Consider the following 57,671-nt stretch of genomic DNA (forward strand, 5'->3'; position numbering starts at 1 on the left):
CGAACCCCCCGCAAACGAGGCGCGCAGCCCCACCCCACCCGGCCCCGCCCGGGGACCGGGTTCCGGGGGCGGGCCCTCGTCACGTGCGGGGGACGTCGCGTCAGGCCCGCAGCACGGCCTCGACGTCGACGGTGACCTTCAGGGTGGTGCCGAGGACCGCCACGCCGACGCCGACGGCCTGGTTCCAGTTCATCCGGAAGTCCTCGCGCCGCAGCTCGGTGGTCGCGGTGAACGCCGCGCGGGTGCCGCCCCACGGGTCCGGGCCGCTGCCGGCGTAGGTGAACGCCAGCTCCACCGGCCGCGTCACGTCCAGCAGGGTCAGCCGCCCGGGCAGCGTCCAGCTGTCCGCGGTGCGCCGCGGGCCGGCGCCCTCGAAGCGCAGGTGCGGGTGGCGGGCGACGTCCAGGAAGTCGGCCGAGCGCAGGTGCTCGTCGCGCTGGGCGTTGCCCGTGGCGATCGAGGCCGCGGCGATCTCGACCTCCACGCTCGCCGCCGCCGGGTCCCGCGGGACGGTGATGACACCGGTGAAGTCGTCGAAGCGTCCGTTGACCGCCGCGAACCCCAGGTGCTGGGCGCGCGCGGCGATCGTGGAGTGGGCGGTGTCGACGTCCCAGACGCCGGGCGGCGGCACGTCCCCGCCGCCGGTGCGCGCGAGCACGAGGTCCCCCAGCCGCCAGGTCCCGCCGGTGGGGGCGGTGACGGCGCTGGCGCGCGGCTCGTGCGCGGGAGCGGCCACCAGCAGGGTGGCCGCCCCGGCCGGCACGTCCGTCAGGCGGAAGGTGCCGTCGCCGCCGGTGGCGGTGCGGGCGGCCTGGCGCCCGTCGGGGCCCAGGAGGGTGACGGCCGCGCCCGCGACCGGCCAGCCCTCCCGGGTCCGCACCCGCCCGGTGCCGGTGGTGGTGCCGGTCACCGCTGCCCCGGCAGGGCGCCCTCGCGCACGTCGACCGGGCCGGTCCCGAGCTGGACTCGGACCGCGGACACGGCGTCCTCCTCCACGTCCACGCCGGTGGCCACGGGGGCGTAGCCGGCGGCGGTGAGCGTGTAGTGGCCGCCCGCGAGGTCCTCGAAGGCGTACTCGCCGTCCTCGCCGGTGGTGGTGGAGGCGACCACCTGCCCCTCGGCGTCGACGAGGGTGACGGTGGCCTCCTTCAGGCGCCGGCCGTCGCTGGCGGCGACGACGGCACCGGTCAGGCGCCCGCCGCCGGTCAGCAGCAGGTCGCAGGCCAGCGCCCCGGAGTCGGGCACGTCGACGCCGCGGGCCAGCGGGCGGTGCTCCTCGCTGCGGGCGGTGAGGACGTAGCTGCCGCCGCGCAGCTGGTCGAAGGCGTAGCCGCCCCCGCCGTCGGTGCGGGTGGCGCCCACGACCTCACCGGTCACGTCGGTCAGCGTCACGAGGGCACCGGGGACGCCGGTGTGGGCGTCGGTGCGGGTGTCGTGGCCCAGGACGCGGCCGGTGATGGCCGAGCGGCCGGCCAGCACGACCTCGCGGGCGGCGGGCCGGTCGCCGACGGCGACGAGCTGCGCGGAGGGTGCCACGTGGTCGGCCGCGACGATGAGCAGGTAGGTGCCGCCCGTGGGCACCGGCAGGCGGTAGGTGCCGTCCCCGTCGCTGGTGGTGCGCGCCACCTGGCGCCCGGACTGGTCGGCCAGGGTGACGACCGCCCCGGCCAGGGGACGGCTGTCGTGGTGGGTGACGGTGCCGTGCACGTGCAGGCCGGTGCCGCCGTCGCCGGTGGTGTCCTCCCGCTCCGCGCGCTCAGCGGGGGACGCCGACCACTCCTGCGCCTGCTGCGGCTCCTGCGCCGCCTCGCCGCCGGTCGCGGCGGCACCGGGCTGCGCGGGCCCGCGCAGGGCGACCTCCTTGAAGAACAGCGAGACGACGAGGGCGAGCAGGGCGAAGGGCGCGGCGACGAGGAAGATGTCGGCGACGCCGGAGCCGTAGGCGGCCTGCACGAGGCCGCGGGCCGGCTCGGGGATGGTGGCCAGGTCGGGGATGCCGCGGGTGCTGCCGCCGAGGGCGGCCGGGTCGACGCCGGCGGCCGTGAAGCCGCTGACGAGGTGGTCCTCGACGCGGTGGGCGAGGACGGCGCCCAGGGCCGAGACGCCGATGGCGCCGCCCAGGGTGCGGGCGAAGGCCACGAAGGAGCTGGCGGCGCCCAGGTCGCGCGGTTCGATGACGTTCTGCACGGCCAGGACGAGGTTCTGCATCATCATGCCGACGCCGGTGCCGATGAGGAACATCCACGGCGCCAGCACCCAGTACCGGGTGTCGTGCTCCACGGTGCCCATGAGGCCGAGGCCCGCGGTGAGCAGGACGCCGCCGGTGACGATCCAGCCCTTCCAGCGCCCGGTGCGGGTGATGACCTGCCCGGCGATCGTGGAGGACAGGAACAGCCCGACGATCATCGGCAGGGTGAGGAGGCCGGACATCGTCGGCGTCTCGCCGCGCGCCAGCTGGAAGTACTGGCTGAGGAAGATCGTGCCGCCGAACATGGCCACGCCGACGAAGAGGCTCGCCAGCGCCGAGAGCACGACGGTGGGGTTGCGGAAGAAGCGCACCGGGATGATCGGGTCGGCCACGCGGCTCTCGACGAGCACGGCCACCGCCAGGAGGACGACGCCGCCGGCGACCATCGCGGCGGTCTGCCAGGAGGCCCAGTCGAACTGGTGCCCGGCCAGCGAGACCCAGATGAGCAGGGACGACACGCCGGCGGCGATGAGCAGGGCGCCCGCGTAGTCGATGTGGACCTCGCGGCGCACGACGGGCAGGTCGAGGGTCTTCTGCAGCACGACGAAGGCGGCGACCGCGAAGGGGACGCCGACGTAGAAGCACCAGTGCCAGGACAGGTGCTCGGTGACGACCCCGCCGATGAGCGGGCCGCCGACGGTGGCCAGGGCGAACGTGGCGCCCAGGTAGCCGGAGTACCGCCCGCGCTCGCGGGGGGAGACCATCGAGGCGAGGATGACCTGGGCCAGGGCGGTCAGGCCGCCGGCGCCGAGGCCCTGGAACACGCGCATCGTGATGAGCATCGCCATGCTCTGGCTGAGCCCGGCGATGGCGGAGGCCACGACGAAGATCACCAGGGCGACCTGGACGAGCAGCTTCTTGGAGAAGAGGTCGGACAGCTTGCCCCAGACCGGGGTGGAGATCGTCGTGGCCAGCAGGGCCGCGGTGACGACCCAGGTGTAGCCGGACTCGGTGCCGTCGAGGTCGCTGACGATGCGGGGCAGGGCGTTGGAGACGACGGTCGAGCTGAGGATCGCCACGAACATGCCGAGCAGGAGGCCGGAGAGCGCCTCCAGCACCTGGCGGTGGGTCATGACGACCCCGGACGGTCCTGCCGTGGCGGGTGCTGCCGTCGCGGGCGCTGCGGACGGGGGTGCGGTGCGGCTCATGCGGTCCTCTGCTGCGTGCGGGTGGTGGGTCGGTGCTCGGCGGTGGCGTCCGGGGTGCCCACCGGGCGCCCGAGGCGCCCGAGCAGGCCGGTGAGGCGGTCGAGGTCGTCGTCGTCCCAGTCGTCGAGGTGGTCGACGAGGCGGCCGACGAGGCGGCGCCGCTGCTCGCGCAGCTCGGCGAGGCCGGCGGCGCTGGTGGACAGCCGGTGCGAGCGGCCGTCCTCGGGGTCGGGCACGGCCTCCAGCAGTCCCAGGCGGCGCAGGTGGGCGACCTTGCGGCTGACCGTGGACAGGTCGAGGCCGAGGTGGTCGGCGAGCTCGGAGACGCGGGGGCTGCCGAGCTCGTGGACGGCGGCCAGCGCGCTCAGCGCGGCCGCGGCGCCGGGGGGCCCGGCCAGGGCCCGGCGGGTGCGGAGCACTCCGGGGAGCACGTCGACGAGCGCCGAGCAGGCGTGCGGTGTGGCCACGGGCACCTCGGGGGTCGAAATCAGTGCGATGAGGCAACTATATGACCAGTGGTTGCCGCATGCAACTTCATGGCCGGAGGTGGCCGTCTCCGGCGCCGCCCGGGCGCCGGGGCGGGAGGGGTCAGATGATGCTGGCGTTGAAGCGCGCCAGCAGGTCCGCCAGCTGCGCCATCTCCGCGTCGTCCCAGGACGCCAACCGGTCGTGCAGGCGCTGGCGGCGGGCCTGGCGGGCCGCGTGCACCTGCTCCAGGCCCGTGGGGGACAGCGTCAGCAGGACCGCGCGGCCGTCGTCGGGGTCCGCCGCCCGCTCGAGGAAGCCCAGCCGCTCCAGCAGCTGCACCTGCCGGCTCAGCGTCGGCTTGCCGATGCCGAAGAAGGCGGCCAGGTCCGACGGGCGCGCCGAGCCGACGTCGTCCAGGCGCACCAGCAGGCTGTAGGCCTCCGGTTCCAGCTCCGGGTGCACCGAGCGGGCGGTCTCGCGGGAGATCGCGCGCGACCGGCGCAGCAGGACGGCGAGCTCGCGCTCGAGGTTCTCGGCGGGACCCGTGACCATGCAGGGACCGTACAGGCCCCGTCGGGCCGCCACGCGCGCCTGGAGCTTGCCGACCGGTGTGATCCCGTCTACGTTCTCGTCGATGCATCGATCCGATGCATCTGTCGAGGAGGTCTCCTGGTGGTCAAGCGGCGGACGGACGCCCTGCAGCTGGCGGTGCTCGCCCTGCTGGCCGACGGCCCGTTGCACGGCTACGAGGTGCGCCGGCGCCTGGACGTGCGCCTCGGCGCCTTCCGGGCGCTGTCCTACGGCACGCTCTACCCCTGTCTGCGCCGCCTGCAGGCCGACGGGTGCATCACCGAGACGCGCAGCGCCCCGGCCACCGGCCGCCGGCCCCGCGTCGTCTACGAGGTCACCGCCGCGGGCCGCGAGCGCCTGCGCCGGCTGCTCGAGGACGCCGGACCGGACGCGTGGGAGGACGACGCCTTCGGCGTCCGCTTCGCGCTGTTCACCCGCGTCGCCCCCCGCACGCGCCTGCGCCTGCTGGAGGGCCGCCGGGCCCGGCTGCTCGAGCGGCTGGACCACCTGTCCCGCACCATCGACCGCACGCAGGCGCAGCTCGACGCCTACGCGCTCGAGGCGCAGCGGCACGGTCTGGACACCGTGCGCCGCGAGGTCGCCTGGCTCGACCGCCTCATCAGCGCCGAAGCCACCGCACCGGCGGCCCCCGCGCCGCCACCCGCCACCTCTCGTGAGGAGACCCCCTGATGGCAGGACCCATCCGCGTCGCGATCGTCGGCGTCGGCAACTGCGCCGCCTCGCTCGTGCAGGGCGTGCACTACTACCGCGACGCCGACGAGACGGCCACCGTGCCGGGCCTCATGCACGTGCGCTTCGGCGACTACCACGTGCGCGACCTGGAGTTCGTGGCCGCCTTCGACGTCGACGAGAAGAAGGTGGGCACCGACCTGGCCGACGCGATCGGCGCCAGCGAGAACAACACCATCACCATCGCCGAGGTCCCCGAGACCGGCGTGACGGTGCAGCGCGGTCCGACCCTGGACGGCCTGGGCCGCTACTACCGCGAGACCATCACCGAGTCCCCGGCCGAGCCGGTCGACGTCGTCGCCGCGCTGCGCGAGGCGCGCGCCGACGTGCTCGTCTGCTACCTGCCGGTCGGTTCCGAGGACGCCGCGATGCACTACGCGCAGTGCGCGATCGACGCGGGCGTCGCCTTCGTCAACGCCCTGCCCGTGTTCATCGCCGGCACCCCGGAGTGGGCGGCGAAGTTCACGGAGGCCGGCGTCCCGATCGTCGGCGACGACATCAAGTCCCAGGTCGGCGCGACCATCACGCACCGCGTGCTGGCCAAGCTGCTGGAGGACCGCGGCATCAAGCTGGACCGCACGTACCAGCTGAACGTCGGCGGCAACATGGACTTCAAGAACATGCTGGAGCGCGACCGGCTGGAGTCCAAGAAGATCTCCAAGACGCAGGCCGTCACGAGCAACGTGCAGGCCGAGTTCGGCACGCGCAACGTCCACATCGGGCCCAGCGACTACGTCCAGTGGCTCGACGACCGCAAGTGGGCGTACGTGCGCCTGGAGGGCCGCGCGTTCGGCGACGTCCCCCTGAACCTGGAGTACAAGCTCGAGGTGTGGGACTCCCCGAACTCCGCGGGCGTCATCATCGACGCGGTGCGCGCGGCGAAGATCGCCCTCGACCGGGGGATCGGCGGCCCGCTGACCAGCCCGTCGGCGTACTTCATGAAGTCCCCGCCGGTGCAGATGCCCGACGACGAGGGCCGCGCGGCGGTCGAGGCGTTCATCCGCGGCGACGTGGAGCGCTGACCTCGCGCTGATTCGACGGAGCCCTGCGGTGCGTGCGCCGCGGGGCTCCGTCGCGTCGGTGGTGGGCGCTGTCGCCGGGAGCCGGGGCGTCCTGGCCGCCGGGCTCTCCGCCCGCGCCGGAGCTGGTGGGTTCCTCCTGGCCGTGGACGGGCGCGGGCTCCGGACGCCCGGCGTCCACGACGCCCCGTCACCCTCTGACCTCCAGGCTCGCCGCTGCCGGCCGAGGACCTGAGACGGTCTGGAAGCAGCGGGGGTAGGTCCTGGGACGAGGAGGGCGGTGGCGGGTGCGCAGGCCGGCGTCCGGAGCCCGCCCGGCCCGCCGGGTCCGGGCGCGCGCCCGGTGGCGGGCGGAGAGCCGGCCGGAGCACCCGCCACCGACCGGCCCACCCGGAACCGCCCGGCGGCGGGCGGAGAGCCGGCCGGAGCACCCGCCACCGACCGGCCCCCCGCGCACCGGAGCGCCGCGCGACCTCAGACCTGTTCGGCGATCTCCGCCCGAGCGGCGAGCGCCGCGGCGTGCTCGCCCTCGACGGCCGGCGCCTCCTGCCAGGTGATCGAGGCGGCGCGGCCGGCGGCCTGCACGTCCGCCTCGGCGAGCCGGGCGGCGTCCAGGACGCCCGCCGGGCCGGTGATCGTGGCGGCGGTCAGGGGCGTCTTCTGGGACACCTTCGCCTCGCTCTTGACCTTGCGCAGCGCGGTGAGGGCCTGCCCGGCCGCGTCGAGGACGCCCAGGGTCGCCGCGTCGGGCGCGCCGAGCTCGTCGACGGTGGGCCAGGGAGCCGTGTGCACCGAGCCGTCCTGCCACCAGGACCACACCTCCTCCGCCGCGTACGGCAGGAAGGGGGCCAGCAGACGCAGCAGGGTGCGCAGCGCGATGGCCGCGGTGGCGCGCGCGGAGGCGGCGGCCTCCTCGCCGCGGGCGCCGTAGGCGCGGTCCTTGACGAGCTCCACCCAGTCGTCGCAGAAGCCCCAGAAGAAGCGCTCGGTGACGTCGAGGGCCGTGGCGTGGTCGTAGTCCTCGAAGCGCTCGGTGGCCGTGCGCACCACCTCGGCGAGGCCGGCGAGGACGCTGCGGTCCAGCGGCTCGGTGACGGCGGCGGGGTCGGCCGAGGCCAGCCCGCGCTCGACGCCGAGGCCGAGGACGAACTTGGAGGCGTTGAGCGTCTTCATCGCCAGCCGGCGCCCGATCTTCATCTGGCCGGTGTCGAAGGTGGCGTCGGTGCCCAGGCGCGAGCGGGCCGCCCAGTAGCGCACGGCGTCCGAGCCGTACTCCTCCAGCAGCGCCAGCGGGGTGACGACGTTGCCCTTGGACTTGGACATCTTCTTGCGGTCGGGGTCGAGGATCCAGCCCGACAGGGCCGCGCGGCGCCAGGGCAGCGCGCCGTGCTCCAGGTGGGAGCGCACGACGGTGGAGAACAGCCAGGTGCGGATGATGTCCTGCCCCTGCGGGCGCAGGTCCATCGGGAAGACCCGCGCGAACAGGTCCTCGTCGCGCTCCCAGCCGCCGGCGATCTGCGGGGTCAGCGAGGAGGTGGCCCAGGTGTCCATGACGTCGGGGTCGGCGGTGAACCCGCCGGGCGCGCCGCGCTGGGACTCCTCGTAGCCGGGGGCGGGCTCGGAGGCCGGGTCGACGGGCAGCGCCGACTCCTCGGGCAGGACGGGCGCGTCGTAGCGGGGCTGCCCGTCGGCGTCCAGGGGGTACCAGACGGGGAAGGGCACGCCGAAGAACCGCTGCCGGGAGATGAGCCAGTCGCCGTTGAGGCCGCCGACCCAGTGGTCGTAGCGGTGCCGCATGTGCTCGGGGTGCCAGTCCAGCTCGGCGCCGCGGGCGAGCAGCGCGTCGCGCAGGTCGCCGTCGCGGCCGCCGTTGCGCAGGTACCACTGGCGGGTGGTGACGATCTCGAGGGGCCGGTCGCCCTTCTCGTAGAACTTCACCGGGTGCACGATCTTCTTCGGCTCGCCGACCAGGGCACCGCTCTCGCGCAGCGCGGCGACGACCTTCTCCTGCGCGGTGTGGACGGTGGCGCCGCCGATCTCGGCCCACAGCTCCTCGCCGGGCCCGCCGGCGATCCACTCGGGGACCTCGCGGACCAGGCGGCCGTCCCAGCCGATGACGGCGCGGGTGGGCAGCTGCAGCTCGCGCCACCAGGTGACGTCGGTGGTGTCGCCGAAGGTGCAGATCATCGCGATGCCGGAACCCTTGTCGGGCTCGGCGAGGCGGTGGGCGACGACGGGCACCTCGACGCCGAACAGCGGCGAGCGCACGGTGGAGCCGAACAGCGGCTGGTAGCGCTCGTCGTCGGGGTGCGCCACGAGGGCGACGACGGCGGGGATGAGCACGGGGCGGGTGGTCTCGATGAAGACGGGTCCGCCGCCGCCGGTGCGCTCGAACGCGACGCGGTGGTAGGCGCCCTCGCGCTCGCGGTCCTCCAGCTCGGCCTGGGCGACGGCGGTGCGGAAGGTGGTGTCCCACAGGGTGGGCGCTTCGGCGGCGTAGGCCTCGCCGCGGGCGAGGTTGCGCAGGAACGCGCGCTGCGCGGTGGCGCGGGCGGCGGGGGAGATCGTGGAGTAGGTGTGCGACCAGTCCACGGACAGCCCGAGGCGGCGCCACATGGCCTCGAAGGCCTGCTCGTCCTCGGCGGTCAGCCGCTCGCACAGCTCGACGAAGTTGCGGCGGGAGACCTGGACGAAGTCGCGGTCGCTCTTGGGCGCCTTCTCCGGCGGCGCGAAGGAGGGGTCGTACGGCAGCGAGGGGTCGCAGCGCACGCCGAAGTAGTTCTGCACGCGCCGCTCGGTGGGCAGGCCGTTGTCGTCCCAGCCCATCGGGTAGAAGACCGACTTGCCGCGCATGCGCTGGTAGCGGGCGACGACGTCGGTGTGGGTGTAGCTGAAGACGTGCCCGACGTGCAGCGACCCGGACACCGTGGGCGGCGGGGTGTCGACGGAGTAGACGTCCGCGCGCTCGCGCGTGCGGTCGAAGGCGTAGGTGCCGCGCTCCTGCCAGGCGGCGGCCCAGCGCTCCTCCAGCCCGTCAACCGTCGGGCGGTCCGGGACGACGACGCCGGGGGCGGTCGGCGGGGGACCGGACGGCGCGGGGGCCGTCGACGGGAGGGTCTGAGCAGGCGCGTCGGACATGGTCCCCATCATCGCAAGGCCGCCCGGCCGTCCACGACCAGCCGTCGCCCGGTGCTCCACGCCGCTGACCGCTGCTGACCGGTACCGGCCGGTACGCGGTACCGCTGGTGCCGGGAACGTGCCAGACTGGCCGCGCTGTAGCCGACGCCGCCTGCAGGGAGCCGCCATGAGCCCCACCCCGAGCCCCACCCCGGTCTCGCTCGCCCAGTTCGTGCCCCGGCACGCCGCCGAGCGCCCCGACGCCCCCGCCGTCCGCCTGGACGACGCCGTCCTGACGTGGGCCGCCTTCGACGACGCCACCGCCCGCGCGGCCGGCCTGCTGCGCGCCCACGGCGTCGAACCGGGCGACCGGGTGGCGGTCTCCCTGCCGAACGTCCCGCAGTTCTGCGTCCTGTACTACGGCGCCCTGCGCGCCGGGGCCGTCGTCGTCCCGCTCAACCCGCTGCTGCAGGCCCGCGAGGTCGCGCACTGCCTCGCCGACGCCGGCGTGCGCCTGGCGCTGGTCTGGCACGCGACGGCCGACGCGGCGCACGCCGGAGCGGTCGGCGTCGACACCCGCGTCCTCGTCGTGGACCCCGGCGAGGACCTGCTCGCCGGTGCCGAGCCGCTGCCCGACGTCCACCTGCCCGACCCGGAGGACACGGCGGTCGTCCTCTACACCTCGGGGACCACGGGGGCGCCCAAGGGCGCGGAGCTGAGCCACCGCAACCTGCTCACCAACGCCGTCACCAGCCAGGAGACCCTGATCCGGCTGCAGCCCGGCGAGACGGTCCTCGGCGCGCTGCCCCTCTTCCACGCCTTCGGGCAGACGTGCGCGCTCAACACCGCCGTCGTCGCCGGCGCGGCGATCACCCTGCTGCCGCGCTTCGACCCGGCCGCCGCCCTCGCCGCGATCGCGCGCGACCGCGTCCGCTGCTTCGCCGGCGTGCCCACCATGTACGGGGCGCTGCTGCACCACCCCGGCGCCGAGCGGGCCGACGTCTCCTCGCTGCGGCTGTGCGTCTCCGGCGGCGCCTCGCTGCCCGTGGAGCTCCTGCACGCCTTCGAGGCGCACTTCGGCGCTCCCGTGCTGGAGGGCTACGGGCTGTCGGAGACCTCGCCCGTGGCCTCCTGCAACCACCCCGACGCCGAGCGCCGGGCCGGGTCCATCGGCACCCCGGTGCGCGGCTGCGAGATGGACCTGCGCGCTCCCGACGGCTCGCCCGCCGCGCCCGGGGAGGTCGGCGAGGTCGTCGTGCGCGGGGAGAACGTCATGAAGGGCTACTGGGGCGACCCCGCCGCCACCGCGCTCGTGGTCGACGCCGACGGCTGGTTCCGCACCGGCGACCTGGCCACCCGCGACGCCGACGGCTACTACCGGATCGTCGACCGCGCCAAGGACATGATCAACCGCGGCGGGATGAACGTCTACCCGCGCGAGGTCGAGGAGGTCCTCTACGAGCACCCCGCCGTCGCCGAGGCCGCGGTCGTCGCGGTCCCCGACGAGCGGCTGGGCGAGGAGGTCGGCGCCGCCGTCGTCCTCAAGCCCGGGGCCGGCGCCACCCCGCAGGAGCTGCAGGCGCACGTGAAGGCCGTCCTGGCGGCCTACAAGTACCCCCGGCACGTCTGGTTGCAGGAGTCCCTGCCCAAGGGCGCCACCGGGAAGGTCCTCAAGCGCGAGATCCGCGCCCCGCGACCGAGCACGACGGGAGAGCACGCGTGAGCACACCCACCGGCGTCGACTACTTCGACCTGGCCGCCGACCTGACCGAGGAGGAGCGGCGCGTCTGGGCCTCGGTCCGCGCGTTCGTCGACGAGCGCCTCGTGCCCGTCGCCGGCGGGTACTGGGAGCGGGCGGAGATGCCTCTGGACCTGCTGAAGGAGTACGCCTCCCTCGAGCTCGTGGGCGACGGTTTGGAGGGGCCGGGGATCCCGCGGCTGAGCCACACCGCCGCCGGGCTGGTGACGATGGAGCTGTCCCGCGGCGACGGCAGCTTCGCCACCCTCCTCGGCGTCCAGGCCGGGCTGGCGATGCGCTCCATCGCCTTCCTCGGCTCCGAGGAGCAGAAGCGGCGCTGGCTGCCGGCGATGGCCCGCCTGGAGGTCCTCGGGGCCTTCGCGCTCACCGAACCCGACCACGGCTCGGACGCCGTCGCGCTGGCCACCACCGCCCGCCGCGACGGCGACGAGTACGTCCTGGACGGCGCCAAGCGCTGGATCGGCCTGGGCACCGCCTGCGACGTGTGCGTGGTGTGGGCGCGCGGGGAGGACGGGCAGGTGCAGGGGTTCCTCGTCGAGCGGGGGACCCCCGGGTACGAGGCCAGCGTCATCGAGGGCAAGGCGTCGCTGCGAGCCATCCACAACGCCGACATCCGCCTGGAGGGGGTGCGCGTGCCGGCCGAGAACAAGCTGCCCGGCGCGCGCAGCTTCCGCGACACCGGCCTGGTGCTGTCGGCCACGCGCGCCGGCATCGCCTGGGGCGCGCTCGGGCACGCCACCGCCGCCTACGAGGTGGCGCTGGCGTACTCGCTGGAGCGCACCCAGTTCGGCAAGCCGCTGGCCTCCTTCCAGCTCGTGCAGGACAAGCTGGTGACGATGCTGGCGGAGGTCACCGCGATGCAGCTGTACTGCGTGCGCACCTCGCGGCTGGCCGAGCAGGGCCGGTTGACGGACACGCAGGCGTCGCTGGCGAAGGTGAACGCCACCCGCAAGGCCCGCACCGTCACCGCCGTGGCGCGGGACCTGCTGGGCGGCAACGGGATCCTGCTGGAGCACCGGGTGGCGCGGCACATGGCCGACGTGGAGGCGCTGCACACCTACGAGGGCACCGAGTCGATCCAGACCCTCATCGTCGGCCGGCACCTGACGGGGATCGGTGCCTTCACCTGAGCCGCCCGCCGGCGGGGCACCGGCCGGGTCCGCGGGGAACGCTGGCCCGGCCGCACCCGTTGCCCGCCCGTGGACCCGCTCCGCCTGGCCAGGGCGCTCGCCGTCGTGAACACCGTCGCCGACGGGCTCGTCGTCGCCGGCTACCAGCGCACGTACGACCTGCCCCGCTCGCGGCGGCGGCTGGGCCTGCGCGCGGCGCTCGTCGCCGGGTACGCGGCGGTGCTCGCCGCGGACGACCTCGTCTGGGCGGTGGAGACGGGCGCCCGGCCGCCGCAGCCGGAGGACGCCGCGCTGCAGGCGCACGAGTCGGCGCTGCTGGTGGTCACGGGCGCGAACGCCGTCGCCTGGGGGCTGGTGTGGTGGGCCGGCCGGGGCGTGCCGCAGGCGATGCGCCGCCGGGGCGTCGCCCGCCCGAACGCCCTGCTCGGACCCCTGCTCGGCGCCGGGACCGCGATCACGGCCGCTCCCGGCCACTGGGCGTACGCCCGGGGCCGCGCCGCCGAGGTGGCGCGGACCCGGGCGGCGGCCGTCAGTGGAACCGGCGGCCGGTGACCCGCTCGGAGGCGCCGACCCGGTCCAGGTAGGGCGTGATCCCGCCGGTGAACAGCGGGTGCCCGGTGCCCAGCACGAGGCACACGTCCACGTCCTCGGGCCCGGCGACGACGCCCTCGTCGAGCAGGCGGCGCACCTCGTCGGCCAGGGCGTCCTGCACGCGCCGCAGCAGTTCGGGCGCCGGGACGGGGTCCGTCCCCTGCTGCAGGACCTGCTGCGCCGCACCGGTCTCCTCGACGGGCCCCTTGCGGGTGACCAGGTCCGGCCCGCCGGCCTCGACCCAGCGGCGCAGGTTCTCCGAGACGCGGTAGCGGTCGGGGAACGCGGCCGCCAGCGTCTCGTGGACGTGGAGCATGACGGCCGGGCCGACGAAGGAGGCGAGCCGGAACGGGGTCATCGGCAGGCCCAGCTCGTCGAGGGCGTGCTCGGCCTCCAGCAGGGGGGTGCCCGCGTCCACGGCGCGCACGACCTCGTCGAACATCCGGGTGGAGACCCGGTTGACGACGAACGCGGGCGCGTCGCGCACGAGGACGCAGGTCTTCTTCAGCGCCCGGCCGACGGCGAAGGCCGTGGCCAGCGCGGCGTCGTCGGTCCGCTCGGTGCGCACGACCTCCACGAGCGGCAGGACGGCGACGGGGTTGAAGAAGTGGAACCCGACGAACCGCTCCGGGTGCTCCAGGACGCTCGCCATCTCCGTCACCGACAGGGAGCTGGTGTTCGTGGCGACGACCGCGTCGGGCGCCAGGAGGGGTTCCAGCTCGCGCAGCACCGCCTGCTTGACGCCCATCTCCTCGAACACCGCCTCGACCACGAAACCGCAGTCGGCCAGCGCCGCCTTGTCGACGGAACCGGACACCGCGGCGCTCAGGCGGTTCGCGGTGTCGGCGTCGATCCGCCCCTTGCGCGCCAGCTCGGCCACGCCCTCGCGCACGAACCCCACACCGGTCGCCACGCGCTCCTCGTCGACGTCGGTGAGGACGACGGGCACCTGCAGGCGGTGCAGGAACAGCAGCGCCAGCTGGCTGGCCATGCGCCCGGCGCCGACGACGCCGACGGAGGTGACCGGCCGGGCCAGCTCCGCCGGCGGTGCCCCGGCCGGAGCCTTGGCGCAGCGCTGCACCAGGTCGAAGGCGTACAGCCCGGCCTTCAGCTGCGGCGACAGCACGAGGTCTCCCAGCGCCTCGTCCTCGGCCGCGAAGTGCTCCTCGCGGCCGCTGGTGCGGGCGGCGGCCAGCAGGTCCAGCGTGCGGTACGGCGCGGGGGCGGCGCCGCGGACGCGGGCGTCGGCGACGGCGTGCCCGCGCTCGACGGCGGCGTTCCACTCCGCCTCGCCGGCCGGCTCGGGGCGCTCGACGACGACCTCGCCGCGCAGCACCCGCCCGGTCCAGCGCAGCGACTCCACGAGGAAGTCGGCCGGGTGGAACGCGGCGTCGGCGATGCCGCGCTCGGCGGCCTGCGGCCCGGTGAGGGTGCGGTTGCCGGCGAGCGCGTTCTCCACGGCCACCTCGACGGCGACGTCCGGGCCGGCGGTGCGCGGCAGCAGCCAGGTGCCGCCCCAGCCGGGCACCAGGCCCAGGTGCGCCTCGGGCAGCCCGAGGCCGCGGGCGGCGGTGGACACCGTGCGGTAGGTGGCGTGCAGCGCGGTCTCCAGCCCGCCGCCGAGGGCCAGGCCGTTGACGTAGGCGAACGTCGGGACGGGCAGCTCGCCCAGCCGGCCGAGGACGGCGTGCCCGAGGCGGCCGGTGGCCAGGGCCTCGGCGCGGTCGGTCGCCGTGGCCACGGACTTCAGGTCGGCCCCCGCGCAGAAGACGCCGCGCACGCCGGTGACGCCGACGGCGACGACGCCCTCGGCGGCGACGAGCCGCTCGGCCTCCTCCAGCGCCGCGCCGAGCTCCTCCAGGCCGGCGGGCCCCAGGACGAACGGCTTGCGGGCGTGGCCGCTGTCGAGGGTGAGCAGGGCCAGGCGGCCGGGGCCGCCGGGCAGGTCCAGGGTGCGGACGTGGACGGGCATCAGTCGCGGTCTCCTTCGAACGCGGGGTTCTCCCAGACGACGGAACCGCCCTGCCCCAGGCCCACGCACAGGGCGGTCAGGCCGTAGCGGACCTCGGGGTGCTGGGCGAACTGCCGGGCCAGCTGGGTCATCAGGCGCACGCCGGAGGCGGCCAGCGGGTGGCCGATGGCGATGGCACCGCCCCAGGGGTTCACGCGCGGGTCGTCGTCGGCGATGCCGAAGTGGTCCAGGAAGCTGAGGACCTGCACCGCGAACGCCTCGTTGAGCTCGAACAGGCCGATGTCGTCGATGCTCAAGCCGGTGCGGCGCAGCACCTTCTCGGTGGAGGGGATCGGCCCCAGGCCCATCACGCCGGGCTCCACCCCGGCGTAGGCGAACCCGACCATCCGCATCCGGGGGGCCAGGCCCAGCTCGGCCGCGGTGTCCTCGGCGGCGAGCAGGCACGCGGTGGCGCCGTCGGTCAGGGGGGAGGCGTTGCCGGCCGTGACGCGACCGTGCGGGCGGAACGGGGTGCGCAGCCCCGCCAGGCCCTCGACGGTCGTGTCCGGGCGGGCCAGCTCGTCGGCGGTGGCCAGGCCCCAGCCCTTCGCGGAGCTGGCCACGGCGACCGGGACCAGGTCGGCGCCCACGTGCCCGTCGGCCACGGCCCGCGCGAACTTGCGCTGGCTGGCCGCGGCGTAGGCGTCGGCGCGCTCCTTGGTCAGCTGCGGGAACCGGTCGTGCAGCGCCTCGGCGGTCTTGCCCATGTCGAGGGCGTCGGGGGAGACGATGCGCTCGGCGAGGAAGCGCGGGTTGGGGTCCAGGCCCTGCCCGAGGGGGTGGTGGCCCATGTGCTCGACCCCGCCGGCCAGCGCCACGTCCAGCGCGCCGACGGCGATCGAGGCGGCGGTCGTCGTGACGGCGGTCATCGCGCCGGCGCACCAGCGGTCCACGGCGTAGCCGGGGGTGGTGACGGGCAGGCCCGCGAGCAGCGCGGCGCTGCGGCCGAGGACGAGGCCCTGGTCGCCGCTCTGCGTGGCGGCGGCGACGGCGACCTCCTCGACCCGCTCGGGCGGCAGGGACGGGTTGCGGCGCAGCAGCTCCCGCAGGCAGGCCACGACGAGGTCGTCGGCGCGCGTCTCGGCGTGCAGGCCGTCCGGGCGGGCCTTGCCGAAGGGGGTGCGGACGCCGTCGACGAACACGACGTCCCGCGCGCGGGCGTGGGCGGGTGGGGCGGTGCTGGCCACTGGACCTCCTCGTCACGGGCGGCGCCGGTCTCGCGGCACCGGGGCTCCCCGCACAGTACGCGCTCGGGCGAGGTACGCGGTACCGGGCGTGACAGGTACTTCCGCGGCCGGTTGTGGTGGGGTAGCCGGGCAAGCGCTTTCCGGTCTCCGGGCCGGACCGCAGCACCCACCGATCGAGGAGGATCGCCCGTGCTCGCACGTCGCACCGTCGTCCAGACCGCCGCCGCCACCGCCGCCACCGCCGCGGCGGCCGTCGCCGCCCCCGCGACCGCCGCTCCCGCGGAGCCGCAGCGGCGGGGCGAGCGCCGCCGCCCCGTCACCGGGCCCGACCGCGCGTTCGTCGACCGGCTGCGCGCGGCGGCCGGGGCTCAGGTCGAGCCCGTCCTGGCCGCCTACCCGGAGCAGGCCGCCGGCCTGTGGCAGAACCGCGCCCTGGCCCGCAGCCTGCGCCGGCTGGTCGCCGTCCACGCCGACCCCGGCGCCGCCCGGTACCGCGACCGCGCGCTGCTGCCGCACCTGGACGCCCTCGTCGCCGCCCTGCGCTCGACCCAGCACGCGGACGGCCTGTGGAGCCAGGGCAACCTGCACACCCCGCCCGACAGCGCCTTCGTCGTCAACGACCTGTGCAAGGCGCTGGCGCTGCTGGAGGCCGACGCCGACCCGTCGGCGGCGGGCGTGCGCGAGGGCGTGCGCGCCCTGCTGCGCGCCGTCGGCCCCGCCCTGGCCACCGGTGGCGTGCACACCCCCAACCACCGCTGGGAGATCTGCAGCGCGCTGGCCCGCCTGGACGCCCTGCTGCCCGACCCGGCGCACTCGCGGCGGATCGAGGAGTGGCTGGCCGAGGGGATCGACGTCGACGAGGACGGGCAGTACTCCGAGCGCTCGGTCATCTACACCTTCGTCGTCGTCAACCCCGCCCTGCAGGTCCTGGCCCGGCTGACCGGGCGCACCGAGCTGCTGGCCACGGTCCGCCGCAGCCTGGACGCGCAGCTGCTGCTGCTGGAGGACGACGGCACCGTCGAGACCGTCCACTCCCGCCGGCAGGACCAGAAGGGCCGCCAGGACGTCGCCGAGGGCGTGCTGGTCTGGCGCGAGGCCGCGCTGGCCGACCGCGACGGCCGCTGCGCCGCCGTCGTCCGGCGGATCGACGAGCGCACCGACGAGACGGCCCGCTCCTTCGACGGCGACGCCTGGGCGGACGTCCTGCTGCACCCCGAGCTGGCCCGCCGCCTGCCGCCGTCCGCCCCGCTCGGCACCGACGGCGAGCACGTCCTGGCCGCCTCCGGCCTGGCCCGGCTGCGCGCCGGGGACGCCACGGCCTCGGTGTTCGCCGGCACCGACGGCGGCGAGGACCCCGACCGGCCCGGCCCGATCGCCTCCGGGCTGTCGACGAACCCGACGTTCCTGCGCTGGCGCCGCGGGGCGGCGGTGCTGTCCTCGGTGCGGCTGGCGCCCCGGTTCTTCTCCACCGGCCACTTCCGCGCCGACGGCCTCGACGTGCTCGGGGACGGTGCCTACCGGCTGCACCAGCGCATCACCGCCGGGTACTGGCAGCCGCTGGCGCCCGCCGACCGGCGGCCCGACGGCGACTACGACCTCACGCCCGACGGCCGCTTCTGGGCCGCCATGTCCTTCGACCGCCGCCCCCGCGAGGCGCGCGTCCTGGAGACGACGCTGGACCTGCGCGCCGTCGACGGCGACGTGCGCGCCGGGTTCGACCTCGCCTTCGCGGTGACCGGCACCGAGGGCGAGGGGGAGGTGCCCGCCGTGGTGGAGCTGACGTTCACCGGCGACGGTGAGCTGTCCGGCACCGAGGAGCTCGAGGACGGCGTCCACCAGCTCGTCGAGGGCCACGGGACGTGGACGTGCGGCGGGGACGTCATCCGCTTCGGCCCCGGCACCGGCTCCGGGCCCCGTCAGCCCGCGTACGTGGACCCCGGCGAGCGGTACACGTGGCTGGGCGGCGACCTCGTGCCCGAGGGCACCCGCGTGCTGCTGACCACCACCGTGCCGCGCGCCTGGACGCTGCGGCTGCGCTGACGCGTCCCGGGGGAGGCGGGAGCGGGCGGGCGCCAGGGGACCGGCGCCCGCCCGTCCGGTAGACAGGCGCCGTGGCCGACCGCGACACCGACCTCGCCCTCGACCTGCCCGCCCTCGCCCGCGGCGGCGACGTGCGGGGCCTGCGCGCCGCGCTCGACCCGCTCGACGTGCCCGCCGTCGTCGACGAGCTGGAGCGCGTCGACGCCCTGACCCGCGCCGTCGCCTTCCGCGCGCTGCCCAAGGGCACGGCGCTCGCCGTCTTCGAGGACCTGGACCCCGCCCTGCAGGGCGAGCTGCTGCAGGAGCTGCGGGAGGAGGCCGTGCGCGACATCGTCGCCGGGCTCGACCCCGACGACCGCGCCGGCCTGCTCGACGAGCTGCCCGCCGGCGTCACCGCGCGGCTGCTGTCCGGGCTGACCGCCGACGAGCGGCGCATGACCACCGACCTGCTCGGCTACCCGCCCGAGTCCGCCGGGCGGCGGATGACCCCGCAGGTCGTGGCGCTGCCCGCCGGGCTCACCGTCGGCAGCGCGCTGGCCCACGTGCGCCGGCACGGCGAGGACGCCGAGACCATCTACACGCTGCCCGTCGTGGGCGCCGGCCGGCACGTGGAGGGCGTGGTGTCCCTGCGGCGGCTGTTCGTCACCGACGACGACGTCCCCGTCGCCGACGTGCTCTCCGACCCGGTCGTCGTGCGCGCCGACACCGACCAGGAGGTCGCCGCCCGCGTCGTGCGCGACCACGGCCTGGTCGCCGTCCCCGTCGTCGACGCGGAGGACCGCCTGCTGGGGGTGTTCACCGTCGACGACGCCATGCGCGTGCTGGAGCACGAGGAGGACGAGGACACCGCGCGCGCCGGCGGTTCCGAGCCGCTGCGCAAGCCCTACCTGGCCACGAGCGTCCTGGGCCTGGTGCGCAGCCGGATCCTGTGGCTGCTCGTGCTCATCGCCGCGGCCACCCTGACGGTCAGCGTGCTGGACGCCTTCGAGGACACCCTCGACGAGGTGGTCGCCCTGGCCCTGTTCGTGCCGCTGCTCATCGGCACGGCCGGCAACACGGGCGCGCAGGCGGCCACGACCGTCGTGCGCGCCACCGCCGTCGGCGACGTCCGCTTCCGCGACCTGCCCCGCGTGGTGGGCCGCGAGGCCGTCACCGGCCTGCTGCTGGGCACCGGTCTCTCGCTCATCGGCGCGGTGCCCGCCAGCCTGGTCGCCGGGCCGGAGATCGCCCTCGTGCTCGCCCTCGCCCTCGTGGTGGTCTGCACGCTGGCCACCACGGCCGGCGCCTTCACGCCCATGGTCGCCAAGCGCGTCGGGCTGGACCCGGCCGTGGTCAGCGCGCCCTTCATCACCACGTTCGTCGACGCCACCGGCCTGGTCGTCTACTTCCTCATCGCGCGGGCCGTGCTGGGGTTGTGAGCGGCGAGTAGACTCGTCCGCACAGGCGTCGACCCGGCCATCACCGGTGAGCCTCCGGAAGAACAGGCCCCGCCCGCCGGGCGGTGCCCCACTAGACCCGGACGGGTCCGGCCCGTGACAGCCGGACGACGAGCGGTCGTCGTCGCGTCCCCGCGCGGGGGCCCGCCGGCGGCAAGCGGGGTGGTACCGCGGCACCGCCGGCCCCGGCGGGAGTCGTCCCCGCGGGCCAGCGCGCACCGCGGAGGAGCACCCGTGTCCGACCAGCCGGACGTCGAGCAGGACCAGCAGCCCGGCACCCCGACCAGCAGCCCCCGGTTCCCCGAGATCGAGCGCCGGGTCCTGGACTCGTGGGCCGCCGACGGCACGTTCCGCGCCAGCGTGGACGCCCGGGCGGGCTCCGCCGCCGGCGAGTTCGTCTTCTACGACGGCCCCCCGTTCGCCAACGGCCTGCCGCACTACGGCCACCTGCTCACCGGGTACGTCAAGGACGTCGTGCCGCGCTACCGCACCATGCGCGGGCAGCAGGTCGAGCGCCGCTTCGGCTGGGACTGCCACGGCCTGCCCGCCGAGGTGGAGGCCGAGCGCCAGCTCGGCATCACCCACAAGTCCGAGATCGAGACGATGGGCGTGGCCGCCTTCAACGACGCCTGCCGCACCTCCGTGCTGCGCTACACGCGCGAGTGGGAGGAGTACGTCACCCGCCAGGCGCGCTGGGTGGACTTCGAGGACGACTACAAGACCCTCGACACCGACTACATGGAGTCGGTGATGTGGGCGTTCAAGACCCTGTGGGACAAGGGCCTGGTCTACGAGGGCTTCCGCGTCCTGGCGTACTGCTGGCGCTGCGAGACGCCCCTGTCCAACACCGAGACCCGCATGGACGACGTCTACCGCGACCGGCAGGACCCGGCCGTCACCGTCGGGTTCCGCCTGAGCGGCGACGCGGCGCGCCCCGACCTCGACGGGGTCCTGGCGCTCGTGTGGACGACCACGCCGTGGACGCTGCCCAGCAACCTCGCCGCGGCCGTGCACCCGGACCTGGACTACGTCGTCGTCGACGGCACCGGCGAGCACGACGGCCGCCGCTTCCTGCTGGCCGAGGCCCGGCTGGGCCACTACGCCCGCGAGCTGGGCGAGGACGCCGCCGAGCGCGTCAGCGCCCGCTACCGCGGCGCCGACCTGCTGGGCCTGCGCTACACCCCGCCGTTCGACTACTTCGCCGGCCGCGACGAGCACGCCCACCAGGTCCTGGCCGCCGACTACGTCACCACCGACTCCGGCACCGGCCTCGTCCACATCGCCCCCGCCTTCGGCGAGGACGACAAGCTCGTCACCGACGCCGCCGGGATCACGCCCGTCGTGCCCGTGGACGCCCGCGGCCGCTTCACCGCCGAGGTCCCCGACTTCGCCGGCCAGCACGTCTTCGACGCCAACAAGCCGATCGCCCGCGCGCTGCGCGACGGCCTGCCCAGCGGGGCGGTCCTGCTGCGCCAGGAGACCTACGACCACCCGTACCCGCACTGCTGGCGCTGCGGCAACGCGCTCATCTACCGCGCCGTCTCCAGCTGGTTCGTGAAGGTCACCGCGATCCGCGACCGCATGGTCGAGCTGAACCAGCAGATCACCTGGGTGCCCGAGCACGTCAGGGACGGCTCCTTCGGCAAGTGGCTGGAGGGCGCGCGCGACTGGTCCATCAGCCGCAACCGCTACTGGGGCAGCCCCATCCCCGTGTGGGTCTCCGACGACCCGACCTACCCGCGCGTCGACGTGTACGGCTCGCTGGAGGAGCTGGAGCGCGACTTCGGCGTGCGCCCGGCCGACCTGCACCGCCCGCACGTGGACGAGCTGACCCGCCCCAACCCCGACGACCCGACCGGGAAGTCGACCATGCGCCGCGTCCCGGAGGTCCTGGACTGCTGGTTCGAGTCCGGCTCCATGCCGTTCGCGCAGGTGCACTACCCGTTCGAGAACACCGACTGGTTCGAGAGCCACTACCCGGGCGACTTCATCGTCGAGTACATCGGGCAGACCCGCGGCTGGTTCTACACGCTGCACGTGCTGGCCACGGCGCTGTTCGACCGCCCGGCGTTCCGCACCTGCGTCTCGCACGGCATCCTGCTCGGCGACGACGGCCGCAAGATGAGCAAGTCGCTGCGCAACTACCCGGACGTGTCCGAGGTGCTGGACCGCGACGGCTCCGACGCCATGCGCTGGTTCCTCATGAGCTCCCCGGTGCTGCGCGGCGGCAACCTCGTCGTCACCGAGCAGGGGATCCGCGACTCGGTGCGCCAGGTGCTGCTGCCGCTGTGGAACACGTTCAGCTTCTACCGGCTGTACTCCTCCACCTCCTCGCACACCCCGCGCTGGCGGACGACGTCCCCCGACGTCCTGGACCGCTACGTGCTGGCCAAGCTGCACGACACGGTCGCCACCGTCACCGCGCAGATGGACGGCTACGACATCGCCGGGGCGTGCGAGAGCGCCCGGCAGTTCCTCGACGTGCTCACCAACTGGTACGTGCGGCGCTCGCGCGCGGCGTTCTGGGACGGGGAGTCCGAGCGCGCCCGCGACGCCCTCGACACGCTGCACACGGTGCTGGAGACGACGACCCGGCTGCTGGCGCCGCTGCTGCCGCTGGTCAGCGAGGAGGTGTGGCGCGAGCTGACCGGCGGGCGCTCGGTGCACCTGACCGACTGGCCCGACCCGGTCGACCTGCCCGCCGACGACGAGCTCGTCGCGGCGATGGACGCCGCCCGCGCCGCGTGCTCGTCGGCGCTGGCGCTGCGCAAGGCCCACGGCCTGCGCGTGCGGCTGCCGCTGCAGCGCCTGGAGGTCCTCGTGCCCGACCCGGCCGCCCTGGAGCCGTTCGCGCAGCTCGTGGCCGACGAGGTGAACGTGCGCGAGGTGGCCCTGGGCACCCTGGCGGACGCCGCCCGGCACGGGGTCAGCGCCAAGCTGACCGTCAACGCCCGCGCCGCCGGCCCGCGGCTGGGCAAGCAGGTGCAGCAGGTCATCCGGGCCTCCAAGTCCGGCGACTGGGAGGAGCGCCCCGACGGCACCGTCGTCGCGGGCGGGGTCGAGCTCGTCGAGGGCGAGTACGAGCTGAGCACGACCGTCGAGGGCGGCGGCGGCGCGACCGCGGCCCTGGAGGGCGGTGGCTTCGTCGTCCTGGACACCACCGTCACCGAGCAGAACGCCGCCGAGGGCGTGGCCCGCGACGTCGTGCGCCTCGTGCAGCAGGCCCGCCGCGAGGCCGGCCTGCACGTGTCGGACCGCATCCGCCTGACGGTGGCCGCGGACGGGCCCGTCTGGGAGGCGCTCGTGCGCCACCAGGACCTCGTGGTCACCGAGACCCTCGCCCGGCAGTTCGGCTCGGCGGCCTCCGCCGACGCGCTGCCCGCGGAGCGGGCCACGCTGGTGGCCACCGTGGAGGGGCACGAGGTGCGCGTGGCCGTGGAGAGGGCCGAGGACACGGGCGAGAAGATCGAGGGGCAGCGGTGAGCGGGACCGAGGGGCGCGACGGGCGCGAGCGCGGCGAGGAGCACGGGCACCTCGAAACGGGCGCGCTGGAGGGCGACGCCTTCGGCGGGGACGCGTTCGGCGGCGACGGCCTGCGCCGCGGGCGGGTGCCGCAGGACCGGCGCCCGCCGGCGACCGCGGCCGAGCGCCGGCAGGAGCGCGAGCGCCGCGCCTCCGGCGTGGACGACGACCCGCGCTACGGCGAGGTCGTCGCCGGGATCCTGGGCCGCAACCCCGAGCACCGCATCCACCCCACCCTGGAGCGGGTGCGCGAGGCGTGCCGGCTGCTGGGTGACCCGCAGCTGGCCTACCGCGTCGTCCACGTCGCCGGCACCAACGGCAAGACGTCGACCACGCGGATGGTGGAGCGGCTCGTGCGCGAGCACGACCTGCGCACCGGGCTGTTCACCAGCCCGCACCTGTCGGAGGTCACCGAGCGCATCTGCGTCGACGGCGAGCCGCTGACGCGGGCCGCGTTCGTGCGCGCCTGGGACGACGTCGAGCCCGTCGTCGCGATCGTCGACGAGCGCGCGCGGGAGGCCGGGGACCCGCCGCTGAGCTTCTTCGAGGTCCTCACCCTCATGGCCTTCGCCGCCTTCGCCGACACCCCCGTCGACGTGGCGGTGGTGGAGACCGGCCTGGGCGGCACGTGGGACGTCACCAACGTCGTGCGGCCCGACGTCACGGTCGTCACGCCCGTCTCGATGGACCACGAGGCGTGGCTGGGCTCGACGCTGGAGGAGGTGGCCGGCAACAAGGCGGGGATCATCAAGCACGGCGCGACCGCCGTCCTGGCCGAGCAGGAGGAGGAGGCCGCGGCCGTCCTGCTGGCCAAGGCCGCCGCCGAGCGCGTCACCGTGGTGCGCGAGGGCCGCGACTTCGGGGTGGAGTCGCGCTCGCTGGCCGTCGGCGGGCAGCTGCTGTCGCTGCGCACCCGCGGCGGGCTCTACACCGACGTGCTGCTGCCCCTGCACGGCGCTCACCAGGCGCGCAACGCGGCCGTCGCGCTCTCGGCGGCCGAGGCGCTCATCGCCCTGCCCGGCGACCCGCTGGTGCCCGGGCTGGTGGAGGCGGCGTTCGCGGACGTCACCTCCCCGGGCCGGCTGGAGGTCGTGCGCACGTCACCGACCGTGCTGGTGGACTCCGCGCACAACCCCGCCGGCGCGCGGGCGCTCGCCGAGGCCGTCGCCGAGGCGTTCACCCTCAGCCGCCTGGTCGGCGTCGTCGCGGTCGCGGCGGACAAGGACGTCGAGGCTGTCCTGGCCGAGCTGGAGCCGGTGCTGGCCGAGGTCGTCGTCACCCGCTCCTCGACCTCGCGCAGTCTGGAGCCGGCCGAGCTGGCCGAGGTCGCCGAGGGCGTCTTCGGCGAGGACCGCGTGCACGTGGCCGAGCGCGTCGACGAGGCCCTGGCGACGGCCGTGGACCTGGCCGAGGCGGAGGGCGGCGCGCAGGCGGGAGTCCTCGTGGCCGGTTCGGTCGTTCTGGCGGGAGACGTCCGCACCCTGCTCAGGAGGCCCGGTCCGTGAGGAACCCCAAGAGGATGCTCGCCGCCACGACCCTCGTGGCCGAGGCGATGATCGTGTTCTTCGCCACGCTCGTGGCGTCCGCGCTCAACCGCGACCAGCAGACCGAGGTGCTGGTGGCCGGCGGGGTGCTGCTGCTGCTGTGCCTGCTGTGCACGGGGTTGCTGCGCTCGCGGGCCGGGTACGCGCTCGGCTGGGCGCTGCAGGTGGCGATCGTCGCCACGGGGTTCGTCGTGCCGCTGATGTTCGCCGTGGGGGCGGTGTTCGCCGTGCTGTGGGGGTTCGCCGTCTACTGGGGCGACCGGATCGAGCGTGAGCGGGCGGAGGTCGCCCGCCGCACCGCGGAGGACTGACGCCTCCCGAGCGGCCGACGCGCGAGGCCCCCGTCCCGACCGGGACGGGGGCCTCGCGCTGTGCCGGAGCTGCGCTGGACCGGGGGAGCGGCGGGGAGGGGTCAGCCCGCGCGGGCGGGCTCCTCGGCGCCCATCTCCTCCAGCTCGCGACCCTTGGTCTCGCGCACCGCGCGCCAGACGAACACGAGCGAGAGCAGCGCCAGCGTCGCGTACAGGCCGTAGGCGACCTGCAGGCCGATCCCGGCCAGGGCCGGGAACGTCGTGGAGACGGCGAAGTTGGCCAGCCACTGGGCGGCGGCGGCCACGGCCAGGCCCGCGGCGCGGATGCGGTTCGGGAACATCTCGCCGAGCAGGACCCAGACGACCGGGCCCCACGTCGCCCCGAAGGAGATGACGTACAGGTTGGCCGCGATCACCGCGACGGTGCCCCACGGCTGGGGCAGCGAGGGGTCGTCCACCGGGCCGGTGGCCTGCGCGAAGGAGATCGCCATGGCCGTCAGCGAGACGACCATGCCGGCCGAGCCGGCCAGCAGGAGCGGCTTGCGGCCGATCTTGTCGACGGTGGCGATGGCGATGAACGTGACGACGACGTTGGTGACCGAGGTGATGACCGACGTCGTGAAGGCGTCCTGCTCCTGGAACCCGACGGCCTGCCACAGCACCGTGGAGTAGTAGAAGATCACGTTGATGCCGACGGCCTGCTGGAAGACGGACAGCAGGATGCCGACCCACACGATCGGCAGCAGTCCCAGCTTCGGCCCGCGCAGGTCCCGCAGGCTCGGCTTGTCCTCGCGCTGCAGGCTCTTGCGGATGTCCGACACCTTGCGCTGGACGGCGTCCAGGCTGCGCGTGCCGAGGACCTCCTTGAGGACCTGGCCGGCCTTCTGCGTCTCCCCCTGGGCGACGAGGTAGCGCGGCGACTCGGGGATCTCCAGCGCCAGCAGGCCCCACACCACGGCGGGGACGACCTCGACGAGGAACATCCAGCGCCAGGCGTCCCAGCCGAACCAGGCCGACTCGGCGGCTCCGCCGGCGGAGTTCGCGATGAACGCGTTGGACAGCAGCGCCACGAAGATGCCGACGGTGATCGCGAGCTGCTGCAGCGAGGCCAGCCGGCCGCGGATGCGGGCCGGGGCGACCTCGGCGATGTAGGTGGGGGCGATGACGGAGGCCACGCCGACCCCGACGCCGCCGACGAACCGCCAGACGACGAGGTCCCACACGCCGAAGGCGAAGGCGGACCCCACGGCGCTGACGCCGAACAGCGCCGCGCCGACGATCATGACGATCTTGCGGCCGTACCGGTCGGCGATCCGGCCGGCGAACCACGCGCCGAGGGCGGCGCCCAGCAGGGCGCAGGAGACGGCGAAGCCGCTCAGCAGGTCGCTGAGGCCGAACTGCTCGGTGATGGCGCCGACCGCGCCGTTGATGACGGAGGTGTCGTAGCCGAACAGGAAGCCGCCGATGGCGGCGACGACGGAGATGAGGACGACCTTGGTGGTGGTGCCACCGGTGTCGTCACGGGTGTCTGACATACCGCTCCTCGTGATCGTTGCGCAGCGACACCGATGGTCCGCCCGGTCGGGGCGGCACGCGACCGGAGCCGCTCAGGCGTCCTCGCCGCGGGCCGTGGCCAGGTCGTGGGCGGCCAGGTCGACGGCCTCCTCGGCGCGGCGCGCGGCGTCGACGAGGCCGGCCAGCGCCGCCCCGTCCGGCACGCGCGCCGAGCGGGAGGCGTACGCCTTCGCCAGCGACCTCGCCTCCGCGGCGAGCTCGGCCAGCACCTCGGCGGCCTCGTCCGGGGCGGCGCGCAGCGCCCTCTCCTGGGCGCTGGTGTCCTCGCGGTCGCTGCGCAGGGCCACGGGCGGGACCTCCTCCTCGGTGCTGTCGCCCGTCGTGCGGGCCCGGGCATCCTGCCACCCGCCCCGCGGTGCCGCTCGGCTAGGGTGCGGCGCGTGGCTGAGACCGACGCGCAGGTGACCCTCGTCCTCGTCAAGCCCGACGGTGTGCGCCGCGGCCTCACCGGGGAGGTGCTGCGCCGGGTGGAGGCGAAGGGCTACGAGGTGGTGGCGCTGCAGATGCGCCACGCGGACCGCGAGCTCCTGGCCGGCCACTACGCCGAGCACGAGGGCAAGCCGTTCTACGAGCCGCTGGTCGAGTTCATGATGTCCGGGCCCGTCGTGGCGGCCGTCGTGCGCGGGCACCGCGTCGTGGAGGGCTTCCGCTCCCTGGCCGGCACCACCGACCCGACGACCGCCGCCCCCGGCACGATCCGCGGCGACCTCGGCCGCGACTGGGGGCTGAAGGTGCAGCAGAACCTCGTCCACGGCTCGGACTCGGACGAGTCCGCGCGCCGCGAGATCGGGCTGTGGTTCCCCGACTTCGGCTGCTGAGACGCCGGTGCTGAGGGCCGCGGGCCGATGAGTCCCGCGGGCCGCGCCGGTCACCAGGGGCAGGACCGCCCACCGGGGGCGGCGACGACCCGAGGGAGCCCGCCGTGGCCCGCATGATCTTCGTCAACCTGCCCGTCGCCGACAAGGAGCGCAGCAAGGGCTTCTTCACGGGGCTGGGCTTCGCGCTGAACCCGGACTTCGAGGACGAGGGCACCGCCTGCGTGGTGCTCGAGGAGAACATCGTCGTCCTCGTCCACGCGCCGGAGAAGTGGGCGCGGTTCCTGCACTCCGAGGCCGCCCCCGCCGGCACCACCGAGGTGATGCTCGCTCTGTCCGCCGGCAGCCGCGAGGAGTGCGACGACCTGCGCGCCCGGGCCCTGGCCGGCGGCGGCGCCGAGTACGCGCCGGCCATGGACCTCGGGTTCATGTACGGCACCAGCTTCCGCGACCCCGACGGCCACGTCTGGGAGGCGTCCTGGATGGACCCCGCATCTCTGCCCTCCTGACGGGTACGGCGCCGCCGCCCCACCCGCCACCCGCCGTGATCTTGCACTGAGTCACACCGGTCCCACCCGGTCCTTGGACCGGGAGCGGTGGGTGTGACTCAGTGCAAGATCACGGCGGGTGAGGGCGGGGCGGGGAGGCCCTGTCGTCAGGGGCGCGAGGCGGCGTAGCGCGCCCAGGCCTCCTCGACCGCGGCCAGCGCCGTCTCGTCCTGCAGCGACGTCACGTCCCCGCCGCCGCGCCCGGCGGTTATGTCCGCCATGAGCCGGCGCATGATCTTGCCCGACCGGGTCTTGGGCAGGTCGGGCACCACGACCACGTCGCGCGGCTTGGCGACCGGCCCGACGCGCTCGGCCACGTGCTCGCGCAGCGCCGCGGCCAGCCGGGCGTCGCCGGGGTCGCCCTCGTCCGGCGCGCCGCGGGTGATGACGAAGGCGACGATCCGCTGGCCCGTGGTGTCGTCCGGCGCGCCCACCACGGCGGCCTCGGCCACCCTCGGGTGCGAGACCAGCGCCGACTCCAGCTCGATGCTGGACAGCCGGTGCCCGGAGACGTTGAGGACGTCGTCGATGCGCCCGCCGATCCAGATGTAGCCGTCGGCGTCCTTGGACGCGGAGTCGCCCGCCAGGTACCAGCCCTGCGCGGCGTACGGCTCCCAGTAGCTCTTCACGAAGCGCTCGTGGTCGCGCCAGACGGTGCGGGCCATCCCCGGCCACGGGCGGGTGATGACGAGCACGCCCTCCTCGCCGGGAGCCGTCTCGCGGCCGGCGTCGTCGACGACGGTGGCGGCCAGCCCGGGCAGCGGTACCGTGCCCGAGCCGGGCTTGAGCGGCGTCACCCCGGGCAGCGGGGCCACGACCGCCGCGCCGGTCTCTGACTGCCACCACGTGTCGACGACCGGGCAGCGCCCGCCGCCGACGTGCTCGTGCAGCCAGCGCCACGCCTCGGGGTTGATGGCCTCCCCGACGGTGCCCAGCAGCCGCAGCGAGGACAGGTCGAAGCGCGCGGGCAGTTCCGGCCCGTGCTTCATGAACGTGCGCACGAGCGTCGGCGCCGTGTAGTAGGTCGTGACCCCGTACTTCTCGATGACCTCGAAGTGCCGGCCCGGGTGCGGGGTCAGCGGGGACCCCTCGTAGATGACCTGCGTCGCGCCGTTGGACAGCGGCCCGTACATCTCGTACGTGTGGGCGGTGACCCACGCCAGGTCGGCCTGGCACCAGTAGACGTCGTCGTCCTTGAGGTCGAACACCGCCCAGTGCGTCCAGGAGGCGTGCACGAGGTACCCGCCGCTGGTGTGCACCAGGCCCTTGGGCCGGCCGGTCGTGCCGGAGGTGTAGATGATGAACAGCGGGTTCTCCGCGTCGAAGCTGGGCGCCTCGTGCTGCGCGCTCTGGCGGTCGACGAGCTCGTGCCACCACACGTCCCGGCCGGGCGTCCACGGGACGTCGGGCGTGCGGGACCCGGTGCGGCGCAGCACGAGGACGTGCTCGACGTGGTCCAGCCCGGCGACGGCCTCGTCCGCGGCGGCCTTCACCCCGACGGCCTTCCCGCGGCGGAACTGCCCGTCGGTGGTGACCAGCAGCTTCGCGCCCGTGTCGGCCACGCGGAACCGCAGCGCCTCGGCGGAGAAACCCCCGAACACCAGCGAGACGACCGCGCCGATGCGCGCGCACGCCATCGTCGTGACGATCGTCTCCACGAGCACGGGCAGGTAGAGGACGACGCGGTCGCCGTGCCCGACGCCCAGCTCCTCCAGCGCGTTCGCCAGCCGGCACACCTCGTCCTGCAGGTCGGCGTAGGTGAGGGTGCGGCTGTCCCCGGGCTCGCCCTCCCAGTGCAGGGCGACCTTGTCGCCGCGGCCCGCGGCCACGTGCCGGTCCACGCAGTTGACGGCCACGTTGAGCTTGCCGCCGGTGAACCACCGCGCCGTCGGCATGGTCGAGCCGTCGAAGACCGCGTCCCACGGCTCGTCCCACTGCAGGCGCTGCGCCTTCTCGGCCCAGAACGCGAACGGGTCGGCCTCGGCGCGCTCGTGCTCGCCGGGCCCCACGTTGGCGCGGGCGGCGAACGCCGGCGGCGGGGGGTAGACGGGCACGTCGGTCGCGGCGGGGGCGCGGCGCTCGCTCATGGGCGCTGAGGCTACCGACGCGCGCGGGCCCGCCCGGACGGCGAGCGCGCCGGGAACACCCGCCGCCCGCGCGGTGCTGCTGCCGACGTGCTGCACCTCGCGATCGAACTGGACGGCGCCGGCCGCCACCCCGCGGCCTGGCGCCTGCCCGGCGCCGACCCCGGCGGGCTGTTCGGCGCCGCCCACCACGTCCGGCTGGCGCAGCTGGCGGACGCCGCCGACGCCGACCTCGTCGTCCACCCCGACGCCTTCGCGGACCGCTCCGCGCGCGACGGGGAGCAGCGCGGGCGGCTGGACGCCGTGGCGCTGGCCTCGCGGGTGGCGCCGCTGACCACCCGCGCGGGCCTGGTGCCGGTGGTGACGACCACCTGGACGGAGCCCTTCCACACCGCCAAGGCGGTCGCGACGCTGGACATCGTCAGCGCCGGCCGCGCCGGGGTGCAGCTGGACGTCTCGCGCACGGCGCAGGAGGCGCGGGCGTTCGTGCGCTCGGGCACCGGCGAGCCCGGCCGCGGCGCGGACGACGCGCTCGACCCGGCGGACCTGTGGGAGGAGGCCGCGGAGACCGTCGAGGCGCTGCGGCTGCTGTGGGACAGCTGGGAGGACGACGCCGTGGTGCGCGACGTGGCCACGGGCCGCTACGTGGACCGCGACAAGCTGCACCACGTCGACGTCGTGGGCCGGCGCTTCTCGGTGCGCGGACCCTCGATCACCCCGCGGCCACCGCAGGGGCAGCCGCTCGTCCTCGTCGCGGCCGACGACGGGCCCTCGCTGCGGGTGGCGGCCCGGCACGCCGACGTCGTGCGCGTGGCGGCGCCGGACCTGCCCGCCGCCGCGGAGCGGGCCCGGGCCGTGCGCCGCGAGGCGGCCGGCCGGCGCCCCGCCGTCCTGCTGGACGTCGAGGTGCTGCTGCGCCCCGAGACCACGGGGGAGGGCGCGGGGGAGGGCGCGGGGCGGGTGCTCGACCGCCTGGAGGGCTGGGCGCCGGGCCACCCCGCCCGCTCGCTGCGCCTGGCGGGCACGCCCGCCGACCTGGTGGCCCTGCTCGCCGACGTCGCCGCCGAGGCTGACCTGGACGGCGCCGCGCTCGTCCCGCTGGACCTGCCGGCCAGCCTGGAGCTGGTGGCCGCCGAGGTCGTGCCCGCCCTGCGCGAGCGCGGCCTGCGCCCGGCCGCCGACGGCCCCGCGCCCGCGCTGCGCGAGCGCTTCGGCCTGCCCCGCCCCGCGAACCGGTTCGCCACCCCGACGACGTCCAGCACGACCGCCGCCCCCAGCACCTCCGGAGCCCCCGCGTGAGCACCACCCCGTCCGGCACCGACCTGACCGCCCCGCGCCGCGAGGGCCGGCACCGCAAGCCCGTGCACCTGGGCGCGCACTTCCCCGGCGTGAACTCGACGACCGTCTGGCGCGACCCGCGCGCGGGCAGCCAGACGGACTTCTCGTCCTTCGCGCACATGGCCCGCACGGCCGAGCGCGGCCTCATGGACTTCTTCTTCCTCGCCGAGGGCCTGCGGCTGCGCGAGCACCGCGGCCGGATCGTCGACCTCGACGTCGTGGGCCGCCCCGACACCCTGCCGGTGCTCAACGCGCTCGCGGCCGTCACGACGCACCTGGGGCTGGCGGGCACGCTGAACACGACGTTCAACGAGCCGTTCGAGCTGGCCCGCCAGCTGGCCACCCTGGACCACCTCTCCGGCGGCCGGGCGGCGTGGAACGTCGTCACCAGCTCCGACGCGTTCACGGGCGAGAACTTCCGCCGCGGCGGGTACCTGGCCCACGAGGACCGCTACGCGCGGGCGCGGGAGGTCGTCACCGCGGTGCGCGGCTGGTGGGACAGCTGGGCCGACGACGCCCTCGTGGCCGACCCGGCGGCCGGGACGTTCGTGCGCGGCGACAGGGTCTCCGAGGTCACCCCCCGCGGCGAGCACGTGCGCGCCCGCGCCCGCGGGCTGCTGCCGCGGTCCCCGCAGGGCCACCCGGTCCTCTTCCAGGCCGGGGACTCCCCGCAGGGGCGCGAGACCGCCGCGGCGCTGGCCGACGCGGTCTTCACGGTCCACGGCACGCTGGAGGCGGGGCAGGCGTTCACGGCCGACGTCAAGGGGCGGCTGGCCGCGCACGGGCGGCGGCCCGAGGACCTGAAGGTCCTGCCCGGCGCCACGTTCGTCCTCGGCGACACCCCCGCCGACGCGCTGGAGCGCGCCCGCGAGACGCGGTTCCTGCAGGTCGGCCCCGAGCAGGCGGTCGCCCACGTCGAGGCGCTGTGGGGCCGCGAGCTGCCCGGGCTGGACCCCGACGGCCCGCTGCCCGCGAGCGACCCCGACCCGGCGGCGACGGTGACGCGGGGGCGGGTGCAGCACACCACCGACCCGGTCGCGACCGCGCGGCGGTGGCGGCAGCTGCAGGCCGAGCACGGGTGGTCGGTGCGCGAGCTCGTCGTCGAGGTCACCCAGCGCCAGCAGTTCGTCGGCACGCCCGAGCAGGTGGCGGCCGAGGTCGACCTGTACGTGCAGGCGGACGCCTGCGACGGGTTCATCCTGATCCCCAGCCTGACCCCCACCGGCCTGGACGAGTTCGTCGACCGGGTGGTCCCGCTGCTGCAGGAGCGCGGCGCCCACCGCACCGCCTACGAGGGCCCCACCCTGCGCCACCACCTGGGGCTGCCGGTCCCCGCGGCGCGTACCGTGGACGGCGAGGCGGCGGACGGGGAGCAGCGGTGACGACGGCCAGCACGACGAGCGCGGGGTCCACGACGGGGACCGGCGAGGAACCCCTGACCGAGGAGGAGGTCGCGCGCCTGCGGGCGGACTTCCCGGTCCTGGCCCGCACCGTCCGCGACGGCAAGCCGCTGGTCTACCTGGACTCCGGCGCCACGTCCCAGAAGCCCCGGCAGGTCCTGGACGCCGAGCGCGCCTTCTACGAGCAGCGCAACGCCGCCGTGCACCGCGGCGCCCACCAGCTGGCCGAGGAGGCCACCGACGCCTTCGAGGGCGCCCGCGCCGCCGTGGCCGGCTTCGTCGGCGCCCGCCCGGCCGACGTGGTGCTCACGAAGAACGCGACCGAGTCGCTGAACCTCGTCGCGCACGCCTTCAGCACCGCCACCGCGCTGGCCCAGCGCTCGGCCCGCCCCGTCGACCCGGCCTTCGTGCTGCGCGAGGGCGACGAGGTGCTCGTCACCGAGGCCGAGCACCACGCCAACCTCGTGCCCTGGCAGGAGCTGTGCCTGCGCACCGGTGCGGTGCTGCGCTGGGCCGGGGTGCGCGAGGACGGCCACCTGGACCTCGACGCCCTCGAGGCGCTGGTGGGCCCGCGCACGCGCGTGGTCGCCGTCACCCACGCCTCCAACGTGCTCGGCGCCCTCACCGACGTGCCGCGGGTGGTGGCCGCCGCCCGCTCCGCCGGTGCGCTGAGCGTCCTGGACGCCTGCCAGTCCGTCCCGCACCTGCCCGTCGACCTGCCCGCCCTCGGCGTGGACGTCGCGGCGTTCTCGGGGCACAAGATGCTGGGCCCCTCGGGCATCGGCGTCCTGTGGGGCCGCGGGGAGGTGCTGGAGGCCATGCCGCCGTTCCTCACCGGCGGCTCGATGATCGAGACGGTGCGGATGGAGGGCTCCACGTTCGCGCCCCCGCCGCAGAAGTTCGAGACCGGCGTGCCGATGACCGCGCAGGCCGTCGGCCTGCACGCGGCCGTCGACTACCTCACCGGCTGGGGGATGGCGCGCGTGGAGGCGCACGAGCGCGCGCTGACCGCCCGCCTGCTCGACGCCCTGGCCGACCTGCCGTGGGTGCGCGTGGTGGGCCCGCGCGCGGCCGCCGAGCGCACCTCGCTGGTGTCCTTCGCCGTCGAGGGCGTGCACCCGCACGACGTCGGGCAGGTCCTCGACGACGCCGGGATCGCCGTGCGCGTCGGGCACCACTGCGCCTGGCCGCTGCACCGGGCGCTCGGCCTGGCCGCCACCACCCGGGTCAGCTTCGGCCCGTACAACACCGCCGCCGAGGTGGACGCCGTCGTGCGCGAGCTGCACCGCGCGCGGGAGGTGTTCGCCTGATGGACCTGTACCAGCAGCTCATCATCGAGCACTCCAAGCACCCGCAGGGCGCCGGCCTGCGCGAGCCGTTCAGCGCGCAGGTGCACCACGTGAACCCCGTGTGCGGGGACGAGGTGACGCTGCGCCTGGACCTGGCCGGCGCGCCCGGCGAGGAGGTCGTGCGCGACGTCTCCTTCGAGGCGGAGGGCTGCTCCATCAGCCGCGCCTCGGCCTCCGTGCTGCACGAGCTCGTCGTCGGGCAGCCGCTCGAGCGGGCGCTGGCGGTGCGCACGGCGATGCAGGCGATGCTCACCAGCCGCGGCGCCGACACCGGCGACGAGGAGGTCCTCGGCGACGGCGTCGCCCTCGCCGGGGTGGCGCGCTACCCCGCCCGGGTGAAGTGCGCGCTGCTCAGCTGGGCGGCCTTCGCCGACGCCGTCCAGCGGGCCTGAGGAGGACCCTCCGGGCCCTCCCGCCCGGTGGGAGGCGCGCCTCTCAGGACCGATTTGACCGCGTGAGCGGCGCCTGCCTACTGTCCTGCACGGCATCGAGCGTCAGCGACAAGCCCTGGCTAGCTGACCGGCAACCCTCGTCCGCGGTGGGGTGCCCCAGGTGGAAGCCCGGCGGGGTCGCCCCGCAAGCGTGTGAACCGGTCCTCGACGGACCAGCTGTCCTGCGGCCCAACGACGTCGTCGCCACTGCGGGGGACGGCGCCGACCCCAGGAGAAGACCGTGAGCAGCACCACCCCCTCCCTGCCCGACAAGCCGAAGAGCCGCACCCCGCTGATCGCCGGGATCGTCGCCGCGGTCGTCGTCGTGGCGGTCGTCGTCGGCGTCCTGCTGAGCCGCGGCGGCGGTTCGGCCACCACCGCGGCGACCGAGCGCACCGTGCGCATCGGCGTCTCGGACCAGGCGCTGCCGTTCTGGCGCACCTACACCGACCTGGCCGCCGAGCGCCTCGGCGTCGAGGTGCAGCTGGTGAACTTCACCGACTACAGCCTGCCCAACCCCGCGCTGGCGCAGGGCGAGGTGGACATCAACCAGTTCCAGCACACCCAGTACCTGGCGAACTACAACGTCGACGCCGGCGACGACCTGCAGCCCATCGGCGCCACGGCCGTCTACCCGCTGTCGCTGTACTCGACCACCGCCGACAGCGCCGACGCGCTGCCCGAGGGCGCCCAGGTCGCGCTGCCCAACGACGCGATCAACCAGGCCCGCGGCCTGCTCGTGCTCCAGGCCGCCGGCCTGCTGACCCTGCGCGAGGGCGGCACGCCGTTCTCCGACCTGCAGGACGTGGAGGACTCCCGCGTCGAGCTGGTCTCCCTGGACGCCTCGCAGACCGCCAACGCGCTGCAGAGCGGCTCGGTGGCCGCGGCGGTCGTCAACAACAACTACGCGGCCAGCGCGGACCTCGCCGACGAGGACGTCGTCTTCGCCGACGACCCGGAGAGCCCCGAGGCCGCGCCGTACGTGAACCTCTTCGTCACCCGCGCCGAGGACGCCGACGACCAGACGTACCTCGACCTGGCCGCCCTGTTCCACGACCCGGCCGTCCTGGAGGCGTTCTCGCAGGACTACCCCGGCGGTGTGGTCCGCGACGTGGACGCCGCGACGCTGCAGGAGCAGCTGGCCGCCATCGAGGAGGACGCCCGGGCGGCGCAGGGCTGAGATGGCCGCCATCGTCTCGCTGGAGGGTGTCTCCAAGCACTACCGGCGCCCGGGGGGTGACGTCGTCCGCGCCGTGGACGACGTCACCCTCGAGGTGGCGCAGGGCGAGGTCCTCGCCGTCATCGGCTACTCCGGCGCCGGCAAGTCCACGCTCGTGCGCCTGCTCAACGCGCTGGAGCCCCCCACCGGTGGCCGGGTCGTCGTCGCCGGGCAGGACCTGACGACGCTGGGGGAGAAGGACCTGCGCCGCGCCCGGCAGCGGATCGGGATGATCTTCCAGCAGTTCAACCTGTTCCGCTCGCGCACCGTGGCCGGCAACGTGGCATACCCGCTGAAGGTGGCGCGCGTGCCCAAGCGCGAGCACGACGCCCGGGTCGCCGAGCTGCTGGACTTCGTGGGCCTGCTCGACCGCGCCCACGCCTACCCCGAGCAGCTGTCCGGCGGGCAGAAGCAGCGCGTCGGCATCGCCCGCGCCCTGGCCACGAACCCGCCGCTGCTGCTGGCCGACGAGGCCACCAGCGCGCTGGACCCGGAGACCACCACCGAGGTGCTCGCGCTGCTGCGCCGGGTCAACCGCGAGCTGGGCGTCACCGTCGTCGTCATCACCCACGAGATGGACGCCGTGCGCCAGATCGCCGACCGCGTCGCGGTCATGGAGCACGGGCGCGTCGTCGAGGTCGGCGACGTGTACGACGTGTTCACCTCCCCGCGCTCGGCGGCCGCGAAGCGGTTCGTGCGCAGCGCCCTGCACGACCGGCCGGACGCCGACGTGCTGGAGCGCCTGCGCGCGCGCCACCCGGGCCGGCTGGTGTCGGTGCAGATCACCGAGGAGCCGGGGCTGCTGGCGCGCGTGGACGGCGTGCTGCGCGACGCGGGCGTCAGCGCCGAGCTCGTGCACGGCGGCATCGGGGAGATCCGCGAGCGGCGCATCGGTTCCCTGACGTACGAGCTGACGGGCCCGCCCGGTGCCGCGGACGCGGCCGTGGCCGCCCTGCGCGGCGCGGGCGTGCGCGTCGACGAGGAGGAGTGACGTGGACGGTTTCCTCGCGACGCTGGACGTCTACCGGACCGCCATCTGGGAGACGCTGTTCATCACGCTCGTCTCGATGGTGTTCTCCGGCGTGCTGGGCCTGGGCATCGGCCTGACCCTGTACGCCACCCGCCCGGGCAACATCCTCAGCAACCGCGCGGTGTTCGCCGTGGTGGGCCTGCTGGTGAACGTGGTGCGGCCCATCCCGTTCGTCATCTTCCTGGCCGCGGTCGCACCCCTGTCGCGCCTGGCCGTCGGCACCACCGTCGGCAACAACGCCGTGACGTTCGCCATCTCGCTGGCGGCCGCGTTCGCCGTGGCGCGCATCGTCGAGCAGAGCCTGGTGTCGGTGGACCCGGGCGTCGTGGAGGCGGCCCGCGCCGCCGGCGGCTCGCGCCTGGGCATCCTGTTCACGGTCCTCGTGCCGGAGGGCCTGGGCCCGCTGATCCTGGGCTACACGTTCATCTACGTCGGCATCGTCGACATGTCCGCGCAGGCCGCCCTCATCGGCGGCGGCGGGCTGGGCAACTACGCCATCACCTACGGCTCGCAGCGCTACGACTGGGGCGTCGTCTACGTCACGGTCGCCACGATCATCGTGATCGTGCAGGTGGGCCAGCTCATCGGCAACCGCCTGGCGCGCTCCGTCCTGCGCCGCTAGGACCCCGCGGCCGGTCCCCGCGCGGGACCGGCCGCGGGCGTTGACAACCCGCACCGCAGCCCGCCACGCTGGGCCCGCACACCATCCAGAGCGGCTGAGAGACCTGGCTCGACGACGCCGCAGCAACCCCCCTCCCCGGAGGGCGTGGGTGCTCCCGCCAGGGCCGATGGAGAGGGCCCACGCTCATGCACGACGACCGCGCCCGCTGGCGCGCCACCACGCTCCGGTCCTGGTCGCGGCGCCACGTCGACCTGTGCCGGCGCACCTCGGCGGCCTGTCGCCCGGGCCCGCCGCCCGGCCACGGCCGGCGCGGCACCCCGCGACGCGACCACCCGCCCACCCCAGCGCACCGGAGCCGACCATGACCAGCACCACCCCCAGCACCGCCCTGCCCGCCGACACGTCCGAGCCGAAGTTCGCGCAGTACGCGCACCCCGAGCGCCTGGTGAGCACCACCTGGCTCGCCGAGAACCTCGGCCGCGAGGGCCTGGTCGTCGTCGAGAGCGACGAGGACGTCCTGCTGTACGAGACCGGCCACGTCCCCGGCGCCGTGAAGGTGGACTGGCACACCGAGCTCAACGACCCGGTCACCCGCGACTACCTCGACGGCGAGGGGTTCGCGCGGCTGCTGTCCGCCAAGGGGATCCGCCGCACCGACACCGTCGTGTTCTACGGCGACAAGAGCAACTGGTGGGCCGCCTACGCGCTGTGGGTGTTCACCCTGTTCGGCCACGAGGACGTGCGCCTGCTGGACGGCGGCCGCGCGAAGTGGCAGGCCGAGGGTCGCGAGCTGACCACCGGGGTGCCGCAGCGCGAGCAGGCCGACTACCCCGTCGTCGAGCGCGACGACCGCACCGCGCGGGCGTTCCTGCCCGAGGTGCGCGAGCACATCGGCGGGGCGCTGATCGACGTGCGCTCCCCGCAGGAGTTCACGGGCGAGCGCACCCACATGCCCGACTACCCGCAGGAGGGCACCGTGCGCGGCGGCCACGTGCCGGGCGCGGCCAGCGTGCCGTGGGCGCGCGCCGCGGCGGAGGACGGGACGTTCAAGGACCGCGCCGCGCTGGAGGAGATCTACCTCGGCGAGGCCGGCCTGGACGTCGAGGCCCCGACGATCACCTACTGCCGCATCGGTGAGCGCTCGAGCCACACGTGGTTCGTGCTCACCCACCTGCTGGGCCTGCGCGACGTCCGCAACTACGACGGCAGCTGGACGGAGTGGGGCAACGCGGTCCGCGTGCCCGTCGCCGTCGGCCCGGAGAGGTGACGGGAACGGCCCACGACGTGCCGGGGCCGGTGGCCGCGCTCGTGCGCGCCGCCGGCCCCGACCTCGGGCCGGCCCCGTGGCGCGTCCTGGACGCGGGCGGCGGCGAGGGCCGCGACGCGCTCCTGCTCGCCGCCCTCGGGCACGAGGTGACGGTGCTGGACCGCCTGCCGGCGGCCCTGGAGCAGGCCCGCGCCGCCGCCGCGCTCGCCGGGGTGGCCGACCGGGTGCGCACCGTGGCCGCCGACCTCGACGACCTCGCGGCGCTGGCGGCGCTGACCCGCCACCGCGCGGGCGGGTCGGGCTCCTTCGACGTCGTCTGCTGCCACGACGTGCTGCACCTGCGCGGCAGCGTCGCGCGCGCCGAGGCCGACGTCGCCGCGCTGACCAGCTCGCTGCGCCCCGGTGGGCACCTGTCGCTGACGGTGCCGCCGCCGGCGTCCGGGCCGTCCGGGTCCTCCGGGTCCCCGGGGTCCACCGGGTCGTCGGGGTCCTCGCCGGGGCACCTGCACCTGGCCGCCGACCTGCTGGCGGCTGCCGTGGTCGCCGCCGGCGGCGCGGTGGCGCACCGGGCCGTGGACGCGGACGGGAACCTCCACCTCGTCGGCAGGCGGCGGTGAGCGAGCCGCCGCACCCGGAGGAGGCCGCGGTCGCCTGGCGCAGCGCCCCGTGGGGCCGGCTGCGCCACACGCTCGTCGAGCACACGCTGGCGGTCGTCTGCCGCACCGTCTCCGGCCGACCGCTGCGCGTCCTGGACGTCGGCTGCGGCGACGGCAGCGACGCGGTGGCCCTGGCGCACGGCGGCGCCGAGGTCACCGCCCTCGACTCCGCGCCGCTGGTGCTGGAGCGCGCCCGCGCCGCCGCCCACCGCGCGGGCGTGGCCGAGCGGGTGCGCACGGTCGAGGCCGACCTCGGTGACGTGGTGGCGCTGACGGCGCTGACCGGCGGCGGGGGCGGCACGTTCGACCTCGTCCTGTGCCACGACGTGCTGCAGCACCGCCCCGGGGCGGGCTCCTCGGCGGACCTGGCGGCGGACGTGGCCGCGCTGGCCTCCCGGGTCCGCCCGGGCGGGTGCCTGTCCGTGCTGGGCCCCGGCTCGGCCGCCGCCGCGCTGCGGGCGGCGGTGCGCGAGGACGACCTGCGCGGCGCGCGGCGCCTGCTGGCGGGGGAGGGCCCCGCGGGGGAGGACGCCGGCGCGCCGCTGCCCGCCGACCGGGTCGAGGAGGCCCTCGCCGCGGCCGGGACGCCCGTGGAGTTCCGCTTCGGGGTGCGCGTGGTCACCGACCTGCTGCCCGACGCCCGCAAGGGCGAGCGCGGGTACTACGAGGACCTGCTGGAGCTCGAGCGGGCGCTGTGCGAGCGCCCCGAGCTGGTGGCGGTGGCGCGCAGCTGGCAGCTGGTCGGCCGGCGCCGCCCGCCCCGCCGCCGCGCGGGCACCGGCGGTCGACTGGCTACCCTCCCGGGGTGCTGATCCGCGACCTGACCGAGGACGACTGGCCGCGGGTGTGGCCCTTCTTCGACGAGATCGTCGCCGAGGGGGAGACGTACGCCCTGCCCGGCGGCCTGATCTCCGAGGCGGCGCGCGAGCTGTGGGTGCAGCCGCCGCCGTGGCGGGTCGTCGTGGCCGTGGACGAGGACGGCACCGTCCTGGGCACGGCCAAGAGCGGCCCGAACCGGCCCGGCCGGGGCGCGCACGTCGCGACGGCCAGCTTCATGGTGTCCCCGGCGGCGCGCGGGCGGGGTGTGGGGCGCGCCCTCGGCGAGCACGTCGTGGCCGCGGCGGCCGCCGACGGGTACCGCGCGATGCAGTTCAACGCCGTCGTGGAGACGAACACGGCCGCCGTGGCGCTGTGGCGCTCCCTCGGCTTCGCGGTCCTGGCCACGGTGCCGGAGGCCTTCGACCACCCCGAGCACGGGCTGGTCGGCCTGCACGTCATGCACCGCCGGCTGGGCCGGTAGCGCGCCGGGAACCCGTGCGGCAGCCCGCGGCGGGCTAGGGTGGCCGGACCATCCAGAGCGGCCGAGAGACCTGGCTCGACGACGCCGCAGCAACCCCTCCGAGCGGGGTGCTCACGCCGGGACCGATGGAGGAGACGTGCCGTACGCCGGGGACCTCACGCCGAGGGACGCCTACGACCTGCTGCGCGAGGACGCCACGGCCGTCCTCGTCGACGTGCGCACCGAGGCGGAGCACCGCTTCGTCGGGGTGCCGGACCTGTCGGGCCTGCGGCGGGAACCGGTGCTGGTCTCCTGGTCGCCGGTGCCCGGCGAACCGCCGGGGCGCACGTTCCTGCAGCAGCTGGCCGCCGCCGGCGTGGCCGCCGACCACGAGGGCCCCGTGGTGTTCCTGTGCCGCTCGGGCGTGCGCTCGGTCGCCGCGGCGGAGGCCGCGACCGCCGCGGGGTTCGGCCGGGCCCTCAACGTCCTCGACGGTTTCGAGGGGCCGCTGGACGAGCACGGGCACCGCGGGGGCGCGGGCTGGCGCGCCGACGGCCTGCCGTGGCGGCAGTCGTGAGCGCGGACGGGGGAGCGGCCGGGGACGGCGGCGCGCGCCGCCCGCTGCGCCCGGACACGCTGGCCGTGCGCGGCGGCCTGGCCCGCTCGGGGTTCGAGGAGACGGCCGAGGCCCTCTACCTCACCAGCGGGTACGTGTACGAGTCGGCCGCCGCTGCCGAGGCCGCGTTCACGGGCGAGGTCGACCGCTACGTCTACTCCCGCTACGGCAACCCCACGAACTCCGTGTTCACCGAGCGGCTGCGGCTGCTGGAGGGCGCGGCCGCGTGCGCGGCCACGTCGAGCGGGATGTCGGCGGTGTTCACGACGCTGGCGGCGCTGCTGGGCGCGGGCGACCGGGTCGTGGCCGCCCGCAGCCTGTTCGGCTCCTGCTTCGTCGTGCTCGACGAGTTCCTGCCCCGCTGGGGCGTGAGCACGGAGTTCGTCGACGGCGAGGACCTGGAGCAGTGGGAGCGGGCCCTGTCCACGCCCGCGCAGGCGGTGTTCTTCGAGACGCCGGCGAACCCGGTGCAGTCCCTCGTGGACGTCGAGCGCGTCAGCGAGCTGGCGCACGCCGCCGGCGCGGTGGTCGTGGTGGACAACGCGTTCGCCAGCCCGGTGGCGCAGCGGCCGCTGGACCTGGGCGCCGACGTCGTCGTGTACTCGGGCACCAAGCACATCGACGGGCAGGGCCGCGTCCTGGGCGGCGCCGTGCTCGGCAGCGAGGAGTTCCTGGGCGGGCGGTTCAAGGAGCTCACCCGGCACACCGGTCCCTCGCTCAGCCCGTTCAACGCCTGGGTGCTGGCCAAGGGCCTGGAGACGCTGGGGCTGCGCGTGCGGCACTCGGCGGCGACCGCCCTGCGGCTGGCCGAGCACCTCGAGCGCCACCCCGCGGTGCGCTGGGTGCGCTACCCGACGCTGGACTCGCACCCGCAGGTGGAGCTGGCACGGCGGCAGATGCGGCTGGGCGGCACCGTCGTCACGTTCGAGGTCGACGCGCCGCACGGGCGCGCGAAGGAGCGCGCGTTCGAGGTGCTGGACGCGCTGCGCGTGGTCGACATCTCCAACAACCTCGGCGACGCGAAGTCGCTGGCGACGCACCCGGCGACGACGACGCACCGCCGCCTGGGCGAGCAGGGGCGCGCGGCGATCGGCCTGACCGACGGCGTGCTGCGGCTGTCGGTGGGCCTGGAGGACCCCGAGGACCTGCTCAGCGACCTCGAGGACGCCCTGCGGCGCTGAGACCGCCCGCCGCCGGGTCCCCGGACCCGGCGGCGGCCAGCAGGTCCAGCGCCAGGGCGTCGTTGAGCCGGAAGAACCCCGCGTCCAGCCGCGGGCGCGCGAACGCCGCCGCCCACCCGCCACCGGCCACCCACGGCCCGGCGGCGAACCGCCGCGGGTGCGCGCCGCCGCCGGCCAGCGCGAGGCGCTGGTGCGCGTCCACGGCCAGCCGGCCGCCGGTGACGACCACGCCGCCCGGGTCGCGGAACTCCTGCTCCAGCGCCTCCCCGCGCGCGTGCAGCGCCCGCAGCAGCGGGTCGGTGGTGCGCGCGACGCCGGGAGGGGGCAGGCGGGCGTCGACGAGGGCGCGCGCGTGCACGACGCCGGGTCCGCTGCCGGCGCGGCCCCGCCAGGTGCCGGTCGCGGGGTCGAGGTCGACGGCGGCGTCGGCGCCCAGGAACCGGACCAGGCCCGCGCGGTGCAGGGCCAGCAGCTGCTGCAGCCGCTGCGGCGGCGGGCCGCTGGCGACGTAGCTGAAGAACCCGTGCCACCAGCCGTCGACGTCCACCGCGGCCGACCGCGCGTCCAGCAGGCCCTGCCGGGCCAGCTCGGCGGTCGTGACGTAGCAGGACAGCAGCGCCGCGAACACGGCCGCGTCGGCGGAGTGCCGCGGGTCGCCGCGGCGGGCGACGTCGGCGGCGACGTGCTCGGCGACCCTCGCGCCGACCGCGGTCGCGTCCGCGCCGGACCAGCCGTCCAGGGGGCGGTCGAGCCGGTGCAGGTCCAGGCGGTCCTCGCAGGCCGGCACGGCCCGCGCCAGGAGGGCGTCCAGCTCGGCGCTGCCCCACGGCGCGGCCGCGAACGCCCGCTCGAACTCCGCCGCGGGCACCCTCGTCCGCTCCGGGTGGCGCGCGAACAGCTCGTGGTAGTGGGCGCCGGCGAGCTCGCGGGCCACCAGCGGCCACACGTCCGCGCGCAGCCCCAGCGGCCGGCCGAGCCGGCCCGCGAGCTCCCGGGCCCCCTCGACGGTGAACCAGCGCGGCAGCGGCGGCCGCTCCACCAGCTCGTAGGTGATCTTCGAGCGGTAGGGCACCCCGCGGCGCGAGCCGACGTGCAGGACCGGTTCGGCGCCCGACGGCTCGTAGACCAGCCCGCCGTCCGGGCCCGGGGAGAACCGGCCACCGCGCCCCTCGCCCACCAGCACGAGCAGGTCGACGAAGGCCAGCCCCATCCCGAGGACGAGGACGTCCTCACCGGGGCGCAGGGCGTCCAGGTCGCCGGCCGTGTGCAGGTCGCTGGTGTACGCGGGCGCCAGGTAGGTCAGGCCGTGCCCGGCCGCCAGGCGCTGCAGCTCCCGCTCGCGCGGGCCGGGCTCGACGTCGGGGTGGCCCTGCGCCAGCAGCACCGCGTCCACCGCGAGCGCCGTCCCGTCCTCCAGGTGCAGCACCTGCCCGCCGTCCGGCGCGTCCAGCAGGTCCACGGCGCGGGTCGCGCGCACGTGCAGCGACGCGGTGGCGGGCAGGCCGTCGACCACCCGCCGCCAGGCGGCCGCCAGGTAGCGGCTGCCCAGGGCGCGGGAGACGAAGGTGCCCTCCCGCACGGCCAGCACCTCCCGCCGCAGCTCCTCCTGCCCGGCCGCGGCGAACTGGCGCGCCAGGCGGTCGCGGTGCTCGCTCAACCAGGCGAACAGGGTGGGCCCGGGACGCACCTCGCCGGTGAGGGTGGACGTCTCGTCGGGGAAGACCGTGACGTCGGCGGCGCGGGAGTTCATCCACAGCAGGGGGTGCTGGTCCGGGCGCCACACCCGGCCGGAGCCGGGCGGGTGGGGGTCGACGACGTGCACCTCCATCGGGCGGGCGAGGGAGGCGGCGTGCACGCCCAGGCGGTCCAGGACACCCAGCGCGCGCGGGCCCGCGCCCACGAGGGCGACGCGCAGCGGCTCGCCGGCCGCAGCGGGCGAGGTGGACGGGACGGGGCGGGGGGAGGTGCGGGCGGCGGGCACGCGGGTCACGGGCGGCTCCTGCTCGGACGACGGGGCGGCGCGCGCGGGGGCGCGCCGGTGGCTCGTCAGGCCGGACAGGTGGCCGCGTGCGTGCGGCACAGGTCCACGTGGCGGCGGCGCACGAGCAGCGCGCCGCGCTCGTGCGCTCGGGTGCCGGTCACCCTCCCAGGGTAGGGGCGCGTCAGCGCCGCTGCCCGAGGACGAACGTGCGCACGGCGGTGATGGCGGCCCCGCGCGCCCACTCGGCGAACCCGGTGACCTGGACGTCGACGTCGAGCGGGGAGGCGTGGACGCTGCGGTGGCGGGTGATCCCGTCCCACAGGGCTTCGCGGCCCACCTCGGCCAGCCGCACGCCCTCGCCGGACAGGACGACCTTCTTGGGCATGGTGGTGTTGGCGATCGCCGCCACGAGCGTGCCCAGCGCGCGGGCGGAGTCGTCCACGACGCGCCGCGCCAGGGGCTGCCCCTCCTCGGCGAGCCCGAGCACCTCCTCGAAGGCGACCGGCCTGCGCAGGGCCACGGAGGCGCGCGCCTCCACGGCCGCGCGCGGCAGCACCGCGTCCGCGCAGCCGGCGTGCCCCTCCGGGCACAGCGGGCCGTTCGGGTCGAGGGGGAAGTGCCCGAGCAGGCCGACCCCGGCGTCCGGCCGGTCGACGACCTCGTCGTGGACGACGAGGCCGTACCCGACGCCGGTGCCCACGACGACGACGGCGAAGTGGTCGCAGCGCGCGGCCGTGCCGAACCACTGCTCGGCGCGGGTCAGGGACAGCACGTCGTTGTCGACGACGACGGGCAGGCCGAGGGCCTCCTCGAGCAACCGCCCCAGGGGCACGTCCTCCCAGCCGAGGTAGCGGGCGCTGGCCACCGTCCCGTCCGCGTCCACCTTGCCGCCGAGGCTGACCCCGACGGCCCGCACCCCGCGGTCGGGGTGGGGCTCGGTGGCGCGCAGGTCCTCGCGCAGGCCCTGCACGAGGTGGACGACGGCCGCGACGACGGCCCCCGGGGACGCCTCGGGCAGGACGGTGTCCCGGTGGGCCACGACGTGCGCGCGCAGCGTCGTGAGGACGCCGTGGGCGGTGTCGCCGGTCAGCTTCACGCCCACGAAGTGGTGGGCGTCCTCGTCGACGTCCAGGGGGCGGGTGGGCCGGCCGGAGACGGGGTCCTGCGCGCTGCCGATCTCGCGCAGCAGGCCGGAGTCGATGAGCGGCTTGGACAGGCGGGTCAGGCTGCCGGGCGACAGGTCCAGGCGCCGGGCCAGCTCGCTGCGCGGCAGGGGGCCGTCGAGCAGCACCTCCAGCGCGATCTCGTGGGCCGGGCCGGTGAGCGGCGTCCACGACGTGCGCGGGCGCCCGCCGTCCCCGGCGATCAGCACCCTGCCACCGACGGTCGCCCCGTCCCGGTCCGCACGCACGGCCGCATGGTCTCGCACCACGGCGTCCTCCTCCTCCGCGTCGGGGTCCGCATCGTCGCGTCCCCCGTCCGAGTATCGCAGCGAAAGCCCGGAGCGACGAAATTGTCGGCGAAGTGGCTCCGCGGTGGTTGACGAGCGGCAGCCCGACGGCGTAGAACTTCCACCACGAAAGCGGCTTGACCACGACGACGTGCGCATGGAGCCCCTGTGACCCTCACCGAACCTGCCCCGGCCGACCGCGGGGCGGTGACCGGCGCCCGCCCGGGAGACCTGGACGGCCCGGCCGACCCGGTGCACCTGCGGGCCGCCGGGACGTCCCTGCTGCTGACCCTCCCCGCCGGCGGGCTGCCCGTCGTCGTCCACTGGGGCGCGGACCTCGGCGACCTCGACGGGGCCGGGCTGGCCGCCGTCGCGAGCGCCGCGCGCACCACCGTCGTCAACAACGACCTCGACGAGCCCACGGTCCTCGCGCTGCTGCCCGAGCAGTCCCGCGGCTGGCGCGGCACGCCCGGGCTCGCGGGGCACCGCGCCGGCCGCTCGTGGTCCACCCGGTTCACGCCCTCGTCCGTCGACGTGCAGCAGGACGCCGGGGGCACCGGGGGCGCTGTGCGGGTGGACGCCGAGGACGCCGAGGCCGGCCTGGCGCTGCACCTGGAGCTGGAGCTGCTGCCCAGCGGCCTGCTGCGCCACCGCGCCACCGTGCGCAACACCGGCGAGACCCCCTACGAGGTCGGGCAGCTGGCGCCGGCCCTGCCCGTGCCCGCCGCGGCCACCGAGGTGTTCGACCTGGCCGGCCGCTGGGCGCGCGAGCGCAGCCCGCAGCGCCTGCCCCTGGTCGTCGGCGCCCACACCCGGGAGAACCGCCGCGGGCGCACCGGCGCCGACGCCCCCCTGGTCCTGGCCGCCGGCACGGCCGGGTTCGGCTTCCGGCACGGGGAGGTGTGGGCGCAGCACGTCGCGTTCAGCGGGAACCACCGCGCGGTGGCCGAGCGCCTGTCCTCCGGCGACGCCGTCCTGACCGGCGGGGAGCTGCTGCTGCCCGGGGAGGTCCGGCTCGCCGCCGGCGAGGACTACCGCACGCCCTGGGTGTACGCCGCGCACTCGTCCGCCGGGCTCGACGGGATCGCCGCCCGCTTCCACGAGCACCTGCGCTCGCGCCCCTCGCACCCGCGCTCGCCGCGGCCGGTGGTGTGCAACACGTGGGAGGCGGTCTACTTCGACCACGACCTGGGCCGGCTGACCGAGCTGGCCCGCGCCGCCGCGGAGGTCGGTGCCGAGCGCTACGTCCTGGACGACGGCTGGTTCCGGCACCGGCGCGACGACACCGCGGGCCTGGGGGACTGGTACGTCGACGAGGACGTGTGGCCCGACGGGCTGACCCCGCTCATCGACGTGGTGCGCGGCCTCGGCATGGAGTTCGGGCTGTGGGTCGAGCCGGAGATGGTCAACCCCGACTCCGACCTGGTGCGCGCGCACCCCGACTGGGTCCTGGCCACCGGCGGGCGCACACCGGTCCCCTCGCGCCACCAGCAGGTCCTCGACCTCGGCAACCCCGACGCGTGGGCGTACCTGCTCGAGCGCCTGGACGCCCTGCTGCGCGAGAACGACATCGCCTACCTGAAGTGGGACCACAACCGCGACCTGCTGGAGGCCGGGTCCGGCCCCGGCGGCGAGGCCGGTGTGCACGCCCAGACCCTGGCGTACTACCGCCTGCTGGACGAGCTGCGCGCCCGCCACCCCGGGGTGGAGATCGAGTCGTGCTCCTCCGGCGGCCTGCGGATCGACCTGGAGGTCCTCGAGCGCACCGACCGCGTGTGGGCCAGCGACTGCATCGACCCGCTGGAGCGCCAGCAGATCCAGCGCTGGACCGCCCAGCTGCTGCCGCCGGAGCTCGTCGGCTCGCACGTGGGCGACCGCGTCTCGCACACCACCCACCGCGCCAACGACCTGTCCTTCCGCGCCGGCACCGCGCTGTTCGCCTCCTTCGGCGTCGAGTGGGACCTCACCCGCGCCCCGGCCGCCGAGCGCGCCGAGCTGGCCCGCTGGGTCGCGCTCTACAAGGAGCTGCGCCCCCTCCTGCACACCGGCACCGTCGTGCGCGCCGACTCCCCGGACCCCGCCTCGGCGCTGCACGGCGTCGTCGCCGCCGACCGCGCCGACGGGCTGTTCGCCCTGGTGCAGCTCACCACCCCGGAGACCTCCGTCCCCGGCACCGTCCGGCTGCCGGGGCTGGACCCCGACGCCGTCTACGAGGTGAGCGCGCAGGCGCCCGGGGACGCCCCCGCGCTGCGCACCGCCTCGACCGCCCCCTGGCTCACGGACGGCGTGCGGCTGAGCGGCCGCGCGCTGGCGGTGGCCGGCCTGCGGGCCCCCGCGCTGCAGCCCCAGCAGCTCCTCCTCCTGCGCACCCGGAAGGTGTGACCCGCATGGCCACCACGAACAACGTCGGTGCCGCCCCGGTCGTCGTGGCCGGCTCGCGCCGGGACGGCACCGCCCTGCGCCCGGACGTCAACGGCTCGCGCCGCGAGCGGCTGACCGCGCTTGCGTTCATCGCCCCCGCCCTGCTCGGCTTCACGGTCTTCTACTTCTGGCCGACGCTGCGCGGGCTGTGGTTCAGCCTCACCGAGTACGACGTCTTCAACCGGCCGGAGTTCGTCGGCCTGGCCAACTACCGCGCGGTCCTGGCGGACGCGACCTTCTGGAACGCCATGAGGGTCACCCTGCAGTACGTCCTCATCAACATCGGCACCCAGACCGTCCTGGCGCTGCTGCTGGCCGTCCTGCTGCACCGGCTGACCCGCTCGACGCTCGTGCGCAGCGTCATCGTGCTGCCCTACCTGGTCTCCAACGTCGTCGTCGCGCTCGTCTTCTACTGGATGCTCGACGCGCAGATCGGCATCACCAACCAGGTGCTCGGCTGGGTGGGCTTCGACCCCGTCGCCTTCTTCGGCGACCAGGCCTGGGCCATCCCGACCATCGCGCTGGTCAACACCTGGCGCCACCTGGGCTACACCGCCCTGCTGCTGTTCGCCGGCATGCTGATGATCCCCGGCGACGTCTACGAGGCCGGCCGCGTCGACGGCGCCTCGGAGTGGCAGATGTTCTGGCGGATCACCCTGCCGCTGCTGCGCCCGATCCTGGCGCTGGTGCTCGTCATCACCGTCATCGGCTCGTTCCAGGCCTTCGACACGGTGGCGGTCACCACGTCCGGCGGGCCGGGCGACGCGACCCGCGTCATCCAGTACTACATCTTCGACCTCGCCTTCCAGCGCTACCAGTTCGGGTACGCCTCCGCGGTCTCCGTCGTGCTGTTCGCGATCCTGGCGGTCGTCGCCTTCTTCCAGCTGCGCCTCATGCGCGCCAACGAGTCCGACGTCGCCTGAGGGCGACCACACCCAGGAGGCGACGTGGCCACCACCGCCAGCACGTTCGACGAGGCGATCGCCCTCTCCGGCACCGGCCCCGGTGCCGGCCCCGGACGCCGGGGACGCCCCGGCGTCGGCCGGGTCCTCGCCTGGACGGCCCTCGTCCTCATGATGGCCGTCACCCTCTTCCCCTTCTACTGGATGCTGCGCACGGCCTTCTCCAACGGCGCTTTCCTGGCGGCCGAGCCGTCCAACCCGCTGCCGGTGGAGCCGACCCTGGGCGCGTTCGAGCGCGTCCTGGGCCTGGCCTCGACCGCCGACGCCCAGGCGCAGGGCGGGTCGGGCGCGGCCGTCGACATCGGCCGCTACCTGCTCAACTCGGTGGTCGTCGCGACGTTCATCACCGCCGGGCAGGTGTTCTTCGGCGCGATGGCCGCCTACGCCTTCGCGCGGCTGCGCTGGCCCGGGCGGGACGCGGTGTTCTTCGTCTTCCTCACCGCGCTCATGGTCCCGCCGATCTTCACCCAGCTGCCCAACTTCCTGCTGATGCGCGACCTGGGACTGCTGAACACGTACGCGGGGATCATCCTGCCGTTCTTCTTCATGACGCCGTTCGCCATCTTCTTCCTGCGCCAGTTCTTCCTCGGCATCCCGCGCGAGGTCGAGGAGGCCGCCCGCATCGACGGGGCGGGGGTGGTGCGCCGCTTCTTCACCGTGATCCTGCCGATGGCGTCCGGGCCGCTGGTGACCCTGACGATCCTGCAGTACATCCAGGCGTGGGGGGAGTACTTCTGGCCCCTGCTCGTCGGCAGCGACCAGAGCGTGCGCGTCCTGACGGTGGGCCTGGGCGTCTTCCGCTCGCAGACCCCGCAGGGCACGCCCGACTGGGCCGGGCTCATGGCCGCCACCCTGCTCGCGGCCCTGCCGGTCGTCCTCCTGTTCGCGGTGTTCAGCAGGAAGATCGTCAACTCCATCGGCTTCTCCGGCATCAAGTGAGGTCCCCCATGGCACGCGCACGCACCCGCCGCCGGTCCACGGCCGTCACGGCCGCCGCCGCCACCGCCGCCCTGCTGCTGTCCGGCTGCGCCTCCTACGGCGTCGACCCCGGGGCCGACGGGGACAGCGGGACCGTGACGTACTGGATGTGGGAGGCGGCGCAGCTGCCCGCCTACCAGCAGTGCGCCACCGACTTCGAAGCGCTCAACCCGGACATCGACATCCTCATCGAGCAGTTCGGCTGGGACGACTACTGGAACAAGCTGTTCACCGGGTTCGTCGCCAACTCCGCGCCCGACGTCTTCGTCAACCACACCTCCCGCTACGGCGAGTTCGCCGAGCGCGGGCTGCTCGTGCCCATCGACGAGCAGGTCGAGGAGGCCGGCATCGACCTCGACGCCTACGTCGAGGGCAGCACCGACCTGTGGGTCGGCGCCGACGGGAAGCGCTACGGCCTGCCCAAGGACTTCGACACCATCGGCCTCTACTACAACCGGGAGATGACCGAGGAGGCGGGCATCACCGAGGAGGAGATGGAGAACCTCACCTGGAACCCGCAGGACGGCGGCACCTACGAGGACGTCATCGCCCGCCTGACGGTCGACCAGAACGGCGTCCGCGGCGACGAGCCCGGCTTCGACCCGGAGCGGATCGCCGTCTACGGGCTGGGGCTGAACAGCTCGGGCGCCTTCTACGGGCAGACGGAGTGGTCCTACCTCGTCATGACCACCGGCTGGTGGTACATGGACGCCCCCGCGTGGGGCACGGAGTTCAACTACGACGACCCTCGGTTCCAGGAGACCATCGCCTGGTGGCGCGGGCTCATCGAGAAGGGCTACATGCCGCCGCTGGCCTTCACCGAGGGCGGCTCGATGGACCAGCAGATGCAGGCCGGCCGCTACGCGATGGCGACCGAGGGCTCCTGGACGGTCGGCACCTACGGCAACCTGCAGGGCATCGACCTCGCGCTGGCCCCCACGCCGATCGGGCCGAGCGGGGAGCGCTCGGCCATGCAGAACTCCCTGGCCGACTCGATCTTCACCTCCTCGCAGGTCAAGGGGGCGGCGTGGGAGTGGGTCGAGTACCTGGCCTCGGAGGAGTGCCAGAGCGTCGTCGCGGACGCCGGCGTGGTCATGCCCGCGCTGGAGTCGACCACGGAGGCCTCGAAGGAGTCCCTCGGCCGGACGGGCCTGGACGTCAGCGCCTACACCGACCAGATCGAGCAGGGGACGACGTTCCCGTTCCCGGCCGTCCTGAACGCCTCGGAGATCAACAGCCTCATGCAGTCCGCGATGGACAACGTCATGGCGTTCAACGCCGAGCCGGAGTCGCTGACGGCCGTCAACGAGCGGCTGAACGCCCTGTTCGAGTGAGAGTCCGGGCGAGGCCGCGGGTCGCGCCCTCGCGGTAGGCGGCGGGGGAGCGGCCCGTCGCCCGCCCGAAGTGGGCGTACAGGCTGCTCTGCGAGCCGAACCCCGCCGCGTGGGCGACGGCCGCCGTCGTCAGGGTCGTCGTCAGCAGCAGCCGCTGCGCCTCGGCCACCCGCAGCCGCGTCAGGTGCTCGCCGATGGTGGTGCCCAGCGCCTGCTTGAACACGGCGGCGGCGTAGTGCGGGTGCAGGTTCGCCGCCCGCGCCACGTCCGCCACCGTGACCGGCCCGCGGAACCGGTCGGCGGCGAAGCGGGCCATCGCCACCACGTGCCCGGCCTCGTCGCCCCCGGGCGCCGCGGGCGGGTGCTCGCGCGCCGCGCGCAGCACCCGGCGCACCAGGGCGTTGGCCTCCAGCAGCACGGCCGCGGGGTCCCCGGGGTCCCCGCCCGCCCCGGCGAGGTCGCGGCACCAGGAGGTGAACAGCGCCTCCACGTGGGCGCCGACCTCCGTCGCCGGCACCACCGCGACGCGGTCGGTCAGCAGGTCGGCCAGCCCGCCGGGCGGCAGCGACCACGTGAGGACCTCCGCCAGCGGCAGGTGCACCCAGCACACGTCGCTGGGGCCCGCGCCCGGCGCCGGGAGCAGGCGGTGGGGGGACGCCGCCCAGAACAGCGCCAGGTGCCCCTCGGGGACCACCACCGGCGCACCCGCGAACAGGTACTCCAGCCGGCCGCGGACGACGAGGTTCACCTCCAGGTCGTCGTGCCGGTGGAACGCCGGCATCGACGGCGCGGCGCCGCGGTGCACCCACAGCGCCGGCCCGAGGACCTCGGTGTCCGCCACGGGGACACCGTAGGACGTGCCCCGAACGCGGACCGCCGCGACGCCGCGCCCCCCGGCCGGGGGGCGTGGTCGACCCGGGGTGGACCGGGGGTGGATCCGGAGTGGACCCGGGGTGGACCCGGGGTGGACCCGCGGTGGGACCGGGTCAGCCCGTGGACGGACGTGGCGCGCCGGATGGCGCGTACGCGCCCGCGCGGGACGTCCGCCCGGCTACGGTCGCAGCAGCACCCCGAGGAGAGAACCATGCCCGCGAAGCGCCGCACCACGATCACCGTCCCGCTCGTCGCGGCGTGCCTGCTGGCCGCCTGCTCCTCCTCCCCGGCGGAGGGCCGCGCGGAGGAGCGCACCTCGCCGCTCGGCGCCTACTTCGAGTCCTTCTACGGCGGCGAGCTCGACGAGGCCGCGCAGCAGGCGGAGTACGAGGAGCAGAACCGGCGCACCGAGGAACTGGTCGCCGCGTGCATGAGCGAGCAGGGTTTCGAGTACCAGCCCAACACGGCCAGCTCGTCGGTCACCTACAGCAGCGACGACGAGTGGGACCCCGAGTCCCGCGAGTGGGTCGCCCAGTACGGCTACGGCATGGTGACGTCACCGTCCTCCGAGCAGGCCGAGGAAGCGCCCCCCGAGGAGTGGACCGACCCCAACGGCGACTACGTCGCCAGCCTGAGCGAGTCCGAGCAGGCCGCCTACTACGAGGCGCTGTCCGGGCCCGCGCCCTCCGAGGACGACATGGCCGCCATGGAGGACGGCTCCTACGAGTGGGACTGGACGAAGAACGGCTGCTACGGCGCGGCGCAGCACGAGGTGGTCGGCGACGACCCGCTCCAGGGCGAGGAGTTCCGCGGGCTCATGGACGAGATCGGCACCTTCTACGAGGGGATGACCTCCTGGCCGGGCATGGCCGAGGTGGAGGCCGCGTGGTCGGACTGCATGTCCGCCGCCGGTCACCCCGGCCTCGCCGCGCAGGGCGACGCGGTGAACTCCGTCAGCGAGGAGCTGAACCGGTTGTACGAGTCGCCCGGCCCCGAGGGGGAGGTCGACCAGGCCGCCCTCGACGCCCTCGGCGAGCGGGAGGTCGAGGTGGCGCTGGCCGACCTCGACTGCCGGGAGGAGACCGACTACCGCGACCGGGTCGAGGAGGTCACGTTCGAGCAGGAGCAGCGGTTCGTCGACGACCACCGCGCCGAGCTGGACGCCGCCCGGGCCGCGGCCGAGCAGGGTCGCTGAGGCGTGGCGCTGCACCGCGGACGGGCCGCGAGCGCGCCCGGCGACGACGAGCTGCTCCGGGAACTGGCGGAGGACCCCGCCGACACCGACACCGGCACCGGTCCGGACGACGCCGCGCCGGCGCGGGCGCGGGCGCGTCGGGAGCAGCGGGGCCCGCGGACGGGGCGGGCGGCCGCCGTGCTGCGCCGCAACCGCACCCTGCTGGCCGTCGCGGCCGCCGCCGCCGTGAGCCTGGTCGTCGGGCTGCTGCTGGGCCGTTCCGCCCTGGGCCCCGCGCAGGCGCAGGGCGTTCCGGAACCGGGGCTCATCACGGCCCCCGTGGCCTACGGCGAGCTGAGCAACGACGTCGTCATCCGGGGCGAGGTCGCCTACTCCGACGCGGTCGAGGTGCGCGTGGACACCTCGTCGGTGCCCGGCCCGCCCGTCGTCACCGGGAGGGTGCCGGCCCCCGGGGACGAGCTCGTGGCCCTGTCGATCGCGCTGGAGGTCGCCGGCCGCCCCGTCATCGTCCTGCCCGGTGAGCTGCCCGCCTACCGGACGCTGCAGGTCGGGGTCTCCGGCCCGGACGTCGTGCAGTTCAAGCAGGCCCTGCGCGCCGTCGGCCTCGACGGCGGCGACCCCTCCGGCGACGTCTTCGACGCCCGCGCGGCCGCCGCCGTCACCCGGCTGTACGAGCAGGCCGGCTACCCCGCTCCCGAGAGCGCCGAGGGGGCCGCCGACGGCGTGCGCGCCGCCCAGGAGGGCGTCCGCGGCGCCGAGCAGGCGCTGGCCGCCGCGCGCGCGGACCTGGAGCGGGCCCGCTCCGGCGCCGACCCCGTCGAGGTGCGCGAAGCCGACAACGCGGTGGCCAGCGCCCGCCGCGCCGTGGACTCCGCCCGCGCGCAGGACCCGGCCGAGCCGGACCTGGTCGCCGACCTGGAGGACGCGCTCGGCCTGGCCCAGCTGCGCCGCGCCCAGCTGGACGCGCCCGCCGACACCAGCGCCCAGCGCGCCGCGGTGACCGCGGCCGAGCAGCAGCTGCGCGACGCGCGCGACGCGCTCGCCGAGGCCCGGGAGCAGGCTCTGCCGAGCCTGCCCGCCGGCGAGGTGCTGTACCTGTCCGGGCTGCCCCGGCGCGTGGACGCCACGAGCGCCACCCGCGGCGGCCTCCTGGAGGGCCCGGCCATGACGGTCTCCGGGGCCGCCCTGCGCGTGTCCGGGTCCGCGGCCGAGGCCGACGCCCGCCTGCTCGCCGTGGGCGCCGAGGCGTTCCTCGACCTGCCCGACGGCAGCACCCACCGCGCCGTCGTGGCCGCCGTGGCGCCGGGGGAGGACGACTCCTCGCGCTGGCGGGTGGACCTGGACCCCGACCCCTTCACCCCGCAGCAGGTCAGCGAGCTGCAGGGCGCCAACGTGCGGGTCTCCCTGCCGGTCGGCGCCACGCAGGGCCCGGTGCTGTCCGTCCCCCTCGCCGCGCTGTCGGCCGGGGCCGGGGGCGAGAGCCGCGTCGAGGTCGTCGAGGGCGACCCCCGCGCCGGCGACGACGCCCGCACGCGGCTGGTCGTCGTGGAGACCGGCCTGGCCGCCGACGGGGCCGTGGAGGTCAGCGCCCCGCAGGGCGGGCTCGCCGAGGGCGACCTCGTCGTGGTGGGCCGCTGAGTGGCCGGTGCCCTCGTCGAGCTGCGGGACGTCACCCGCTCGTTCCCCGGGCCGCCGGAGGTGCAGGCGCTGAAGGCGGTGAACCTCACCGTGCGGGCCGGTGACTACGTCTCCGTCGTCGGCCCCAGCGGGTCGGGCAAGTCGACGATGCTCAACGTCCTCGGCCTCGTCGACCGGCCCAGCGTCGGCGAGTACCTCCTCGGCGGCGTCCGGACCGGCGACCTGGACGAGGCCGGCCGCTCCGCGCTGCGGGCCTCGCGGATCGGGTTCGTGTTCCAGGCCTTCCACCTGCTGCCGCGCCGCACGGTGCTGGAGAACGTCCTGCTGCCCATGCTCTACAGCGGCACCCCCCGCGCGCAGCGCGAGGAGCGGGCGCTGGCCGCGCTGGAGCGGGTGGGCATGTCGCACCGGCTGGGCGCCAGCCCGGCCACCCTGTCCGGCGGCGAGCGCCAGCGCGTGGCCGTCGCCCGCGCCGTGGTCACCCGCCCCGCCCTGCTGCTGGCCGACGAGCCGACGGGGAACCTCGACGAGGACACCACCGCCGACGTCATGGGCCTGCTCGAGGAGCTCAACGGCGACGGCATCTCCGTGGTCGTCATCACCCACGACGCGGACGTCGCCGACCGGGCCGACCGCGCGCTGCGCATCGCCGGCGGCCGGCTGAGCGAGGTGCGGTGAGGCTCCCGCGCCGGCGCGCGGCCGCCCGCCCGTCCACGTCGCCGGCCCCGCCCCCCGTGCCGCGCGCCGACCGCTTCTCCGCCGGCGACCTGCTGGTGGAGGCCACCGCCGACCTCAGCAGCCGGCCGGGCCGGCTGGTGACGACGCTGCTGGGCACCGTCGTCGGCATCGCCGCCCTCGTGCTGACGCTGGGGTTCGCGCAGACCACCGCGCTGCAGCTGTCGCGGCAGTTCGACCGGTTCGCCGCGACCCAGCTCGTCGCCGTCCCGGCGCAGGCGCAGGTCGGCGCCGGGCGCAGCGTCGCCGCCGGCCGGCTGCCGTGGGACGCCGTGGAGCGCGTGGAGCGGCTGGTGGGCGTGCAGGCCGCGGCCGTGGTCGCCGAGGTGCCGCTGGCCGAGGGCGCGACCATCACCGCCGTCCCCGTCAACGACCCCTCCCAGGCGCCCGTCGCCCCGCCGCGGCTGTTCGCCGCCTCCGCGCGCCTGCTGGAGACCCTGGAGGGCACGGTGACGACGGGGCGCGCCTTCGACGCCGGGCACGACCGGCGCGGGGACCGCGTGGCGCTGCTGGGCGCCCGGGCCGCCGAGCGGCTGGGCGTGAGCCGGGTGGACACCCAGCCGTCGGTGTTCGTCGACGGCCTGGCCTACGCGGTCGTCGGGATCTTCGACGGGGTCGCGGCCCGCGGGGAGCTGCTCGACGCGGTCGTGGTCCCCACGGGCGCCGCGCGCCGCGACTTCCAGCTGCCCGTGCCCGGGGAGGTGCAGGCCCGGGTGCTCGTCGACTCCGGCGCGCAGGTGGGGGCCCAGGCCGCCACCGCCCTGGCGCCGGACGAGCCGGCCAGCGTCGAGGTGCGCGCCCCCGCCGGGCGCTCCGCGCTGGCCCGGGACGTGCAGGCCGACGTGAACGTCGTGCTGCTCGTCCTGTCGGGCGTCGTGCTGGTGGCCGGTGCCGTCGGCATCGCCGGGATCACCACCCTGTCGGTCGTCGAGCGCACCGGCGAGATCGGGCTGCGCCGCGCGCTGGGAGCCACCCCGCGCCAGATCGCCGCGCAGTTCGTCACCGAGTCCGTGATCGTCGGGACCGTCGGCGGCCTGCTGGGGTCGGCCACGGGCGTGCTGGCCCTGCTCGCGGTCTCGTTCGCGCGGGGGTGGACACCGGTGGTCGACCCGCTGGTCGCCGTCGGCGCGGTGGCGCTCGGCGGGCTCGTCGGCCTGCTGGCCGGGTGGTTCCCCGCGCGGCGGGCCTCCCGCGTCGAGCCGGTCGTGGCGCTGCGGGGGGCGTGAGCGGCGCTCGCGGGACTCGCCGGGAACTCCTCCGGACCTGAGGATCCTGCAAGCCCGCACCCGCCCGCGAGAAGCCCCCGACGCCGGTGCCCGCCTAGCGTCGCCCGCATGGCGACGACGCGCTCTCCCAAGATCACCATCATCGGTGCCGGTGGTTTCGTCTTCCCGTTCCGGCTCATCGGCGACCTGCTCAGCTTCCCCGCGCTGCGCGAGGCGCAGCTGTGCCTCATGGACGTCGACGCCGGCAAGCTCGGGCCCGTCGCGGACGCGGCCCGCAAGCTCGTCGCCCACCACGGCTTCGGCACCGACGTGGTGGAGACCCTCGACCGGCGGGCGGCCCTGGACGGGGCCGACTTCGTCATCATCACCTTCCAGGTCGGCGGGGTGGCCTCCTACCGGCACGACGTGGAGATCCCCCGGCGCTACGGCGTCGACCAGCCCGTCGGCGACACCGTCGGGCCCGGCGGGGTGTTCCGCTTCCTGCGCTCCGTGCCCGCCTACGAGGCCATCGCCGCCGACGCCCTCGAGGTCTGCCCCGACGCGGTGTTCATCAACTACGCCAACCCGATGGCCATGGCGACGGCCTTCCTCAACGCCAAGGGGCTGCGGACGGTCGG

Annotated in this window: 47 protein-coding genes and 3 riboswitches (1 of these 50 running past the window's edge); of the genes, 34 read left to right on the forward strand and 13 right to left on the reverse strand. The window is 75.6% G+C overall.

Features of this window, described 5'->3' with window-relative positions:
* Window positions 1–100: 100 nt before the first annotated feature.
* From ACRYMY_RS10005 to ACRYMY_RS10020, 4 genes are all read right to left on the reverse strand, one after another.
* Window positions 101–910, reverse strand: coding sequence for a YceI family protein (locus ACRYMY_RS10005; RefSeq protein ID WP_432547110.1), 810 nt, complete (start codon window positions 908–910; stop codon window positions 101–103).
* Window positions 907–3,321 carry an MFS transporter gene (locus ACRYMY_RS10010; RefSeq protein ID WP_459115333.1) on the reverse strand — a complete coding sequence of 805 codons (2,415 nt, stop codon included), beginning with the start codon at window positions 3,319–3,321 and terminating at the stop codon, window positions 907–909. The genes ACRYMY_RS10005 and ACRYMY_RS10010 overlap by 4 nt, the downstream gene beginning before the upstream one ends.
* Before the next feature lie 71 nt (window positions 3,322–3,392).
* On the reverse strand, window positions 3,393–3,863 hold the full coding sequence (locus ACRYMY_RS10015; protein ID WP_432547112.1) for a MarR family winged helix-turn-helix transcriptional regulator: 471 nt from the start codon (window positions 3,861–3,863) through the stop codon (window positions 3,393–3,395).
* 121 nt (window positions 3,864–3,984) lie between these two features.
* The gene (locus tag ACRYMY_RS10020) at window positions 3,985–4,416 is read right to left on the reverse strand and encodes a MarR family winged helix-turn-helix transcriptional regulator (RefSeq protein WP_432547113.1); all 432 of its coding nucleotides are present in this window, start codon (window positions 4,414–4,416) and stop codon (window positions 3,985–3,987) included.
* A 120-nt stretch (window positions 4,417–4,536) separates the two neighbouring features.
* Here ACRYMY_RS10020 and ACRYMY_RS10025 point away from each other — a divergent pair, with 120 nt between their 5' ends.
* Window positions 4,537–5,124 carry a PadR family transcriptional regulator gene (locus ACRYMY_RS10025; protein WP_432547114.1) on the forward strand — a complete coding sequence of 196 codons (588 nt, stop codon included), beginning with the start codon at window positions 4,537–4,539 and terminating at the stop codon, window positions 5,122–5,124.
* Complete coding sequence (locus ACRYMY_RS10030) at window positions 5,124–6,206, forward strand: inositol-3-phosphate synthase (protein WP_432547115.1); 1,083 nt, start codon at window positions 5,124–5,126, stop codon at window positions 6,204–6,206. Before ACRYMY_RS10025 ends, ACRYMY_RS10030 begins: the two co-directional genes overlap by 1 nt.
* 471 nt (window positions 6,207–6,677) lie before the next feature.
* Here the strand turns inward: ACRYMY_RS10030 and valS are convergent, their stop codons facing one another.
* Complete coding sequence (gene valS, locus ACRYMY_RS10035) at window positions 6,678–9,341, reverse strand: valine--tRNA ligase (protein WP_432547116.1); 2,664 nt, start codon at window positions 9,339–9,341, stop codon at window positions 6,678–6,680.
* Window positions 9,342–9,507: 166 nt separating this feature from the next.
* Here valS and ACRYMY_RS10040 point away from each other — a divergent pair, with 166 nt between their 5' ends.
* The 3 genes from ACRYMY_RS10040 (at window position 9,508) to ACRYMY_RS10050 (ending at window position 12,761) form a co-directional block, all read left to right on the forward strand.
* Complete coding sequence (locus ACRYMY_RS10040; protein ID WP_432547117.1) at window positions 9,508–11,043, forward strand: long-chain-fatty-acid--CoA ligase; 1,536 nt, start codon at window positions 9,508–9,510, stop codon at window positions 11,041–11,043.
* A complete protein-coding gene (locus tag ACRYMY_RS10045; RefSeq protein WP_432547118.1) occupies window positions 11,040–12,209 on the forward strand; it encodes an acyl-CoA dehydrogenase family protein in 1,170 nt (389 codons plus the stop codon). The genes ACRYMY_RS10040 and ACRYMY_RS10045 overlap by 4 nt, the downstream gene beginning before the upstream one ends.
* A gap of 69 nt (window positions 12,210–12,278) precedes the next feature.
* The gene (locus ACRYMY_RS10050; protein WP_432547119.1) at window positions 12,279–12,761 is read left to right on the forward strand and encodes a hypothetical protein; all 483 of its coding nucleotides are present in this window, start codon (window positions 12,279–12,281) and stop codon (window positions 12,759–12,761) included.
* Here the strand turns inward: ACRYMY_RS10050 and ACRYMY_RS10055 are convergent.
* Entirely contained in the window at window positions 12,739–14,772 is a 2,034-nt protein-coding gene (locus ACRYMY_RS10055; RefSeq protein WP_432547120.1) for a 3-hydroxyacyl-CoA dehydrogenase NAD-binding domain-containing protein, read from the reverse strand. The genes ACRYMY_RS10050 and ACRYMY_RS10055 overlap by 23 nt on opposite strands.
* A complete protein-coding gene (locus ACRYMY_RS10060; protein WP_432547121.1) occupies window positions 14,772–15,998 on the reverse strand; it encodes a thiolase family protein in 1,227 nt (408 codons plus the stop codon). The genes ACRYMY_RS10055 and ACRYMY_RS10060 overlap by 1 nt, the downstream gene beginning before the upstream one ends.
* A gap of 189 nt (window positions 15,999–16,187) precedes the next feature.
* Here ACRYMY_RS10060 and ACRYMY_RS10065 point away from each other — a divergent pair, with 189 nt between their 5' ends.
* The 5 genes from ACRYMY_RS10065 to ACRYMY_RS10085 all read left to right on the forward strand — a co-directional run bounded on the left by ACRYMY_RS10065 (window position 16,188) and on the right by ACRYMY_RS10085 (window position 24,851).
* The gene (locus ACRYMY_RS10065) at window positions 16,188–18,038 is read left to right on the forward strand and encodes a hypothetical protein (protein ID WP_432547122.1); all 1,851 of its coding nucleotides are present in this window, start codon (window positions 16,188–16,190) and stop codon (window positions 18,036–18,038) included.
* A gap of 71 nt (window positions 18,039–18,109) precedes the next feature.
* Window positions 18,110–19,456, forward strand: a complete 1,347-nt coding sequence (mgtE, locus tag ACRYMY_RS10070) for a magnesium transporter (protein ID WP_432547123.1) — start codon at window positions 18,110–18,112, stop codon at window positions 19,454–19,456.
* 252 nt (window positions 19,457–19,708) lie between these two features.
* Window positions 19,709–22,957, forward strand: a complete 3,249-nt coding sequence (ileS, locus tag ACRYMY_RS10075; RefSeq protein ID WP_432547124.1) for an isoleucine--tRNA ligase — start codon at window positions 19,709–19,711, stop codon at window positions 22,955–22,957.
* Window positions 22,954–24,501 (forward strand): bifunctional folylpolyglutamate synthase/dihydrofolate synthase, encoded by a 1,548-nt coding sequence (locus tag ACRYMY_RS10080; RefSeq protein WP_432547125.1) that lies wholly within the window; start codon window positions 22,954–22,956, stop codon window positions 24,499–24,501. Before ileS ends, ACRYMY_RS10080 begins: the two co-directional genes overlap by 4 nt.
* Complete coding sequence (locus ACRYMY_RS10085; protein ID WP_432547126.1) at window positions 24,498–24,851, forward strand: DUF4233 domain-containing protein; 354 nt, start codon at window positions 24,498–24,500, stop codon at window positions 24,849–24,851. Before ACRYMY_RS10080 ends, ACRYMY_RS10085 begins: the two co-directional genes overlap by 4 nt.
* A 101-nt stretch (window positions 24,852–24,952) precedes the next feature.
* Here the strand turns inward: ACRYMY_RS10085 and ACRYMY_RS10090 are convergent, their stop codons facing one another.
* Together ACRYMY_RS10090 and ACRYMY_RS10095 are read right to left on the reverse strand one after the other, a co-directional pair.
* Window positions 24,953–26,386 (reverse strand): sugar porter family MFS transporter, encoded by a 1,434-nt coding sequence (locus ACRYMY_RS10090; protein WP_432547127.1) that lies wholly within the window; start codon window positions 26,384–26,386, stop codon window positions 24,953–24,955.
* Between the two features lie 72 nt (window positions 26,387–26,458).
* On the reverse strand, window positions 26,459–26,713 hold the full coding sequence (locus ACRYMY_RS10095) for a hypothetical protein (RefSeq protein ID WP_432547128.1): 255 nt from the start codon (window positions 26,711–26,713) through the stop codon (window positions 26,459–26,461).
* 93 nt (window positions 26,714–26,806) lie between these two features.
* Here ACRYMY_RS10095 and ndk point away from each other — a divergent pair, with 93 nt between their 5' ends.
* Window positions 26,807–27,244, forward strand: a complete 438-nt coding sequence (gene ndk / locus ACRYMY_RS10100; protein ID WP_432547129.1) for a nucleoside-diphosphate kinase — start codon at window positions 26,807–26,809, stop codon at window positions 27,242–27,244.
* A 113-nt stretch (window positions 27,245–27,357) separates the two neighbouring features.
* Window positions 27,358–27,750: a VOC family protein gene (locus ACRYMY_RS10105; RefSeq protein WP_432547163.1), complete on the forward strand. Its 393-nt coding sequence runs from the start codon at window positions 27,358–27,360 to the stop codon at window positions 27,748–27,750.
* A gap of 146 nt (window positions 27,751–27,896) precedes the next feature.
* Here the strand turns inward: ACRYMY_RS10105 and acs are convergent, their stop codons facing one another.
* A complete protein-coding gene (acs, locus tag ACRYMY_RS10110) occupies window positions 27,897–29,876 on the reverse strand; it encodes an acetate--CoA ligase (RefSeq protein WP_432547130.1) in 1,980 nt (659 codons plus the stop codon).
* Window positions 29,877–29,963: 87 nt separating this feature from the next.
* Here acs and ACRYMY_RS10115 point away from each other — a divergent pair, with 87 nt between their 5' ends.
* From ACRYMY_RS10115 to ACRYMY_RS10175, 13 genes are all read left to right on the forward strand, one after another.
* Window positions 29,964–31,172 carry an LLM class flavin-dependent oxidoreductase gene (locus ACRYMY_RS10115; protein WP_432547131.1) on the forward strand — a complete coding sequence of 403 codons (1,209 nt, stop codon included), beginning with the start codon at window positions 29,964–29,966 and terminating at the stop codon, window positions 31,170–31,172.
* Complete coding sequence (locus ACRYMY_RS10120) at window positions 31,169–32,593, forward strand: NtaA/DmoA family FMN-dependent monooxygenase (RefSeq protein WP_432547132.1); 1,425 nt, start codon at window positions 31,169–31,171, stop codon at window positions 32,591–32,593. The genes ACRYMY_RS10115 and ACRYMY_RS10120 overlap by 4 nt, the downstream gene beginning before the upstream one ends.
* Window positions 32,590–33,921: an aminotransferase class V-fold PLP-dependent enzyme gene (locus ACRYMY_RS10125; protein WP_432547133.1), complete on the forward strand. Its 1,332-nt coding sequence runs from the start codon at window positions 32,590–32,592 to the stop codon at window positions 33,919–33,921. The genes ACRYMY_RS10120 and ACRYMY_RS10125 overlap by 4 nt, the downstream gene beginning before the upstream one ends.
* A complete protein-coding gene (sufU, locus tag ACRYMY_RS10130; RefSeq protein WP_432547134.1) occupies window positions 33,921–34,352 on the forward strand; it encodes a Fe-S cluster assembly sulfur transfer protein SufU in 432 nt (143 codons plus the stop codon). Before ACRYMY_RS10125 ends, sufU begins: the two co-directional genes overlap by 1 nt.
* A 91-nt stretch (window positions 34,353–34,443) precedes the next feature.
* Window positions 34,444–34,549, forward strand: a riboswitch (SAM riboswitch).
* A gap of 83 nt (window positions 34,550–34,632) precedes the next feature.
* Entirely contained in the window at window positions 34,633–35,571 is a 939-nt protein-coding gene (locus tag ACRYMY_RS10135) for a MetQ/NlpA family ABC transporter substrate-binding protein (protein WP_432547135.1), read from the forward strand.
* Between the two features lies 1 nt (window position 35,572).
* A complete protein-coding gene (locus ACRYMY_RS10140) occupies window positions 35,573–36,601 on the forward strand; it encodes a methionine ABC transporter ATP-binding protein (RefSeq protein WP_432547136.1) in 1,029 nt (342 codons plus the stop codon).
* A gap of 1 nt (window position 36,602) precedes the next feature.
* Window positions 36,603–37,262 carry a methionine ABC transporter permease gene (locus ACRYMY_RS10145; protein WP_432547137.1) on the forward strand — a complete coding sequence of 220 codons (660 nt, stop codon included), beginning with the start codon at window positions 36,603–36,605 and terminating at the stop codon, window positions 37,260–37,262.
* A 78-nt stretch (window positions 37,263–37,340) separates the two neighbouring features.
* Window positions 37,341–37,435, forward strand: a riboswitch (SAM riboswitch).
* Window positions 37,436–37,623: 188 nt separating this feature from the next.
* On the forward strand, window positions 37,624–38,529 hold the full coding sequence (locus tag ACRYMY_RS10150) for a sulfurtransferase (protein WP_432547138.1): 906 nt from the start codon (window positions 37,624–37,626) through the stop codon (window positions 38,527–38,529).
* Window positions 38,526–39,146, forward strand: a complete 621-nt coding sequence (locus ACRYMY_RS10155; protein WP_432547139.1) for a class I SAM-dependent methyltransferase — start codon at window positions 38,526–38,528, stop codon at window positions 39,144–39,146. The genes ACRYMY_RS10150 and ACRYMY_RS10155 overlap by 4 nt, the downstream gene beginning before the upstream one ends.
* Entirely contained in the window at window positions 39,143–39,997 is an 855-nt protein-coding gene (locus tag ACRYMY_RS10160) for a class I SAM-dependent methyltransferase (protein ID WP_432547140.1), read from the forward strand. The genes ACRYMY_RS10155 and ACRYMY_RS10160 overlap by 4 nt, the downstream gene beginning before the upstream one ends.
* Entirely contained in the window at window positions 39,991–40,485 is a 495-nt protein-coding gene (locus ACRYMY_RS10165) for a GNAT family N-acetyltransferase (RefSeq protein ID WP_432547141.1), read from the forward strand. Before ACRYMY_RS10160 ends, ACRYMY_RS10165 begins: the two co-directional genes overlap by 7 nt.
* A gap of 45 nt (window positions 40,486–40,530) precedes the next feature.
* Window positions 40,531–40,617: riboswitch (SAM riboswitch) on the forward strand.
* Window positions 40,618–40,621: 4 nt separating this feature from the next.
* Complete coding sequence (locus ACRYMY_RS10170; protein ID WP_432547142.1) at window positions 40,622–41,041, forward strand: rhodanese-like domain-containing protein; 420 nt, start codon at window positions 40,622–40,624, stop codon at window positions 41,039–41,041.
* Window positions 41,038–42,261 (forward strand): O-succinylhomoserine sulfhydrylase, encoded by a 1,224-nt coding sequence (locus ACRYMY_RS10175; protein WP_432547143.1) that lies wholly within the window; start codon window positions 41,038–41,040, stop codon window positions 42,259–42,261. The genes ACRYMY_RS10170 and ACRYMY_RS10175 overlap by 4 nt, the downstream gene beginning before the upstream one ends.
* Here the strand turns inward: ACRYMY_RS10175 and ACRYMY_RS10180 are convergent.
* Together ACRYMY_RS10180 and ACRYMY_RS10185 are read right to left on the reverse strand one after the other, a co-directional pair.
* Complete coding sequence (locus ACRYMY_RS10180) at window positions 42,230–44,251, reverse strand: FAD/NAD(P)-binding protein (protein WP_432547144.1); 2,022 nt, start codon at window positions 44,249–44,251, stop codon at window positions 42,230–42,232. The genes ACRYMY_RS10175 and ACRYMY_RS10180 overlap by 32 nt on opposite strands.
* 172 nt (window positions 44,252–44,423) lie before the next feature.
* Window positions 44,424–45,653 carry an ROK family protein gene (locus ACRYMY_RS10185; RefSeq protein WP_432547145.1) on the reverse strand — a complete coding sequence of 410 codons (1,230 nt, stop codon included), beginning with the start codon at window positions 45,651–45,653 and terminating at the stop codon, window positions 44,424–44,426.
* 246 nt (window positions 45,654–45,899) lie between these two features.
* On the opposite strand from ACRYMY_RS10185, the gene ACRYMY_RS10190 reads away from it, so the two are divergent.
* Genes ACRYMY_RS10190 through ACRYMY_RS10205 form a run of 4 tightly spaced genes read left to right on the forward strand, consistent with a single transcriptional unit; the run spans window position 45,900 to window position 51,387 of the window.
* Window positions 45,900–48,074, forward strand: coding sequence for an alpha-galactosidase (locus ACRYMY_RS10190; protein ID WP_432547146.1), 2,175 nt, complete (start codon window positions 45,900–45,902; stop codon window positions 48,072–48,074).
* Between the two features lie 5 nt (window positions 48,075–48,079).
* Entirely contained in the window at window positions 48,080–49,036 is a 957-nt protein-coding gene (locus ACRYMY_RS10195) for a carbohydrate ABC transporter permease (RefSeq protein ID WP_432547147.1), read from the forward strand.
* A gap of 24 nt (window positions 49,037–49,060) precedes the next feature.
* Window positions 49,061–50,014: a carbohydrate ABC transporter permease gene (locus ACRYMY_RS10200; protein ID WP_432547148.1), complete on the forward strand. Its 954-nt coding sequence runs from the start codon at window positions 49,061–49,063 to the stop codon at window positions 50,012–50,014.
* 8 nt (window positions 50,015–50,022) lie between these two features.
* A complete protein-coding gene (locus ACRYMY_RS10205; RefSeq protein ID WP_432547149.1) occupies window positions 50,023–51,387 on the forward strand; it encodes an ABC transporter substrate-binding protein in 1,365 nt (454 codons plus the stop codon).
* Here ACRYMY_RS10205 and ACRYMY_RS10210 read toward each other — a convergent pair.
* Complete coding sequence (locus tag ACRYMY_RS10210) at window positions 51,356–52,228, reverse strand: helix-turn-helix domain-containing protein (RefSeq protein WP_432547150.1); 873 nt, start codon at window positions 52,226–52,228, stop codon at window positions 51,356–51,358. The genes ACRYMY_RS10205 and ACRYMY_RS10210 overlap by 32 nt on opposite strands.
* A gap of 243 nt (window positions 52,229–52,471) precedes the next feature.
* Here ACRYMY_RS10210 and ACRYMY_RS10215 point away from each other — a divergent pair, with 243 nt between their 5' ends.
* The 5 genes from ACRYMY_RS10215 to melA all read left to right on the forward strand — a co-directional run.
* Entirely contained in the window at window positions 52,472–53,455 is a 984-nt protein-coding gene (locus ACRYMY_RS10215; protein WP_432547151.1) for a hypothetical protein, read from the forward strand.
* A 3-nt stretch (window positions 53,456–53,458) separates the two neighbouring features.
* The gene (locus tag ACRYMY_RS10220; protein ID WP_432547152.1) at window positions 53,459–55,093 is read left to right on the forward strand and encodes an efflux RND transporter periplasmic adaptor subunit; all 1,635 of its coding nucleotides are present in this window, start codon (window positions 53,459–53,461) and stop codon (window positions 55,091–55,093) included.
* A complete protein-coding gene (locus ACRYMY_RS10225) occupies window positions 55,094–55,771 on the forward strand; it encodes an ABC transporter ATP-binding protein (RefSeq protein WP_432547153.1) in 678 nt (225 codons plus the stop codon).
* Entirely contained in the window at window positions 55,768–57,054 is a 1,287-nt protein-coding gene (locus ACRYMY_RS10230) for an ABC transporter permease (RefSeq protein WP_432547154.1), read from the forward strand. Before ACRYMY_RS10225 ends, ACRYMY_RS10230 begins: the two co-directional genes overlap by 4 nt.
* 108 nt (window positions 57,055–57,162) lie before the next feature.
* Window positions 57,163–57,671, forward strand: partial view of an alpha-galactosidase gene (gene melA / locus ACRYMY_RS10235; protein ID WP_432547155.1) — the start only. Its footprint extends 871 nt past the window's final position; the window shows 509 of its 1,380 coding nt (coding positions 1–509); the start codon lies at window positions 57,163–57,165; its stop codon lies beyond the right edge, outside the window.

Source organism: Kineococcus haloalkalitolerans (assembly GCF_050871905.1).
Lineage (GTDB): Bacteria > Actinomycetota > Actinomycetes > Actinomycetales > Kineococcaceae > Kineococcus.

What these genes read in the sequence shown, in the direction of transcription:
- ACRYMY_RS10010 (WP_459115333.1), bottom strand. Translation starts at nt 3,321, where the DNA reads ATGACCCACCGCCAGGTGCTGGAGGCGCTCTCCGGCCTCCTGCTCGGC.
- ACRYMY_RS10020 (WP_432547113.1), bottom strand. Translation starts at nt 4,416, where the DNA reads ATGGTCACGGGTCCCGCCGAGAACCTCGAGCGCGAGCTCGCCGTCCTG.
- ACRYMY_RS10030 (WP_432547115.1), top strand. Translation starts at nt 5,124, where the DNA reads ATGGCAGGACCCATCCGCGTCGCGATCGTCGGCGTCGGCAACTGCGCC.
- valS (WP_432547116.1), bottom strand. Translation starts at nt 9,341, where the DNA reads ATGTCCGACGCGCCTGCTCAGACCCTCCCGTCGACGGCCCCCGCGCCG.
- ACRYMY_RS10040 (WP_432547117.1), top strand. Translation starts at nt 9,508, where the DNA reads ATGAGCCCCACCCCGAGCCCCACCCCGGTCTCGCTCGCCCAGTTCGTG.
- ACRYMY_RS10055 (WP_432547120.1), bottom strand. Translation starts at nt 14,772, where the DNA reads ATGCCCGTCCACGTCCGCACCCTGGACCTGCCCGGCGGCCCCGGCCGC.
- ACRYMY_RS10090 (WP_432547127.1), bottom strand. Translation starts at nt 26,386, where the DNA reads ATGTCAGACACCCGTGACGACACCGGTGGCACCACCACCAAGGTCGTC.
- ACRYMY_RS10105 (WP_432547163.1), top strand. Translation starts at nt 27,358, where the DNA reads ATGATCTTCGTCAACCTGCCCGTCGCCGACAAGGAGCGCAGCAAGGGC.
- acs (WP_432547130.1), bottom strand. Translation starts at nt 29,876, where the DNA reads ATGAGCGAGCGCCGCGCCCCCGCCGCGACCGACGTGCCCGTCTACCCC.
- sufU (WP_432547134.1), top strand. Translation starts at nt 33,921, where the DNA reads ATGGACCTGTACCAGCAGCTCATCATCGAGCACTCCAAGCACCCGCAG.
- ACRYMY_RS10140 (WP_432547136.1), top strand. Translation starts at nt 35,573, where the DNA reads ATGGCCGCCATCGTCTCGCTGGAGGGTGTCTCCAAGCACTACCGGCGC.
- ACRYMY_RS10150 (WP_432547138.1), top strand. Translation starts at nt 37,624, where the DNA reads ATGACCAGCACCACCCCCAGCACCGCCCTGCCCGCCGACACGTCCGAG.
- ACRYMY_RS10195 (WP_432547147.1), top strand. Translation starts at nt 48,080, where the DNA reads ATGGCCACCACGAACAACGTCGGTGCCGCCCCGGTCGTCGTGGCCGGC.
- ACRYMY_RS10205 (WP_432547149.1), top strand. Translation starts at nt 50,023, where the DNA reads ATGGCACGCGCACGCACCCGCCGCCGGTCCACGGCCGTCACGGCCGCC.
- ACRYMY_RS10215 (WP_432547151.1), top strand. Translation starts at nt 52,472, where the DNA reads ATGCCCGCGAAGCGCCGCACCACGATCACCGTCCCGCTCGTCGCGGCG.